Raw genomic sequence first — 56,193 nt, forward strand, 5'->3', positions numbered from 1 at the left:
AGGTCCCGATACCGTTCATTGCTCTTCTGGAGTTCCTGCACGCGCAGCGCCGCGTCCGCCTCCCGGACGCGGCTCGCGTACGCCTCCAGCTCCCGCACCCGCCCCGCGACCGCCACCACCGACAGGTCGAGCGCTTCCCGCTGGGCCTCCAGCACGGCGGCCAGCTCGGGTGTCATCACCTCGGCCAGCGCCGCGGCCTGCTCGGCGCGCAGCTCGGTGTGAGTACGCAGGAGGCAGGCGATCTCCCACAGCCGTTCGGGCAGCACGACGTCGTTGGCGATGGCGTCGAGGAGGCCCAGCCGGTGCACCCGGGAGCCGGACACGTCCATGACGGCCTGCCGCGCCCTGGCCAGCAGGCCGAGCGCGGCGCTGTCCAGCGTGGCCGGGACGACGTAGCGGCCGGCGTACGTCGAGCGGTGTCCCATGCCGGGGCGGGCCACGCCGGCCAAGAGCATCGTGATGACCAGGACCATCACGGCCGACAGCGCGGCCGCCTCGTGGTCGGTCCGGTAGACCGCCGCGGTGAACAGGGCTCCGCCCGCGCCGGTGACGACCGCGCCGGCCCGGAAGAGCCACCGGACCCATGGCGGCGGGTCGCGGTCAGGCGACCCGACCAGCGGTGACGACGCGTTGAGGAGGCGCGAGCGGTCCCGCTGGGCAAGCGTGGGATCCACGATCGGCTCATCCATCCAGTCGCCCATGGGCGGCACCTCCGTCGGGGGACACCGGGGCAGGCCGCGCTCCCCAGGCACGACCCGCGACGCCCTTCGAGCACACCGCGCCAGAACCGGCCGATCCACCAGGCGGGTGTGTGAATGTCGTGAAGATGTCGTGCAGCTATCCTTGGAGGCCGTGTCCCGACTTCCCGAGTTGTACGTCGCCGTCGACGTGGAGGCCGACGGGCCCATTCCGGGCCCGTACAGCATGCTCTCCCTGGGCATGGCCGTGGCCGGGCGGGCGGATCTGGCGTTCTACACGGAGCTGCGGCCGATCTCCGACGAGTTCGTGCCCGAGGCGCTGGCCGTCTCCGGGCTCGACCGCGACCGCCTGCTGCGCGAGGCGCCCCCGCCGGAGGAAGCGATGGCCGGGGCCGCCCGGTGGGTGAACGGGCTGCGGACGATCGGGCGGCCCGTGTTCCTGGCCGCGCCCGCGGTGTGGGACGGCATGTTCGTGCACTGGTACTTCACGCGGTTCACCGGCAGAAGCCCGTTCGGCGCGACCGGGTCCGGGGTCGATCTGCGGAGCTACTGGATGGGCATGACCGGCCGCGAGTGGGCCGGGACCCGCAGCGGGGACATCAAGCGTGAGCTGGGCCTCGCAGGGCTGCCCCACACGCATCACGCCGGAGAGGACGCGGCCGAGCTGGCCCAGATCTTCGAGCAGGTCCTGCGGCGTGCGACCGGCTGAGCGAGGTTCTTACCAGTTCTTCAGAATGCGTACAGGAACTTCTGAATCAGCCGGGTAAGGGTCAGTGGCATGACCTCAACCTCGGAGCGGGCGCCAAGCCGCCGCAGGCTCGCCCAAACAGGCACGATCTCGCTGCGTCTCGGACTCTTGGCACTGGTCGCGATCGGCATCGCGGGTGCCGTCTTCGAGCTCGCCTTCGAACGCCACTGGGGGAACCTGACCCAGCTGATCCCCTGGGCGGCGCTCGCGCTCCTCACGCTCGCCCTGGTCATGCTCGCCTTCGGCGACTCCCCGCGCACGGTCACCGCGGTCCGCGTCCTGGCCGCGGTCGTGCTGCTCACGGCGGCGTACGGCGTCTTCGTGCACATCTCGGTCAACTACGGCGCGGGTGGGTCCGACGCCGAGTGGAGCACGCTCTCGCCGCTCAGCCAGTGGTGGTACGCGGCCACCAAGACCGTCGGCTTCGCCCCGCCGCTCGCGCCCGGCATGCTCGCCCAGAGCGCGCTCATGCTCCTGTTGGCCTCCCTGACGTCGAAGAGGCCGGAGCTCGGCGCCTGACCACGCCTGGTCAGCTCGCCGCAGGACTAACGCGGCCGGAAGGGCGCGATGATCTCGCGTACCTCCTGTGCGGCGCCCTGGCCGTTGTCGTCGTGGGCGATGTCGCTCAGCAGCTCGCGGAGGTGGAAGACCCGCAGGCGCTCCCGCCAGCCGTCGTCCAGGGGCGCCGCCTCGGCGTACGCGGCGAAGAAACGGTCGCAGGCCGGCGGGCGTGGGCCGCACCAGAGCATGCTCAGGTCGGCCTCGGCCCAGCTGTAGGAGACGGCGGGGTCGATCAGCGCGGGGCCGCCCGCGCGGTCGGCCAGGATGTTCTCGCGCCACAGGTCGCCGTGCGTCAGCACCGGCCGCTGGGGCGGCAGGAGGTCGGGCAGCGCCGCGCAGAGCCGTTCGAGCGATCGGCGCTCCTCACTGTCGAAGGCGGCCTCCACCAGCGGCTCCGGCAACCAGCGCAGGATGCGGCGCTGGGCGAAGAAGGCGTGCCCGTCCTCGTCCCAGGTGTTGTCCTGGCGCAGCCGCCCGAGCCAGCCGTCCCGGTGCCAGCCGAATCGCTCACCGGCGACGGTGTGCACGGCGGCGACCGTACGGGCGAGTTCTTCCCAGAACCGCTCGTCGTCGTCCAGACGCGGACGCAGCGGCTCCAGGACGAGCAGGTCGGGTGTCACCGCCAGCACTTCGGGGGCGGCGGCACCGGCGCCGCGCAACACCCGCAGCCCTTCGGCCTCGATCTCGAAGAGGTCGGCCCCGGCGCCGTGCAGCGTCTTCGCGAACACCCGGGAGCCGTCCCGCAGGGTGGCCATGCCTGCCATGGCCACCACCCCGCCGGGCGCCGGGTCGGCGGCGACGGCGTCGAATCCGGCTGCGCGCAGCCGGGTGAGAAGCTGATCCATCAGTTCGGCTCCCGGTAGACGAGCAGGTATCGCCAGAAGAGCAACCGCCGGATGGTCGCCCCGGGCAGCAACGTGGCCGCCTCCTTCCGGATCTCCTCTAACGACATCTCGGGGCGCATGACCGGCGCCTGCGTGCCCTCCGCCCGCCCCCGAGGCCCCGCGGCGGCGACGGCGAGCCGAGTGGCGGCGTTGACTGGAATGGCGGCCAGGCTCCACGCGTAGTCCACGGCCGACCGCTCCGGATAGCAGCCCAGGATGGCCAGCACGCCTCCGGGCGCGAGCGCGTCACGCAGCGCGGCAACGGTGCCGAACGGCATGTGGTGGATGCTCGCCAGGCAGGAGATGTAGTCGTAGCGGCCTTCTGGCAGCTCCATCTCGGTGATGTCGGCGTGGTGGAAACGCGGGCCCCCGCCTTCGGCTTCGGCGGCCTCGATCACCTCCGCCGCCGGGTCCACGGCGTCGACCTGGATCCCGAGGCTCGCGAGCCGCCGGGCGAACCGGCCGGTCCCGCAGCCGACGTCCAGCGCGGTCCGGCAACCCTTCGGCACCCGGCGCAGGAGCGTGCGATGGTAGTGATCGTTGTGGTTGAAAGGCATGCTGTCCTTTCATTCGTCCGGCCCGAGGATGATCACAGCCTCACCTGATGTACGTCAACCGGCGCAGCAGGGCCTCGGCCGGTCCCCGGCGCCCGCGCGGTGCCAGCAGCGCGGCGAGCACCACGGTGGCGAGCCACGTGAGCACGGCGATCCCGGAGGCCGCGGCGTCGCCGACACGGGCGCCGAGTCCACCGGCGTACGGGGCGAACACCGCGACGAAGATCACCGATTGCAGCAGGTAGCAGGTCAGCGACCACTGCCCGCACGCAGCCAGGGCGGTGATCACCGGGGATCGGCGCCGCCCCGCCGCCAGCCCGACGATGGCCGCGTACGCGAGCCCGCCGGCGATGCCGGTCACGCTGTGCAGCGCGTACGCCGACACGGAGAGCGCCACTGACGGCGTCCAGACCTGTGTGTCGATCAGCATCAACGGCACCCCGCCTGCGACCGACACGCCCGCCCCGATGACGGCGATCCGGGAGAGCGACGCCCGGTGCGCACCCGGCTCGTCCAGCAACCGGCGGCGCGCCGCCCAGATGCCGAAGAGGAAGGCCGGCACAACGCTCACCGCGAAGTACGTGGGCGTCATCCCGGCCCACGCGATCACCCGCATCACCATCGCCGCGACCGGGTCGGCCATCGCCGCCGGCGTGTCCCCCTTGGGGGCGGAGACGGTGAGCAGCCCGAACCCGACGAGCACGACGACATGCAGGACCAGCCCGGCAACGGCGGCCCGCACCACGGCCCGGTCGTCGCGCCGTACGAACCCGATGAGCAGGAGTCCGACCAGCCCGTACGCGCCCAGGATGTCGCCGAAGAACAGCAGCAGCGCGTGGCAGAACCCGAACGCCAGCAGCCACAGGCTCCGGCGGCGTAACACCCGCCGCGCCTGCGCCCAGCTCTTGCCCGCGGCGAGCTGCCGGTTCGCCAGGTGGGCGAGACCATAGCCGAACAGGGCGGCGAACATGGGCAACGCGCGCCCGTCCACCAGCAGGATCTGGACCCCGGCGACCAGCCGGTCCACGGGACCGCCGTCGAGGGCGTAGCCGCGGAAGCCGGTCTGGTGGCCGGACAGGTACATGTGCGCGTGCGCCACCGCGATGAGCAGCAGCATCAGCCCGCGGGCGAGATCGGGGGCGAGAGAGCGCCGATCGAGCGGCACAGCACCCGGAGGCGGAGCGGATGGGGCGATGGACATGACTCATCCCTCGAGAATTAGATACACGGATGTAGCTTACGAGCTCACGGTAAGCTACAGCTGTGTACCTAAGCAAGCGGGGTCGAGGATGAGCGAGCACAACGCCCGGACCCGCCGCCGCGGCGAAGAGCTCATCAACGCCATCCACACCGCGGTGCTGGAAGAGGTGGCCGAGGTCGGGGTCGCGCGGCTGACCATGGACGGGATCGGCAAGCGAGCGGCGACGCCCCGCACCACGCTGTACCGGCGCTGGTCCGACCCGATCGAGGTGCTCCTGGACGCGCTCTACCACCTGCACCCGGTCGAGGAGCCGACGCCCGGGGCCGACGACCTGCGCGGAGACCTGGTCCGCGCCCTCCGGCTCATGGTCGACTGGGCGCTCAGCCCGGCAGGCCGCGCGGTCGCGTCGATACTCACCGACCCCAAGGGCTCTCCGCGGGTGAGCCAGGCGCTGTTCGAGCAGGTTTTCGCCAACCGGGGCGGCACGTTCACGAGCACAGTGCTCCGCCACTACGCCGAACGCGGCCACTTCCCCGCAGAGCTGCTGACGCCGGTCGTGGCCGACATCGGCGAGGCCCTCGTCACCAAGCGCCTGATCGACACCGGGGCGCCGCCGAGCGACGCCGACCTGGAAGCCATCGTCGACCAGGCCATCCTGCCCGCCATCGGACTCGGCCCGCGCCCTGCCTTTAAGCGGCCTCTAAAGCGTGGATCGAGCTGAAACCCGCGTCACTCCGCCCCCCGCGGTGAAAGTTTCAGGTCCGGTTGACGGTCGCGGCGCCATGACCTCATGATCATGCTGCCTCCTGGTCAGGAGGGGGCGTCGAGTGGTGACCGCTATCCATGGCGAGGAGCGCCGATGCCGAAGACCCTGTTACGAGCCGCGTCCGTGATCCTGTTGTCGCTGACCACCTTGTCCGCCCCCGCGGCGTACGCCGACGACGAGGTCGCCCCTGTCGCGGTGACCGTCAACGCCCGTGCCGCACTCGCCACCGTCCCCCAGACGGGCATCGGCACCAACCATGCGATCTGGGACACGAACCTGGGCACCGACGAGACCGCCGACCTGCTCAAGGACATGGGCACGAAGGTGCTGCGGTATCCGGGTGGCTCCTACTCCGACATTTACCACTGGGCCGACCACACCGCCCCCGGCGGATATGTGGCCCCCAACACCGACTTCGACACGTTCATGAGCGGCGTGCGCCGCACCGGAGCCCAGGCGATGGTGACCGCCAACTACGGCACGGGCACCGCCGAGGAGGCCGCGGCCTGGGTACGGCATGCCAACGTCACCAAGGGCTACGACATCAAGTACTGGGAGATCGGCAACGAGAACTACGGCAACGGCCATTACGGCTCCGCCTGGGAGGCGGACAATCATGCCGACAAGAGCCCGGCCGAGTACGCCCGCCACGTCGTGGCCTACTCCGACGCCATGAAGGCGGTCGACCCGACCATCAAGATCGGCGCGGTGCTGACCACCTCGGCCAACTGGCCCGACGGGCTCGTCGGCGAAGGGGACGCCGGAACCTGGAACAAGGTCGTCCTGTCCATGGCGGGCCCGAAGATCGACTTCGTGATCGTGCACTGGTATCCGGGTGCCCTGGACAAGGTCGGCCACGTACCCGACATGATCCACCTCACCCGCGAGCAGATCGCCAAGTACGCCGGGCCCGGGTCGGAGCGGATCGGCATCGCGATGACCGAGTTCAACACCGGGAGCAGCAGCGCCGGCACGACCACCCAGCCCGGCGCCCTGGCCGCCGCCGACGCGTACGCGACGCTGCTGGCGAACGGGGTGTTCACGGTCGACTGGTGGAACGTGCACAACGGCATCGGCCCCGTCACGCAGGTCGAAGGCCACACCGACTACGGCGACTTCGGCCTGCTGTCGAGCGCGACGTGCACGTCCGACAACTCGGTCTGCGAGCCGCCGCTGAACACACCCTTCGCGCCGTACTACGCGCTGCAGATGATGAGCAAGTTCGCCCGCCCAGGGGACCAGTTCGTCCGCGCCGCGACCGACCAGCCGAAGGTCACCGCCCACGCCGCCCGCCGTCCCAATGGCGACCTGGCGGTCATGCTGATCAACACCTCGTCCGACACGTCGTACCCGATCGCGCTCGACTACTCCGGCTTCCGCCCGGCGTCGGGTTCGGCCACCGTACTGACCCACACCAACGGCGCCACGAGCATCACCACCTCGACCGCGGAAAGCCCGACGCTGCCCCCGCTCTCCCTCACCACGCTCGTCCTGCGCCCCGCCTCGTCACAGACCGGCCTCCCGGCCGCCCCCGGCCAGCCGGCCGCGTCGAACATCACGGACAAAACCGCCACGATCTCCTGGCCCGCCGCCTCCCCCGGCGCTCGCCCGATCGCCAAGTACGAGATCCACCGCCAGAACGCAGCCATTAGCGAACAACTCGGCGAGACGACCGGCACGTCGTTCACCGTGCACAACCTCAAGCCGGGCACCCGCTACACGGTCAACGTGATCGCCCGTGACAGCGGCGGCGGCGTTTCCTGGTCCTCGCCACCGCTGACCTTCACCACGGGCACCCCTGCCACCAGCTCCTGCACCGTGAAGCTCACCAACCAGACCGACTGGGCCAGCGGCTACGTCGGCGCCATCGAGATCACCAACAACGGCGCGCCGATCAACGGCTGGACCCTGAACTTCACCTGGCCCAGGCCATGGCAGAGCCTCGGCAGCGGCTGGAGCGCCGTCTGGACGCAGACCGGGTCGGACGTCAAGGTCGTGAACGAGTCCGGCAACGGCTCACTCGCCACAGGCGCGTCCACCACGATCGGATTCGTCGGCAACTACAGCGGCCCGAACGTCCTGCCCACGGTCTTCACCCTCAACGGAACCGTCTGCGGGGGCGCCTAGCCAACACGCGGCCCGGCCGGCAGGCCGGGCCGCGATCACAAGATGACCCGCCCGGCGAGCTTGCCATCGTTCGACGGGACAGCCAGGCAGTACGACGTCCTGGACCTCGGCCAATCCTCCGCCGCCGGGACGAGCACGCCGATCTTGACCTCGTCTCTCCTTGCCGGCACGTACCGCATCCTGGGCCGGCACCCGTCCCGGCTCAGCCGCCGCACCTCCGCGACCCCCGGCCATGGGCCTTCGGGAACCACGTACGTGGTGGCGAACTCCGCCGAATGCGGCACCGTACAGGGCACCACCGTCACGATGAGGTCCACGGGCAGCGGTTCGATGCAGTCACCTGGCCGCAGTACGGTGGCGTGAAATCGCTTCGCGGCGGGGTGCACGGTCTGGCCCGCAGGGACGGGCGGAATCGTCCCGGTGGAGGACGCCGTCTCGCCGGAACCGGCGAAGGACGCGCCGCAGCCGGCCAGTGCGCCCGCCAGGCACACAACCGCGAATGGGTGACGGATCACGAGGCCAGACGATGGCAGCCGGAGATCGCGATGTAGTCTCCAGCACAAATCGAGTCGGTCCCGGCGAGCCACCAGCCGACGCTCCCGCCCTGACCTCGCCCCTACCGTGCGCAGTGGTGTTCGATTGGCGAAAAATATGCTTTGAGGTATAACAGCGGGCATATCCGCATTTGCGCGGAGCTTTGCTACAGAGGGAACGGTCCATAGGTGAGCGCTGAACCTGCCGGCCTCCACTTCTCCGTCTTGGGCCCACTGGCGGTAACGCACGCGGGCGAACCACTCGACCTCGGGGGCACCCGGGTCAAAGCCCTGCTGGCGACACTCCTCATCGCGCAGGGCAAGGTGGTGACCACCGACCGCATCATCGACGCGGTATGGGGAGAACAGGCTCCGAACAGTGCCGTGGCCACCCTGTATTCGTACATCACCAGGCTGAGAAAAACCTTGGAACCAGACCGGCTCCCCCGCGCGGCCACGGGCCTGCTCGACCGCCAGGGTCCGGGCTACGTCCTGCGCGTCAGGCCGGAAGCGGTGGACTCGGAACGCTTCGCCGCTCTGGCCGAGCGCGGCGCGAGGCTGCTGCCCGACGATCCACCGGCGGCGGCGGAGAGCCTCTCGACGGCGCTCGCGCTGTGGCGCGGCCCCGCGTACGCCGACCTCGGCGACTCCGAGGTGGCGAACGCCGAGATCGCCCGCCTGGACAACGCCCGGCTGGCCGCCCGCCAGGACCACGCGGCGGCCCGCCTCTCCATGGGCGCGACCGTCCAGGCGGTGGGCGAACTCGAGTCACTGGTCCGCGAGCACCCGCTGGCCGAGCGGTCCTGGGAGCTGCTCGCGCTCGCCCTGTACCGGAGCGGCCGCCAGGGAGACGCCCTGGCCGCACTCCGCTCGGCACGCGAGCAACTGATCGAGGAGCTCGGCGTGGACCCCGGCCCTTCGCTGCGCGCCGTGGAGGCTGCGGTGCTCCGGCAGGACCCCGCCCTGGACTGGCGGGCTCCGAAGGAGGCGGCGGCGATCATCGAGCCCGCCGAGCCGAAGGAGCCTGCCCGCCCGCGGCTTCCGGCGCCGCTGACCCGTCTCATCGGGCGTGATTCCGCCGTGGCCGCGATGAAGGACCTGCTCACCGCGCACCGGCTGGTGACGATCACCGGTCCCGGCGGCGCCGGCAAGAGCCGCCTGGCTCTGGAGATCGCCCGGGAGCACCAGGACGGGGACGGCCCCTGGTTGGCCCTCCTCGCCGACGTGACAGACGCCGGGCTGCTGCCGGCCGCGGTCGGCGCGGCGATGGGCACGGCCATCACGGGCAGCACCGACCACCTCGCCGCGTCGATCGGCGACCGGGAGATGCTGCTGGTTCTCGACAACTGCGAGCATCTGGTCGACGCGGTCGCGCCACTGGCGGAGACGCTGCTGTCCCTCTGTCCCGGCCTGCGGCTCCTCGCCACGAGCCGGGAGCAACTGGCCGTCACGGGCGAGGCGACCTGGGATCTGCCGCCGCTGGACCCCGATGGGGCGGCCGCCGAGCTTTTCACGGAGCGGTCCCTCGCGGTCCGTCCCGGCCGGCAACCACGGTACGACGAACGACAGCTGATCTCCCGGATCTGCCGGGAGCTGGACGGCCTCCCCCTGGCCATCGAGCTCGCGGCGGCCCAGACCCGCGTCCTGTCCCTGGAACAGATCGCCGACGGGCTCCACGATCGGTTCGCGTTGCTGGCCACCGGCTCCCGTACCGCCCCGAAGCGCCATCGAAGCCTGGAGGCGGCCATCGCGTCGAGCGTGCGCCTGCTCACCGAGCCCGAGAGGGAGCTGCTCGGCTGCCTGAGCCTCTTCGAGGGCGGCTTCGACCTGGAGGCGGCCGAGCGGGTGGCGGGGCCTCCGGCGGTGCTGCACAGACTGGGTGGCCTCGTCGCCAAATCGCTGGTCACTGTGGACGGCGCCGCCGTACCCCGGCGTTACCGGATGCTGGAGTCCATACGGCAGTACGCCCTTCGCACGCTGTCCGGCGACGAACGGGCCCGGTGGGCCGGCCGCCATCTCGCGTGGGCGGTGGAGCTGGCCGAGACGGCCGAACGGCGCCTGCGCACCTTCGACGGGGAGCTGTGGCTGCGCAGGCTCCGACACGAGCAGGCGAACACGCGTGCCGCACTGAGCCACGCCCTGGCCACGGGCGACGGGGACTCCGCGCTGCGCATCGCCAGCGCGCTGTCGTGGTTCTGGTATCGCAACGGCGACGTACACGAAGGCATCGCGAGGCTGTCGGAGGCCCTCGACCGCGCAGGCGCCGACCACCCCGGGCGAGGGCAGGCGCTGATCGGGCGGGCGTTGCTCCGCTACCTGGCGGGCGACCCGTTCGCCGGGAACGACGACGTCGTGCTGGCACTGCGGGAGGCCGAGGCCATCGGCGACATCGAGGCCATGGCCCGCGCCCTGCCGTACCGGGCCTACTTCCTCCAGCTCAGCGGCGACCCGGACCAGGCGCAGCGCACGCTCGCCGCGGGCTGGACGCATGTACGGGCAGCGGGGCTGCCATGGGTCGAGGCCGAGCTGATGATGGTGCGCGGACAGATCACCAGGGTGGCCGGCGATCCGCTGCTCGCCGCCGGGCAACTCGTGCAGGCCGCCGACATCGCCGAGGCCTGCGGCCACGACTGGGCGTACTGCTCGTCGGGCTGGATCGGGGCGAAGGTCGCCATGGATCTGGGCGACACCGGCCGGGCGGTCCAGCAGGCGGCCCGGCTGGTCGTGCACCTCGACCGCGTGCAGGACGTGACCTCCTGGCTGGCCTGTGCCCACGTGCTCGCCGGCGCCCTCGGCATGGGCGGCCGGGCGGCGGACGGCGCCGTGCTCCTCGGCACGGTCTCGGCCATCGGCTCCCGGGTGGGCTACTCCCCCGAGCTCATGGACCCGCTGGACGGCCCCCGGAACGTGGCCGCCGTGCGCACCGCCCTCTCGCCGGGGGCGTACGAGGAAGCGACGGCCATGGGGGCGAGCCTCACGAAGCAGGACGCCACCGCCATGGCGCGCCGCCTCATCGTGACCACCCCGGGGGACGACGGCCGGCAAACGGTCCTGCGCAACGACTACTCCTGACGGAACGTACGGTGCCGCTGCCATCAGACGGCACGGCCTGGCTGCGCAACCACCTCCTCCCGTCTTCCGTAGCCAGGCAGACCGGCAGAATCAACGATTCCCGCGGAGGGCGAGTAAGTCCTGGTTCTGTGCGACTGCGGCGATGAGATCGTCAAGATCACACTCGACGGAAGCATTGATGACGGGTTTGAAGTCATGGACCCTCGCCGCGGTCTCAGCGAAGTCTGAGGGGGAGAAGCTCCACCCCTCGATGCTGCTCCAGCCTGCCTGAACGGTGGCTTGGCTTCCGTCCGGCGACGAGACGCGCAACCACGCCGTGCATTGGTCCGAGAAATCGAAGGGCAGAAAGACGGTGCCTCCGGTGGCCCGCACCCGCTGAAGGTGCTCGTCCCACTGGTCGAGGAGGCGCACGAGACCATCCGCGACGTCCTGACCTGCCTGTGCGGACTCGTCGATGGCTAGATAGTACGAATCGCAGACATGCCGATAAGTGCCCAGTCGCAGGATTAAGTCGCCATGGACATCACGATCAGTCGTGCGCTCCAAGCGCAGCGGGACGTTGTTCATCGTGAAGACTCCAAACGTTCACGCTCAGCGAGAAACTCATCGAGCAATTCAAAGAGCACCTCGATGACCCGAGATTCCTCTTCCGGCGTCAGATCCCACTTCTTCCAGCCGCCAGTAAGGGCGATATGACGCACCTGCCCCTGCCAGCCGTGGTTGCAGTCCTGGCCCCGTCGAGCCACCAGCCACTCTCGCCACCCTTGCAGGCCTGGGCCTCCATGGCGCCGCGCATGCTCGTCGTAGCCGTCCAGGAACCCTTCGACCCCGGCAAGCTTCGAACCGACTACGAACATGCCCAGCCGCTTGGCCACGTGAGCGAAGTACTCACGCTCCGTCATCCCCGCCAGATCCACCGTCACCCACTCATTCTGGATACGAGTGGCTCTCCATGTCCGCCCACGGGCCATATCGTCCCAGCCGGCCATGTCCGCTGCGCGTGCTATCCCGAGGCGGGACCGCACGAACGATCTTCGATGCCTCGCAAGGTGCCGGCCAAAATTGCCGGCATTGCAGGCCATGATCAGTAACACACGTGTACCTGAGTTGTTCAAGGAGTGCCAGCACTGCTACCGACGATGTCGGATGGTGGATCGGGTGAGCAGTGCCTCGAATCAACACTCCTGATATACTGATCTGAGTTTGTATATACAGATGAGGCGGGCATCATGACCAAGACACTGATCGATCTCGATGACGAGGCCCTGAGCGAGGCCGCGAGGCTGCTCGGCACCTCCTCCAAGAAGGACACGGTCAACGCCGCCCTACGAGAGATCGTTGATCGACGAAGGCGGGCGGCGGCCGTGGCTCGCATGCGTGCGATGGTCGCAGAGGGTGAGATCGACTTCTCAATCATCGATAAAGGCGACAACGCACACCAGGACGTGGCGTGACGGAGCTGTATCTCATCGATACCAGCGCATTGGTCCGCTTCTACCGCGGTCAGGTCGGCGCGGAATGGGATCAGACGGTTTGTGCCGGACTCGTCGGTATCTGCGAGCCGGTCAGACAGGAGTATCTCCGAGCCGTCGGCAGCCGACCAGCCTTCTACGAAGCCGGCAATCTCCTCCAGGAGACCTTCCCGTATTACATGATCCCTGATTCGGCATGGCACGAGACGGGAGGCTTGCAGCGCGAGCTCGCCGACAAAGGGTGGCACCAATGCGCTTCTCCGGTCGATCTCCTCATGGCGGTAACGGCTCGGCATCACAAGCTCACTGTGCTGCACGCCGACCGCGACTTCGAGACCATCGCCCGCCTGACCGGGCAGCCGGTGCGATGGATCAGCTGAAGGAGCCTCTCGGCCCCAACCCGCAAATCGGCGTGGTCTGTCTCCAGCCGAGACCGCGGCCGTGACCGAAGCCAGACGTCTGATAGCCGCGATAGGGGATCTCAGCTACTTCGGGCTGGGCATGGCCTGCGTGGCCGACATCACCGCGGCCGAGGTGGCACGGCGATTGGAGGCCGTACCGGCCGACGACGAGGACGTTGGAGCGATCATCGAGAATCTCGGGTCGCACCTCGACGACAACCTGACCGTCGTCGGCGTCACGGCGGTGCCTGGCGGATGCGTCGTCAGCCAACCATGGGGATACATCCCCTACACGCCAGGGGTCGCCAAGCGCCTGTCAGCAGGCACCGCCTACTACGGAATGTACGACAATCCCAAGGGCGGCCATCACGGGACCGCCTTCCGTGACGGCGTCATGGAGGAAGGGGACACCCACCCCGGTGCCGGCGGCGCGTACCCGGACGACTCCGCCGAGGAGATCCTCGCCACCTACCTCTACCACCACCACGCCGTGGCCTACTGCTGTGCCCGCATTGGCTTGCGCCTGGACGACGCCCGGGCGATCACTGGTCCACCCGACATGTGGCTGAGACTTCCTGAACGGGACTGGTGGAACTGATCAAGCGGCGTAACAAAGACCCGGCTCCATGATCTGGAACCGGGCCTTCACCTCGTGTTGGAGACGAGGGGACTCGAACCCCTGACTCCTTTGACGTTCGTGCAGAACTTGGCGGTTCAACACGGAACCTACGCTCGTGATCTATTCACACCGCAACTCAAACGTCACCCTGAAGTTTGTCGGACGGGACTGCCAGACTCCGCATATGCATGATCTCGTGCTTTCAGCTGACACCATCGCAGCTGATCCTCCTGGCGCGGTGAGACGCTCCGCTGACAGGTGTTCCGATCGAAGCCGCGGCAGGCGGTCCGCATGAGCGCGTTCGAGCAACTCAGCCTCCGGCCGAGTCCAGAGGCATGGGATCCTGCGTTGATCGCGCGTGGTGAACTTCGCGGTCAGCGATTCGAGTTGCCCGCCGGAGTGTCGAGCGTGACCTTCGACCGGGCACGACTGGTGGACGTGGACTTCTCCGGAACACGGTTCGCCGAATTCACCGTTCACGGCAGCGAGTTCGAGGAATGCGACTTCACCGGCGTCGTCTTCGAGCGCCTCTCGATGGCCACGACCTGCAGGCAAGGGACATGGGACGGCGTCGGCTGGCCGCAATCGGTCTTCCGCGACTGCATGTTCCGGCGCACCCGCTTCCCACCCACCACGTTCTTCGGCAACGTCCGCTTCGAGAGATGCACCTTCGACCAATCTCGACTGAGAGACCAGACAGACACCTTCGAAGCAGAGTTCGTCAACTGCGTCTTCCTCGGTCGCGTGCGGAACGTCAACTTCTGGGGCCGCCCGACCCAGCACCAGGCCGCGCTGGGCAGGGACCGCAATGACTTCACCGGAAACGACTTCACCGGCGCGGAGCTGGACTACGTCGCTTTCCATCACATCGACCTGCAGGCCCAGCGCTGGCCCGGCCTGCCCGGCTACGCGCTCCTCAACCGGATCAGCGCGCGCGTGGCCGCGGTGCTGCCCTTGCTGGAGCAGTGGCCGGACACACGGCACCGGAAGGAAGCCCGCTTCAGCCTGGAGTTCCTCGCAGACACGGCTCTGGCACAGAACGACGACCAGGCGCTGGTGAGCCCGTTGGACATGGGCCGCAAACTGCCGCCGGCGCTCCGCGAGGAGTTGTTCGAGGCGTTCAGACGCACGTCCAGCGATACAGCCCCTGATTGAGCCGTACCGCCTCGCGGGCCAGATCCCGCAAGGCCCTGATGCGTTCGACCTCGAACTCGTCGAGCAGTTCCTCCTCGGCGTACACACGCAGCCGCACGTCGTCCACGGCGGCGAGCGCGGCAACGGTCTCGGGCGCTGCCCGGTCCACGCCCGCTGACTCGCCGTCGTCCACGATGGTCTCGCTGTCCCCGAACTCGCTGAGGTCGCGTCCGCTGAGCTCAGCGGCCAGCGCGTCGAGCTCGTCGAGCCACCCCTTGCAGTCGATGTACGGCAGGTTCATGCCCTCCGGCCCGCCAGCCAGGGCCAGCCGGGCGGACTGATCGGAGTCCGCCGTGAAGTAGTCGACGAGAACGCCCATGACCGGCCACCCTACCGATCAAGCCCACAGGGAACGCAGAAGACGGGGTCACTTGTCCCACCAGCGGATCAACGCCCTGGAAGGCGGGGAGATACGCGGCTCTAACTCGAAGAACGCGGACCCCTGCCGCTGTCCGAGCTGGACGAACAGTCAGGCGAGGTCCACGAACGTCCGCGCTCGTACGCCTACCGGTCCTCATCGTGCTCCTCCGTCATAGTCAAGGACAACGCCACCGGCGTACACCTCAACCTGACGCCGAAAGTCTCCCGACGCATCGACAGCGAGGTAGTACACCGACGTGCCCGACTCGCCCGCAGACACAGGACACGTCCCAGGCTAAGACGTGAACCGCCCCGGCTCGTGTCAGTACATCTTCGTGGTGGTGCGCTGGATGACGGCGGGGGCCAGACGGACGCCGTTGGCCGTGACCCGGTGGCCGCGGGTGTCGGTGACCCGTACGGCGAAGGGGCCCTGGCCTGCGCCGGACTGGGCGATCCAGTAGTTGTAGTCGGCCCGGGCCAGCTTGCGCCACGCGCCGCCGACGGCCTTCACCTCGACCGAGGCGAGCGGATTGCCGTGGTCGATGACCAGCAGGGCCAACCACCACCGCGACGAGCCCTCCTTGACGCGGAAGGAGAGCGGTCTGCCGACTCGTGGGTTGCCGACCGGGCGGTAGCTGACCGCCGCTGTGCCCTTGCCGGGGTCCGCGACGCGGGCGAAGGCCGTGCGGCTCAGGTCGATGTACCCCGCCGGGCACTCCGGGCACTGGTCGACGACCTTGACCTGGACGGTGCCCTTCGGCCCGGTGACGTTCAGGTAGCCGCCGCAGGCGGCCGCGGCGGCGTACTCGCGCGGAGAGAGCGCGACGTAGAGGTTGTCTGCGGGAGGCGACGGATATGAGCAGTTACCGCCCCCGGACTGGAGTTCGTACAAGGTCGCTTTCCCTTTGGTCGCCTTGCCTGCGACCGGCTTCGCGGGCGCGCGGGTGGCTGCGGCGCTCTCGCCGCTCCGGCCGGATTTCGCCAGGGCAGGGTCCGGGAGGAGCGAGGTCGCGGTGAGCGCGGCGGCGAGGACGAAGGGTAAGCGTCGCATCCAGGGTTTCCTCTCGTGCGGGATGGATGCGACAGTAGCGAAATCGGTACATCTCAGTACGGTAAAGCGTCAGATATCCAGACACACGATCTATGTCCGGGTCAGTGCACCCGAACCGACGGCACGCCGATGGAGCCCGGCTCGGCCCCATCAGCCGAGACCCAGCCGGTGGGAGATCGCCGCCGCCTCCGATCGGTTTGCGGCGCCGAGCTTGGCGAGGATGTTGGACACGTGCACGCTCGCGGTCTTGTCGCTGATGAACAGCGCCTGGGCGATCTGCCGATTGGTACGGCCGGTGGCCACCAATTTCAGCACGTCACGTTCGCGCGGAGTGAGCCCGAACCGGTCACCGGGCTCCGCGGACCGCCCGCTCGGCTCCGGCGCCTCCTCCGAGCTTGTCAGGTCGATGCGAGCCCGGCGTGCCAGGGCGCTGATCTCCTCGGCCAGCAGCCGGGCCCCGAGATCCCGTGCCACGGTCCAGCCCTCGATGAGATCGGCGGCCACAGCCTCGCGGGAGGCGCCAGTGGACAGCAATGCCTCGCCGTACCGCCACCGCGCGTACCCGATCTCGAACGGACACTTGAGCCCCTGCCAGGCGGCCAGCGCCGCAGCCCAGCGCTGCGGGTCGCTCGCTCCCTCGATCCTGGTCCACTCGGCTTCGGCACTCATCAGCCTGGCCTCCACCAGGGGAATGGACACGTGAGCCGCGGCCGTACGGGCACGTTCCAACAGAGCACGGCCGCTCCGGCGGGCCTGGCCGATTTCGTGGGCGTCCCGCTGGGCGACCGCCCGTTCGGCGATCGCCGCTTCGACCGTCAGACCGATGTGGCTCATCTCGATGGTCAGCGAACCCTCGTCGCTGTCGCCGAGCAGACGCAGCCCCTCGGCCACGGCCTCCCTGGCCTCCTCCAGCCTGCCGTCCCACATGGCGACGGCGGCCATGCGGCCGAACTGCGGGGCGGCGTACTGGGGATCCAGGGAGAACGGCGTGCTCTTCAGCACCGCGGCCAGATCCTCCCAGGCCGCGGCCAGGTCGCCTCGATGCAGGAGATACAGGGCCCGGGCCTGAAGCGGTGCGGCGTCGAGGAAACCGGTCGGCGAGTCGAACTCGGCGAACTCCTCCTCCAGCAGCGACAGCGCCTCCTCCCCGCGGCCCAGGAAGATCAGCGACTCGGCGGCGTCCGCCAGCGCCGACCGCCCGTACATGCGAACCAGCCCGAAGCGGGCGGCCAGCCGGTACGCCTCAAGACTGAGCTTCGCGGCCGCCTCCCACAGACCGTAGGCCCACAAGGCGTATCCGTGGTTCACACGGGCCCGGCACATGTCGTCGGTGTTGCCGACCTCCTCGGCGATCCGGAACGCGTCCTCGAAATACGCACCGGCCACGTCCAGCCGCCCCAGGAACGACAGCGCCGCCGCCAGGCTGTTGAGCGCGTTCCCCTCGACCGCCCGCGCGTTGACCTGACGGGCCATGGCGATCGCGTCCTCACAGCATCCCTGTGCTTCCGCGTGGCGGTTCATCAGCAAGAGCATGTGCCCGCGCGCGGCCAGCGTACGAGCGCGTTCCCGGGAGGGCGGCTCGGCGGGCACCGCGGCCACCGCTCGCTCGATCGTCTCCAGCGCACGCGCGCTGTCACCGGCCGCCCAGTGATAGCGCGCCAGCCGCTCCAGGAGCACCCCGGTGCGCAGCGGCTCGCGCCCGGCCTTCGTCCCGTCCATCCCGACCTCGGCCAGCGCGACCTCCGCCAGCGCGATCGCACGATCGTGCTCGCCGAGCAGGAAGGCCGCCTGCGCGGCCCGCCGCAGCACCGTCACCCGGTCCAGCGGGCTCTGGGCCGCCGCCTGCGGCACCTGCGCCCACAGCTCCAGCGCCCGCTCGTAGTGCTGCAGCGCCTCGGCCAGCGCGTACGTGGCCTCCGCCGCCTGACCCGCGCCTACGCAGGCCAGCAGCGCGGCGCCGAGATCGTGGGCGGCGTACCAGTGATACGCCAACTGCCCCAGCTCCGCGGCGGTCGCGGAACCGGCGCGCTTGTCGATCCGGTCCGACAGAGCCCGCGCGTAGGCGGCATGTAACGGTCCACGTTCGACCGGCAGCAGGTCGTCGTAGACGGCCTCCTGTACGAGCGCGTGCCGGAACGCGTAGGAATCGCTGCCCTCCTCGGCCGACAGCACACGATGGGCGACCGCCTCACGTAGCACCCCGACCAGCTGCGCCACCGGCTGAGCCGACACCGCGGCGAGCACATTGTGGTCCACCCGCCGGCCGACCACCGCGGCCACCCGCAGCACCTGCTGAACCGGCTCGGACAGCGCCTCCACCCGGGCCAGCACCACATCGCGCAGCGCGGCGGGCATCGCCGTCCCCTCGCGGCTGGCGGCCAGCAGTTCCTCTACGAAGAAGGGGTTGCCTCCGGACCGGGCGCGGATCTCGGTCACCAGCTTCACCGAAGGACGCTCGCCGGTGATCCCGGCGAGCAGGTCCGCTACCTCCCGGCGGCCGAAAGCTCCGACTTCCAGCCGCTCGGCGCGGCTGTTTCGCCCCAGTTCGGCAAGGAAGGGGCGCAACGGGTGGCGGCGGTGGAGATCGTCGCTCCGGTACGTCAGCACCATGCAGACTCCGGCGCGTACGTTCCGGATCAGGAACCCGAGCAGATCGCGAGTCGACTGGTCGGCCCAGTGCAGATCCTCGACGACCAGCAGCACCGGCCGCCGTTCTGCCAGCCGGTGCAGCACACCCAGCAGCAGCTCGAACAGCCGCGCCGGGGCCACCGGATCCGCGCCGGCCACCGGCTCGCCCAGCTCGGGCACCAGCCGCGCCAGCTCGGCCCTCGACCCACCGAGAACCCGCCCCAGTTCCTCCGCGTCCAGCATCCCGCCCAGCGACCGCGCCGCCTCGACGACCGGGGCATAGGCGAGCACCCCGTCGCCGACGTCCAGGCAGCCGCCCACGAGCGTGACCGCACCGGCCTCCCGGGCCTGGCCGATCAATTCGGCCAGCAGCCGGGTCTTGCCCACCCCCGCCTCGCCGGCCACCATCACCGTCGAGGGCTCACCCGCGACCGCCCGCTCCAGGGCCGCCTCCAATCGGGTGATCTCCGCGACCCGTCCCACGAAGACAGGACTCGACAACCGCTCCGCCATGGGCTCGATCATCGCTTAAGTTCCTTTGTGAACCAATACGTGACGGCCCACCTGGCCCAGTCGCTTACGCGTCGCCCTGGCTCGTGTAGATGCGCTTCCACTTGCCGCAGAGGTGCCTGCCGCGGTAGGCGTCGGTGAAGCAGACCCTCAAGTCCGCCGTGTTGGCCCCGAACTCGGAGAAGCGGAAGTCCCTGTACCCGCTACCGCAGTGCTTGGCGGAGTAGTACTGGGGCTCCCGGTCGTCGGGCTGGAAGTTGTCATACCTGACCTGCACGTAGCCGCACAGGCGCTGCGGCGAGCGCTTGTCGTAGAGCTTGCCGCCGACGACGATCCGGCCGTTGCCGTCCACGTACGACCTGGCGCGGGCGTAGGCGTGACCGCCCTCGTAGGACTTCGAGTAATAGAAGCCCCAGGGGCCGGCGTCGAAGGACCGGGACTGGGAAGTGGTGTCCAGATGCCTGGCTTCGGAGGCGTTCGCGGCGGTGGCCGCGGCCGGCACCCCGATGGCTATGGCGGCGGTGGCGGCGGCCAGACCTAGCAGCTGGTGGATCGAGCGTCGCATGATGTTTCCCCTGTGTTGAAGGCCCCCGGTAACTCTGTCCCCCCGGGGCGATGTCCTCACAATCCAGCTAAGAGGTGTGAGCACACATGAGGAGAAATCCTTAGAACGGTCCACGGCGACGCACTATCTTCCGGCCGGCACCGCCGCCACGCTTACGGCCGCAGCCACGCCGCCAGGTAGGCGAACGCGGCGTCCTGCATCATCACGTCGAACCGGTGACCACCGTCGAAGAACTCGCCGACATAGGCGTGCGGCGACCCGGCCTGCTGATAGCGCTGGGCCAGGCGCTCCTCGGCGGCACGATCGTCCTGGTCACAGCCGGCGAGTGGCAGGCATATCCCGCAAGAGGGGTGCCGCAGGCAGCGTGCTTTCTCTCTAGAAGAAGGCGGGATGCTGGGGTTTCCCGGTCGGACGGATGCTACTTCTCATAGTGATAGCGACAAGCGGCGATCATGATCGTGTCGTCGTTGACGCGGTAGACGAGCCGGTGTTCTGAGGTGATACGCCGGGACCAGTAGCCGGACCATTCGTACTTCAGCGGCTCTGGTTTGCCGATGCCTTCGTTCTCGTTTCGGGCTATGTCGGCGATCAGCTGGTTGATCCTTTTGAGGATGCGTCGATCTTCTCGCTGCCAGTAGCAGTAGTCCTCCCAGGCGAGTTCGTCGAAGAGGATCTTCACGAGGTGGTGTCCTCATCGGCCAGTTCGCGGACGGTGCCGCCTCCGGCCTCCAGACGGGCGACCGCCTCTGACAGCCGTCTGCGGTTGACGGGAGAGGCCATCAGGTAGAGCGTCTCGCGCATCGATTCGTACTCGCGCTGCGACACCATGATGACGCCTTCCCCACCGGGGCGAGTGATGAGGACTTCTTCTTGGTCATCGATGACGGCGTCGAGGGTGGCGGCGTAGTTGGCCCGCGATTCGGACATGGTCATCACCTTCATGCCATCAGTGTACATCATGATGTACATCAAGGTGCGGCGGTGGATCCGCACACGGGTACGCGAAGTACGGCCGATAGACGCGGGCGCGGATTGGCTCACGTGATGCCCTGACTGCTTGAACCACCCCGGGAGACTGCGGCGAGGAAACCGCCGACGAACGCATCGCCGAGCCCGATGGTCGTGGGTGCGGCAACGTCAAGATCGAAGCCAGGCAGGCAACGAACAACCCTGCCCATCCGGCCTTCCAGAGCCGCGGCGAACTCCACCGCCTCCGTTCGCCTCGGCCGGTTCCGCATGAGTTCGTAGTGGTGGTCGGTGTACTCATCTCCGTGGCAGTAGCGGGTGCTGGCGATCACGATGCCCTCGTTCAGTGGCTCTGCGTACTCGCCGGCTCTCTCGCCGAATGCTGCCGACCAATACTTGGTATGCACAGCCAGGGTCGTCACGGGGATGAGAGCTTGCAGCGATTCGAGGGCGCGCGCCACCTCCGTCACGGAGAGCAGGTTGACGGCGTAGCCCAGGTGCGACTGCATCTCGTCTTCGTTCAGTCCGTAGATGTCGATGACTTCCACAAGCGCGTCGCGTACCCGTCGGCTGAGGCCCGGCTCGTGGAATCCGGCATCCTCGTAGTAGACGACCGCCTCGGCGTGAAGTTGTCGCATGTGGCTTCTCAGCGTGGACAGACGCCGGTCAAGTGTTCTCGGGTCCCGTACCGCGTTGAATCCCGAGATCAGAAAGACCCGTGCGTCTCGAAGCAACGAGCCCAGTTCACCACTCAGCATCATGGACTCGTTCGCCGGGTCGTTGACGTAGATCAATCTGTTCGGAAACGGCGCACGGATGTCGATGTCACCTGCTCGAACCCGCATGTCCTGGTCGTACTGCACGATCAGGTGTGGATAGAGGGTGTCATGGTCGCCGCTACAGATGTAGTCGCAGCTTGCCGGCAGCAGTCGTCGGACGATGTCGTTGAGACTGACCAGGTGCAGGGTGGATGGTACGCCGAGCCGGCTCATCTCCATCGCCGCTCGAACGGAGGTTCCACCCAGAGTTGTTCGCTTGGGGAACCGCCCTGCGAATGCGCTCAGGCATTCGGAGGAGGCGACGAAGTGCTCTCCCCCTCCGCCCTTTTTAAGGTAGGTGAGAATTGAAATGACGAGTTCGCGCTCGTTGGTTACGGTGACCGATGAAGTCAGCTCGGCATTGTGGATCTGGTACTCGCCGACAAGTTGCTCCAAGAGCGGCGAGGACAGCTTGAGTTCATAGTCGACACATCCCCCCAAGCCCAGGACTACATGACTGGTCATGTCAGTACAGAGACGCCTTGCCGGCCGCTTCGAAGAGGTCAATCTTCTGCCCGGCCACCGCCTTCATCGCATCGATGCACGGCGGCTGGATGGAGAGCGGTTCACGCAGGCTCTCATCGGCCAAGACTTCGCGCATCTTCATGTGGTAGGCCAGCTTGATGTCACTGGAGATATTAATCTTGTTAATACCGAGCTTGACCGATTGCGCAATCTCTTCGTCAGGATTGCCCGAGCCGCCGTGCAGCACGAGTGGGATCTTGACCCGATCCTTGATTTCCTTCAGCAGGTCGAGCTTGAGCTCCGGCTTCAGGGTCTTCGGGTAAATGCCGTGATAGGTGCCGATGGCCACGGCGAGACTGTCCACCCCCGTTGCCTGCACGAAGGTCACGGCGTCCGCCGGGTCAGTGTAGATGATCGCGTCGCTGCCGTCTTCGGCCTCGCCGTCGGTCTTGCCGATCGTCCCCAGCTCCGCCTCGACCGACACGCCGACCGCGTGCGCGGTGTCAGCGACCTTCTTGGAGATCGCGATGTTGTCCTCGAAGGACTGCATCGAGGCATCGATCATCACCGAGGTGAAGCCGATCCGGATCGCGGTCAGCATCTCCCGATAGGTCGCGCCGTGGTCCCAGTGAATCGCGATCGGCACGGACGAGCGATGGGCTCGTTGGGTCATCGCGGCGATCACGTCCACTCCGATGTGCCGTACCTCGTCGGGATGGATCCCGATGAAAAGCGGCGCGTTCTTCTCCTCGCTGATGTCCACGATGCCGTTGAACATGGCGTAGTCGCTGATGTTGAAGGCGGGCACGGCGAAGTTTCTTTCATTCGCGACAGCCAAGAGCACCTTGCCGGTCGTCAGCATTGCTGTATTTCTCCTTCTGGGGTAGTGGATTATCGCTCGGGACGAGGACGATGTGTCAGGCCTTGACTGCGCCGGAGGTGAGGCCGCCGATGAATCGCCGCTGGAAGAGGAGGAACAACACGAGCACCGGGATGGACCCCAGGATGCTCATGGCCATCATCTGATTCCACTCGTAGGAGTGCTGGCCCATCAGGAGCTGGATGCCGATGGGAACGGTTCGCATGTCGTCGGTACGAGTGAGGGTCAGAGCGAACAGGTACTCGTTCCACGAGATCATGAAGGTGTAGACGCCGACGGCGACCAGCCCAGGAACCGAAATGGGCACCAGGATCCGCCAGAGAGCCGTCCAGCTGGACGCCCCGTCCACCTTGACGGACTCGTCCAATTCCCGTGGCAGGGTGTTGAAGTACGCGGTCATCATGATGATCGCATAGGGCAAGGTGAACACCATGTGCGTGAGGATCAGCCCCGGATAAGTATTATAAAGGCCGAGCGCCACCACGAGACCAAAGTAGGGAATGACGAGTGTGATCGGTGGCACGGCCTGAACAGTGACGATCACGGCGTTGATGGATCGCTTCAGCGGGAAGTTGTAGCGGCTGAATCCATAGGCCGCCAGGATTGCCACGAACAATGTCAAAACTGTCACCGAAAGCGCGACGATGTAACTGTTGATGAAAAACCTCAACTGCGTCTCGTCGCCCAGGATCTTTTCGTAGGCGTCGAACGAGAAGTTCTCGGTGATCAGCCGTGGCGGAACCTGGAAAACTTCCCCATTGGTCTTGAACGACGTCGACAGCATCCACACGACTGGAAGCCCGGCGAAGGCCGCGCCGATGCACAAGCCTGCGAGCACGGCGATCTTCGCGCCGACGCGCCGCCTTTTGCGGGTGAGCACGAGTGATCACCTCTCCTTTTGCAGGCGAACGTAGAAGAAGGCCAGAATCATCGTGAGCAGCAGGACGATGACGGCGGCGGCGGACGCGGTGGCGAACTCGTAACTGCTGAAGGCTTGCTTGTAGGTGTAGGTGCTGAGCATCTCGGTGACATTCAGCGGGCCACCACCGGTAGTCATCCAGATGAGGGCGAACTGCTGCGAGGTCCAGATGAGGTCGAGCACGGCCATGCTGAGGAGTACCGGTTTCAGCTGTGGAATCGTCACATTGCGAAACTGGCGGAAAGTGCTTGCGCCGTCCACGGAGGCCGCCTCGTACAGAACGGGCGAGATCCCCTGCAACCCGGCGAGAATGCTGATCATGAAGAAGGGGAAGCCGGCCCAGATGTTGATGAATGTCAATGCCCAGAGCGCCATGTTCGGGTCGGAGAGCCAGCTCACTTCCTCCCGCATCACGCCGATCGTGGTCAGGATGTAGTTGACCACCCCGGACGGGTCCAGCATGAGCCGCCAGATGACCGCGATCACGGCGACCGTGAACAGCCAGGGCAGGATGTAGACAACGCGGAAGATGGCTTTCGTCACTCCGCTCAACAACGGCGTGTTGAGCATCGTCGCGAAGGCCAGCCCGAGGCCGAGGTGAGCGACAGTGCTCACGGTGATGAAGATGAACGTGTTCTTCAGCGCTGCCAGGAAATCAGGATCGGTGAGCACCGTGGTGTAGTTGGCGAGGCCGGCGAAGACCGGATTCTGCTCGACGATCACGTTGTCCTTGAACGAATAGCTGACCACCATCGCGATGGGGATGGTCATCAGTACAAAGATCAATATCAGCGTCGGCGAGAGATAGCCGTACGGGACAACACGCTGCACGGGGAAGGGCCGCGTCCTTCTCCCTCCGTCCGCGGAGGATTCCGATGCCGATTTTGCGGCTCCCGGGGAGGCCGCAGGATCGAGTTTCGCGGTTTCCATCGATGTCTCCTTGGTTCGGGGCCGCGCCGCACGGTCGGCGCGGCCCACGAAGTACGGAAGGTCAGAGCACCGGCGTCCAGGCCTGCTGCGCCTTGTTGAGGGCGTCGTCGACACCCTGCTTGCCGGTGAGCACGAGCTGCAACTGCTCATCGAAGCTGCGCATCAGGTCTTCGGACTTCGGCAACCCCACGAACTCGTTGGCGGGATACCCCGCCTTGTAGATGTCGAAGGCCGTCTTGAACAGCGGGTCACTCTTACTGAAGTCCGGCTCGGCCGTCTTGTTGCCAGGGAAGCCGTTCGCCAACGTGCTCAGCTGCGCATTCGCCTGCTTGTTCATCAAGAACTGGACCAGCTTGAACGCCTCGGTCTTGTGTTCCGAGGACTCGGCGACGCCGATGCCCCAGGACGCGTACGGAATGCCGCGCTTGCCGGTGTAGCTGTCCTCGGCCGGGACCGGCACCACCGTGAAGTCCAACTCGGGATTGTTCTTCTTGATCAGCGTGATGTGAGCCAAGGAATCGATCACCATGCCGACCTGACCGGTAGAGAACTTCTCGACCTTGTCCTGCTCTTTCATGGTGAGTGCTCCGGGCGAGATGACGCCCGCGTCGTTCAGGCTCTTGACGTACTCCACGGTGCTCTTGACGCCTTGGCCGGTCAGATCGGGCTTCCCGTCCTTGGTGAGCATGCTGCCGCCCGATGCCCACAGCCATGACATCACGTCATTCTGGACGCCGTTGGGAACGGCGGTGTCGAGTGGCAGGGCCCAGCCCTTGACGTTGCCGCCAAGTGCGCTGATCTTCTTGGCCGCCTCCAAGAACTCCGTGCGCGTGCTCGGAGGCGACTTGACCCCCGCCTTCGAGAGCAGATCGTTGTTGACGAACAGGGGGTAGACGAAGTTCACGACGGGGATCATGTAGGTCTTCCCCTTGACCTGTATCTGGCTCGCGAGCTGGCTTGAGTCGTACTTCGCAGCTGCCATGAGCTCGGACAGGTCAGCGATGGCACCCTGCTTGGCGAAGTCGCTCACCCATGCACCGTCGAGGCCCACAACATCAGGCAGCGTCCTCGACGCCGCTCCGGACACCAACTGCTGCTTGGTGGACGCGTACGGACCACTCAACAGCTTGACCTTGATGGTCGGGTTCTGCGCCGTGAATTCCGACATGAGCTTGTCGAACGATCCCGCCGGCAGCTCCGGCGCCCACCACTGCGCAAACTCCAGCGTGATGGTCCCGTCCCCGCTTGATCCCGCGCTTGATCCCGAGTTAGAACCACACCCCACGACCGTGGCGCCGACCACCGCTACCGCCATCACCCCGAGTAGTCGCCTCGTCCGGCCCTGCAACCGGGTGCTGCCTCCGGTCATCGCGACCTCCTTGCTGTGCCAGGTGTTACCGCTCTTTGCCGATTTCCGCCACATTAACAACGCATGACGAGATCTCACAAGACCCAGCACCGCAGAATCCAGCTATAAACCGCATAGTTCGGCAGACAACAGAAGAGGTCTGCAAGCACAGGAGCCATCCAGCTTCGGTCCTCGTGAAGTACGCAGCATCTTGCCCGGAAGGAGCAGCATTATGCGGTAGTCTGCTGTTCTAGGCCGGTGTTACTCCTCTGTTGCGTTGGCCTGTAGCGCAACTACCGCAGAGATGGGAGGGTCAGTGACTCTTGACGAAGAGGATCGGCAGCGTCGTCTACCTGCAGGGCGTAAAGCCCAACTGGCGGCATACGTCGCAGAGGCCGGGCAGGTCACGGTCAGCGCACTCGCCGAGCGCTTCGGCGTCTCCATCGACACGATCCGGCGGGACTTGGACCAGCTCAGCGCCGACGGCGTCTTGGTCCGCACCTATGGCGGAGCGGTCAGTCAGTCGACCCTTTCCCGGGTCGACCGGGCCGTGGACGTGCGGCTCAAGATGGAAGAACGCGAGAAGGAGAAGATTGCGGTACTTGCCGCGTCGCTGGTGGAAGATGGGTCAGTCGTCATGATCAACGGCGGTACGACCACTCTTGCCGTGGCCCGGAACCTACGCAACCATCGGGACCTGACAGTGGTGACGAACAGTCTGCTCGTGCCCCCGGCGCTGCCGCCCTCAGCCGTCCGCGACGTGTACCTCTTCGGCGGCGCAGTCCGCACTCTCACGCTGACCACCATCGGCCCCGTCAGCTTCCGGGCGTCCGACGGAAGCGAGCTGGACATCAGCTGCGATCTGGCGTTGATAGGGGTCGGCGCCGTTTCGTCGGCCGCCGGGTACACGACGAGCAACCTCGCGGAGGCGGCGATGATGCGAGAGATGATCTCTCGGGCGGGGCGCGTGGCGATCCTGGCCGACTCGTCGAAGTTCGGTCGCCGGCTCTTCGCCCAGGTGTCCGAGCTCGGGGGCGCCGACTACCTCGTCACAGACTCCACCCCGCCGTCTGATCTTTTGGACGCGCTGACGGAGAACGAGGTAGAACTGATCACGCCGGAAACCGTCGAAGACGCCTCTGAAGCCAATCAAGATCCCCAGTAGTTCGGGTGACGAGCAGGTGGCCGCGGGATCACATAGTTCCTTCTGGGGCGAAGTGAGCGGCCATAAGCTCGGTAGCCTGCGGATTGGCGCAGCCTGAGGTCTCGCGCAACAGCTCAACCATCGTGGCGGTGGCGGCGGCGCGAACTGTCCGAAGCGCCCCGGGCAACACCGTGCCATGATCCGGATCCTTCGCCACAGGCCAAGGAGGTAACCACACGAGCATCAGCCTGCCATGGACAGGCCCAGCAGCAGGGGCGGCGACGCTGCTGTCGGTGTTGCTGTCACAGACACGAAAACGCCCCGGAGCGATCCTCGCTTCGGGGCATCTTGGCTGGTCAGTTGCTGTGGTCAGGGGCGGGGTCGAACCGCCGACCTTCCGCTTTTCAGGCGGACGCTCGTACCAACTGAGCTACCTGACCTAGAGCGGTCCTGACGGGACTTGAACCCGCGACCTCCACCTTGACAGGGTGGCGAGCACTCCAAACTGCTCTACAGGACCTTGCGTTTCGTGCTGTTTGCGCTCGCTTAGCTTACCAGCTCTGCGGTGGTCTTCGACCAGCCGTTTCGCGGTGCGCTAGGCGCTCGCAGTGCCCCCAACGGGATTCGAACCCGTGCCGCCGCCTTGAAAGGGCGGTGTCCTAGGCCGCTAGACGATGGGGGCTCAGGATTCCCTGCCGCCTTCCGTCGGAGACCTCTGAAGCATAGGGGACGATTGCCCCTGATGCCAAAGTGGCGGACCGGCGTTCGGCGATGGCGTGCCGCTGACCGATCCCGTTGGCGACGGGGCGTTCGTCGGCTCTGGGGAAATCATACGATGTGGGTCGGGCTCCACGTGACGCTGGATGTACACCGACTGCTCCCCCAGCCCGCCCAGCGTGATGTCGTCCCACGCCTGCAGACGTTTGGTCTCCTTGTCGAAGTACAGGACCGAGGCCTGGACCGGGGTGGGCTGGGCGTGTTCGAGGGCGCGCAGGCCGGCGCCCCCTGTGGAGCCCTGGATGAGCATGCGGGTGCCGGACGGCAGCATGGTCGTCTTACGTTCATGGGTGTGGCCGGCGAGGATCATGGGCGCGGCGCCGCTGAAGCCCTTGCCGACGTCCGGGTCGTGTACGGCCACCACGTCGGCCTTGCCGACCTTGGCGAGGTGAGCGCGGGCGAATCGCAGCAGAGTCGCCGGGTTCGAGTCGACGGCCACCGACAGGTCAGGGGTGAAGCGGGGATCGCCCAGGCCGTAGATGGACAGGCCGGCCACCGTTTGGGTCTTGTTGTCCAGGACCACGGCGTTCTTCTGCTTCTCAACCGCTTTCTGGGTCGTCATGGAGTCGTGGTTGCCGCGTATGTACACGTACGGGACCCCGAGGCGGCCAATCTCGTCGACGAACTTGTTCTCAGCCTTGGTGCCATGGTCGGAAATATCGCCCGAGTCGATGATCAGGTCCACGGCGAACTGGTCCTTGAGCGAGCGGATGACGTTCCAGGCGATCGGGTTGATGTGGATATCGGCGACATGGAGGACCCGGATGGATCTAGGGTCGGCGTCGTACAGAGGCAGGGTGGAGACCGTGTCGTAGAGCTTTGAGACGTTCGTCACAAGTTTGGTGAGCTGGGACCGGTACGACTCGAAACGCGTCACGATCGCCTCCGCGCTGCCCACCAGAGACGGCGCGGCGGCGATCAGGCCCGAATAGCGGGGCTCCACGAGCGAGTTCGGGCGGAAGGTGAGCGCGGCGAGCGCGGCGGTCCCGGTGAGCGCCACTGAGGCCGCCAGGAGGCCCAGCAGGGCCACGCGCGGGCGCCTGAAGACCATCAGGACCGCGAGCAGCGCTCCGGCGCCGGCACACAGGAGCGAGCGGATGGCGAGGGCCCGCACGCCGTCCAGCAGATCGCTCTCGATGAGCTGGGGCAGCCGGTCGGCCAGGCGCGGATCCTCGATGAAGGCCCTCGCGCGCTGCTGGTCGATGTTCTCGAGCGTGATACGCAGCCGCAGCGGCGCGTCGTGGGTGCGGAACGTGAGCGTGCCGAGCGGGCTGGCGTCCACGACCGTCTCGCCGTTCCAGGCCGGCCGGAGGGACATGCCGGTCTCGACGGGACCCACCTGAGCACGCACGGTGCCGCTGAAGAAGATCCCCAGCCACGCGCCTACGGCGGCCACGAGCAGCACCGCCGCCACCCTCGACGGCCTCGATCGAAGGATTGCTGTTGACCTGTGGAGAAACTTCATACAGTTTCTTGCTTACCTGACCGTCGGGGCACAATGGCAGGTGTGATCGAGGTATCGCGGGAGAAGTTCGAGGAACTCGTGGCCGAAGCGTTGGACACGATTCCCGCCGACCTCGCAGCAGCCATGAGCAATGTCGTCGTCGTTGTGGTCGATGATCCGCCGGAGCCCCACCTGCTCGGCCTGTACACCGGTGTCCCCCTCACCGAACGCGGCGACTGGTACTCAGGTGTCCTGCCCGACCGCATCGAGATCTACCGCAATCCCATCTGCCAAATTTGCGATTCCGAGGACGACGTGATCGACGAGGTGCGCATCACGGTCGTGCACGAGGTCGGGCACCACTTCGGGATCGATGACGCAAGGCTCCACGAGCTGGGTTGGTAACCCTTTGCCTTGGGTTCGCTTCTTTGGGTTGCGGCTGACATAGTGATCAGGCACCTTAGGTGACATAGCGAACACCCTGAGTCAGGCACATCGGAGTCCAATGGGGGCCATGCGGGCGCGACGGGCGCCGGGACGGCATCGACGTGCGGACCTACACCAAGCCACTTATCGGGAAGTCATCGCCATCCGGGAGTTCCGGGCACTCTGGTACGGCCAGGGCCTGTCGCTCCTCGGCGACCAGCTCGCGCAGGTCGCCCTCGCCGTGCTGGTCTACAACCGCACGCACTCGGCCCTGGCCACGGCGAGCGTCTACGCGCTGACGTACCTTCCCTCGATCGTCGGCGGCCCGCTGCTGGCGGGGCTTGCGGACCGGTTCCCGCGCCGGGCCGTCATGCTGACCTGCGATCTGATGCGCGCAGGGCTGGTGGCCGTGATGGCGGTGCCCGGCATACCGTTCTGGGCGTTGTGCACGCTGGTGTTCCTCGTGGTGCTGCTCAGCGCGCCGTTCTCGGCCGCGCGGGCGGCGTTGCTGCCGGAAATCCTGGCAGGCGACAGATACGTCATCGGCTCGGCCCTCCAGAACATGACGAACCAGGCCGTTCAGATGCTCGGTTTCGCGGCGGGCGGAGCGATGATCGCCACGATGGGCCCGTACCGGGCACTCGCCCTCGACGCGGCGACGTTCCTCGGCTCCGCGCTGATCCTGATCTCCGGCGTCCGCCGCCGGCGCGCCACCCACGACGACGGCTCGAAGCCGTCCATGTGGACCATGACCAGGGCGGGAGCCAGGCTCGTCTTCGGGTCGAGGAAGCTGCGGACGCTCGTCCTGTTCGCCTGGTTGTGCGGCTTCTATGTGCTCCCCGAAGGCATCGCCGTGCCGTACGCGGCCAAGCTCTACACGGGCACCTTGCCGGTCCCCGTGATCACCGGGCTGCTCATGGCGGCCATGCCGACCGGGACGGTGGTGGGGGCGTTCCTTTTCAGCAGGTTCGTGTCACCGCCGGGGCGGCTGCGGCTCATGGGCTGGATGGCCATGCTGAGCTGCGCGCCCCTGGTCGTGACCGCGATGCGGCCGTCGCTGGCCGTGGTACTGGCGGCGTGGTTTCTGTCGGGGATCGGCGGGGCGTACCAACTCGCGGCCAATGCCGCCTTCGTCCAGTCCGTTCCGCCCGAACGTCGCGCCCAGGCGTTCGGGATCGTACAGTCGGGGCTGATGGCCGTCCAGGGGATCGGGATCTTGGTGGGTGGGTTCGCGGCGGAGAGACTCGGTCCTGAGCCGGTGGTCGCGCTGGCCGGGATCACCGGGGTCACCTGCGCGGCCGCGCTCGCCATGGTCTGGACCGAGTCTCGAGGGGACAAGCCCGCCCGGGTGCCTGCCCGGGCCGTGGCCTCATCATGACTGGGGCTTGTGCTCGCCGCTCCAGTCGGTGCTCGTGCCGCGGTTCTGCGACTTGCTGATCAGGTCCTGCACGATCGAGGTGTCGCTGTGCTCGTCCGGCATGAGGAGCCAGCCGATCGCGTAGACACCCACGCCCAGGCCGCCGAACAGCGTCGCGATCGCCAGCGCGATGCGGATCATGTTCGCGTCGATGCCGACGTACTCGCCGATGCCGGAGCAGACGCCCGCGACGATCCGGCCCTTCTCGGTGCGGCGGAGTTTCTTGACGTTGTGCTCGTGGTATTCGCTCATGTCTCAAGACTGCCCGCGTACCCGCTGTTAGCACATCGGGATTCCCCCTGGTAGAACCCTGGTAACCCCTTACGTGTAAGGAGAGGATCCGAGATGGACGACCTGCTTCGCCTCGACGAGCGGCTCAACGCCGACCAGCGGCTGATCCGCGACACGGTCAGATCCTTCGTCTCCGACCGCATCCTGCCGCACGTCGGGGACTGGTTCGAGGAGGCCACCTTCCCGGCGCGCGACCTCGCGCCCGAGCTCGGCTCGCTCGGCCTGCTCGGCATGCACCTGCAGGGGTACGGCTGCGCCGGAACGGACGCGGTGTCCTACGGCGTGGCCTGCCGGGAGTTGGAGGCGGGCGATTCCGGGCTGCGTTCGTTCGTGTCCGTCCAGGGTTCGCTGGCCATGTTCCCGATCTGGCGGTACGGCTCGGATGAGCAGAAGGATCAGTGGCTGCCCCGGATGTCCGCCGGCGAGGCGATCGGCTGCTTCGGCCTGACGGAGCCGGACCATGGGTCCGATCCAGCCGGCATGCGGACGTACGCCAAGAAGGACGGATCCGACTGGATCCTGAATGGCAGCAAGATGTGGATCACCAACGGCTCGATCGCCGACGTCGCCGTGGTGTGGGCGCAGACCGACGAGGGCATCCGCGGCTTCGTCGTGCCGACCTCCACCCCCGGCTTCTCCGCCCCCGAGATCCACAAGAAGTTGTCCCTGCGCGCCTCCATCACCTCATCCCTCTACTTCGACGATGTGCGTCTGCCCGAGTCCGCTGTGCTTCCGGGGGTCGTCGGCTTGAAGGGGCCGCTGTCGTGCCTGTCGGAGGCCCGCTTCGGCATCGTCTGGGGCGTTGTGGGCGCCGCGCGCGCGTGCCTGGAGTCGGCCGTCGAGTACGCGAAGACCCGCGTCCAGTTCGACAAGCCGATCGGGGCGTTCCAGCTGACGCAGGAGAAACTGGCCTGGATGTACGTGGGGCTGGCCCAGGCCGGTCTTACCGCGCTGCATCTCGGGGAGCTGAAGGACGCGGGGCGGCTGGAGCCGCGGCAGATCAGTTTCGGAAAGCTGGCCAACGTACGGGCGGCGCTGGACATTGCCCGGCAGGCGCGGTCCGTCTTGGGAGGGAACGGGATCACGCTGGAGTATCCGGTGATCAGGCACATGAACAACCTCGAGAGCGTCCTGACGTACGAAGGGACCCAGGAAATTCACACGCTGGTGCTCGGGGAGGCGCTCACCGGGATCGCCGCGTACCGTTGAGACGGTGTTCCCCGATCCCGGATCTTCACCACGCGTGTGCGTCCGGGGCGTCTCGTTCGGCTCGGGCCCGCGTACCGGGTGGACCTGGACGTGGACGTCGGGTTCTGGTTCGGTCAGGAAACTGATGGCTGCGTCGATCCGTTACTGTGAGGGGCGGGAACCGCGTCGCGTACTGGGCGGTAATCTCTGTACCCTTGCTGTACATGGGGGGCGTTAGCTCAATTGGCAGAGCTGCGGACTTTTAATCCGTAGGTTCCGGGTTCGAGCCCCGGGCGCCCTACCACTCTCCACCTCGAATCCCGCTTCTGAGCTGGGGTTTCGCCTTGCGGTGGGCTGGGTGTCGGGTGCAGTCACAGGCCGCCGGAAGCAGCCGTGTGCCCCCTTCGCGGAATATACGCTGAATCGATCTTGACGCGTTCCCCCAGGTCGGGGTAGGCATTCGGATGAGCTCTTCGACGATTCCGCGACAACGACAAAGGACCCCGAGATGTCCCGGCGTCCTTCTGGCCAGAGGTCCTGTCACGCGGCATCAAGCGGCGGCGCGGCGCGCCGCCGCACGGCCCGCCGACCGCCCTGCCGTCCGGGCGTGCGGCGTGGGCGCCGGTCCCGGACGGCAGCGGGACTCAGGGCCGCCCGCCGCACCGCGCCCCCGCCGCACCCACGCACCTCCGGCCGTGGGCCGTCTGGGTATGCAACCGAGGTCATCGACCGGGACCAAATCACGCCGATGTTGACCGCGCGCGGCTTCGGCCTCGATGCATTCAGCGAGTCTCATTTCTTCAAGGCCGACATCCGCGAGGTCGTGTTGACGCAATTCGAGGGATCTGTCATGGTCATCGACCTTTGGCGCCCCGGCCAGGGACTCCACCGCCTCGAGCGCGCATAGGCCCGGTCGGCACTGCCGGTTCACCGCGTCTAAGGCATTCCACCGGCCAAGCCCCCTCCCTACAAGGCGACCGCTCTTGGCGCCTCCGGCGGGGCACTCCGGCTCCGGGATGACCGGCCAGTTCGCCACGAGGACCGTAGTTGCTGAGGTGGAAGCCTGATCTTCCCGCTGTCGTCGTCCCAGGCAGAGCCCAGCAGACCCCTCCCTACGGATCAAGCCCGTCTGTGACCGTTGGCATCGGATGACCGAGGAACGGCGACCGGTGAACGCACACGTGTCCGCTCGCCCTCACGGGCCGCCCGCGCCCCGCAGTCGTGCGGCCTCGCCGGCCGCCTTGGTGTCAGCTCTCGTTCATCCGTGGAGTTCGCGGTGCCAGAGGTCCTCACAGATGCGTTCGATGCCGGTGGTCAGGTGGCGGCGGTAGGTGGTGAAGGGCAGGCCGAGGCGTTCGGCGGCGGCTTGCTGGTTGGGGACGCCGCGCAGGTAGGTGGTTTCCAGGGCGCGCTGGAGCTTGCCGGCGCGCGGGTCGCGGCCCAGGTTGTGGATGCTTTCTTCCAGGAGCCGGCGCAGGGCTTGGACGGGGTCGTCGTGGTCGGCGACCAGCCTGCTGCGGATGAGAGGGTTGGCGGCCAGCTCGGAGTCCCGTGACAGGTGGCGCAGGGCCTTGCGGACGGCATCGGTGAATTCCGCCTGTGTCAGCACCGCGAGCTTGGGCTCTCGTACGGGAGTGACGTTGGCCGGCGTGTCGGCCGACAGCAGCCGCTCCAGCCACACCTGGGCGGGCAGCGCCCGCCAATCATGGGCGAACAGGGCATATTCGGCATCGCCCAACCAGGGGCGCTCGAGCTCGTACGGGCTGTCGCGCCGGTAGTAGTCGGCTCTGGGGTCATCGACGGGCACGCCCATGACCGACCAGGCCATGTGTTCCGAACGCAGGGAGTGACCGACGCCGCGCCACTCCATCACCGACGACAGGCCCCGGTCCCGCCCGTGTACCCAGATCCGGCCGACGCCCAGGTGCTCACCCGGCCGCAGCGGGGCGACGGCGCGGACATGGGCCCAGGAGGCGGCGACGACCGGGTCCACCGCCTCCTCCTCGTCGCTGGGCCGGTCCAGGCGAAGCCAGGCGCAGACGCCGGCCAGTTCACCGGTCGCGGTATGCCGGTAGAGGTGGAACGCCTGCGGTTGCCGGGCGGCCCAGAAGGCGATGGCGGCCGCCGACTCCGCGCCGTCGACGTCGGCGACCAGACCCACCACGGCCTCAGTGTCCCCGGGCCGGAAGGCCTCCTCGTACACGTCGTCCTCCTGCCGCCAGAAGTCCCGGCCCGGCAGGGACCTGCGATGACGGCGCAGGTAGAACATGGAGCCGACGACCCGGAGCACGTCGGCGTCGCCAACCGTGCGAACCTGGGCCATGAGGTGGCTGTTGATGCGCTGGTGCAGGTCGGCGTGACCCCGGGGATCACGCCAGCGTAGGTCCGTTTCGAGGATCTCGCGCACGACGTCGTGCGGATACAACCCGAGCGGGCCGGACTCGATGAAGGGCAGCCGCCGCAACCAGGCGAACAACAAAGCGGCATCATCGTCCGGAAGCACCGCACGCAGCAGATCCTCCGTGGTCATATACGTGTGCGCGCACACCTCCAGCGCATGCCGATGCGCCGCGCTCGGCACCTCCCCGATCAACTGATCGAGCAACGTGGCCACCACATCCTGAGTCGGCGTCCACCGGGAACTGGCCTTCTCATCCTTGCTCGCCACCGCCGCCCCCAAAGACAGCGCCAGCGGATGCCCGCCCGCAAAAGCCAGCAGCGACTCCCGCTGACCATCGCCCACCCCACGGGCCGCCAGCAACGCCGCAGCATCCTCAAGCGCCAGGTCACGCAGCGGCATGACCCGCAACGTATCCGCCCAGTCCGGGTCGGCCCGCCAGGTCAGGTCCGGCGGGAACCGCCCGGCCACGACGACCAGCGCACCGGCCGGCAAACGGGGCAAGAAACGCTCCCGCAGCCAGCCCTCCAAGCTCTGCAGATGTTCGAAGGTATCGATGAGCAACACCACCCGCTCATCGGCGAACGCCGGACCGGCCTCGGTCTCCAACGCCACCGGGGAAGGCCCCAAAGTGCGCCCGTCCAGCATCGTGACCGACCATCCGGCCACCAACGCCTCCTGCGCGAACCGGCGCAACAACGCCGACTTACCCACCCCACCCGGACCATGCACGAACAACACCCGCCCACCGGTACGCAAGGCGGCCTCGAAGACGGCCAGTTCCTCCTGCCGCCCGACGAAAGACCGCTCCCTCGCCGCCATCAGACGCCGCTCCAGCGATCCGGAACTCTGACTCTTCTCCCAAGGCATATGGGTTGCACAACCTTCGTCCGAGTAAACAATCCTAATTGATCAGGCATGTGACATCCTCGCCATTGCCGAGCAGCGATGCTCGCGATCATCACTTGTCCGCGCACCTTGATGCGGCGGACTTCCCAGATCCTCCGCAGCGCCCGGACGTTCGTGCCAACACGGTGAGCTACCGGGTAGGGGGTGAGAGCAGCAAGAATGCTGGAGGCCATGGCGCGCGCGGATGGGCCGATCCAGGTCGACCCGTTCGACGGCCCGGCGATACGTGGCCCGGCGGCGAGCGGCCCACACCTTTGCCGCGCTCTTCCCTGACCTTAACCCCGCGGTCGTTTACCGGATCCGTCGAGGGCAAGCGAGCAGCGACGGATCGTTCAAAGGAGCGGAACCATGGTCGTCAAGCCCGAGCACCTCGCCTTCTACGCGGCTCTCATCGCACTGGGAGTACTGGAGATCGTGGAATGGCCCATCGTGGGCATCGTCGCCGTCGGCCACTTCCTGGCCAGCCAGCACCGCTTCGTCATCTTGCAGGAAGTCGGGGAGGCCGCGGAATCGGCCTGAGCCGCGGACCACAGCGTCAACCCGGTGTGTCATTTCCCCGGATGGCGGGTTCGCGGCCGGATGGCTGGTGGATATGGTTCTTCGGCGCCGGAGTCGGCGGGTTGGGCCGGGTGACGGACCCGGCTCGGAGCTGGATCTGCTCGCCGTGGTGGGTCAGGGCGATCGGCGGGCCCTGCATCAGCCGGTAGGTCGTGGTCTCCCGCGTGATGCTGACACCTAGCAGGCTGTCGCGGTAACGCAGCCGGAAGGCCAGCCGTTGGAGGTGCGACGGCAGCCTGGGAGCGCAGCATATCCGGCCCTGGCCGGCGCGCATCCCACCGAATCCGGCCACCAGGGCGATCCACGCCCCGGCCAGCGCGGCCATGTGGACACCGTCGACGGTGTTCTTCTCCAGGTCCGCCAGGTCCATCATGGCCGCCTCGCCGAGGTAGCGGTAGGCGAGCTCCAGGTGTCCCACCTCTGCGGCGATCACGGCCTGGGTGCAGGCCGACAGCGATGAGTCGCGCACCGTCAGCGCCTCGTAGTAGGCGAAGTTGCGGACCTTCTCCTCGGGTGTGAACGCGTCCCCGCGCAGGTGCATCGCCAGCACCAGGTCGGCCTGCTTGACCACCTGGCGGCGGTAGAGGTCGAAATAGGGGAAATGGAGCAGCAGCGGATACTGCTCGGGCTTGGTGGCGGCGAAATCCCAGAGTCCATGCCGCGTGAACCCTTCGCTCTGGGAGTGCACACCGAGCCGCTCGTCATAGGGGACGACCATCGCGTCCGCCGCCTCACGCCACGTCGTGATCTCCTCCGGGGTCACCCCGAGCTGCGCCGCCCGGCCGGGGTGGCGGGCGGCGACGTCGGCTGCCTGCCACAGGTTCTGCTGGGCCATCAGGTTGGTGTAGACGTTGTCGTCGGCGACGGCGCTGTACTCGTCGGGCCCGGTCACGCCGTCGATGTGGTATCGCCCATCGGCATCGTGATGGCCCAGGGCGAGCCACAGCCGCGCCGTCTCCACCAGCAACGGCAGGCCGGTGTCCCGCTCGAACGCCGTATCGCCCGTGGCATCACCACACGCCGTGACCGCGTACGCGATGTCGGCGTTGACATGGAACGCCGCGGTGCCCGCGGGCCAGTAGCCGGAACACTCCTGGCCGTTGATGGTCCGCCAGGGGAAGGCCGCCCCGGACAGCCCCAGCTGCGCGGCCCGCGCCTCGGCCATCGGCAGGGTCGACTTCCGCCACGACAGCGCGTCCGCGGCGGCCCGCGGATACGTGTGGGTGAGCACGGGCAGCACAAAGGTCTCGGTGTCCCAGAACGCATGCCCGTCATAGCCCGTGCCGGTCAGCCCCTTGGCGGGGATGGCGCGGTCCTCCAGCCTCGCGGCCGACTGCAGCAGGTGGAACAGCCCGAAACGGACGGCCTGCTGCACCTCGGCGTCGCCCTCGACCTCCACGTCCGCACCTTCCCAGAAGTCGTCCAGGAAGCGCCGCTGGTCGGCGCACAGCCCGTCCCAGCCGTCCAGGCGCGCGGCCGCCAGCGCCGCGACGACCTGATCGTGCATGGCGGGCCGGGAACGTCTGGCCGACCAGCCGTAGGAGAAGAGCTTGACCAGCCGCAACGGCCGGCCGGGGACAAGGCGTGCGGCGACGGTCACCCGGCTGACGTCCCCCGCGCCCTGCGCCTCGATCCGCGTGCCCTCCGGCCCGTCGAGCTCGTGACACATGGCGGCGGCCACCCGCAGGTCGCTGACCCGGGTGTGGTGGACCATGATCGCGACGCCTTCTTTGGCGGGAATGTTCTCCTCCAGGACCAACGGCGACGCCAAGGGGGCGGCCTCGCGCGGATCGCCCCCCAAGTACTGCTGGGTCTCGTTGGCGACCAGCTCCGACTGCACGACCACGTGCCGCGCCTCATCGACGGCCTCGACCTCGTACCGGATCGCGGCCACCGCGCGGTGGGTGAAGGAGACCAGCCGTGTGGAGGAGACCCGGATCCGGCCGCCTGTGGGCGAGCTCCAGTCGGCCCTGCGGGTCAGGGTCCCGGCGCGCAGGTCCAGGACGCGCTCGTGCTCGTGCAGCGTGCCGTATCGCACGTCGAACGGCTCGTCGTCGACCAGGAGCCGGACCAGTTTGCCGTTGGTGACGTTCACGCACGTCTGCCCGGACTCGGGATAGCCGTAACCCGCCTCGACGTACGGCAGGGGCCTCAGCTCGTAGAACCCGTTGAGGTAGGTGCCGGGCTCCCCGCAGGGCTCGCCCTCCTCGAGGTTGCCGCGCAGGCCGATGTGCCCGTTGGACAGCGCGAACACCGACTCGGTCTGCGCCAGCACGTCCAGGTCGAGCCGGCACTCCCGCACCGACCACGGCTCCACCGCGAACGCGGGATGCCGGATCATGAGCCGCCTCCCCGTTCCTGCGCATCCAGCAGCTCGGCGAGGTCGGAGACCACGATGTCGGCGCCGTGCCGGCGCAACGCGTCCGCCTGCCCGGTCCGGTCGACGCCGACGACGCAGGCGAACCGGCCCGCGTGGCCGGCCGCCACCCCCGCCAGCGCGTCCTCGAACACCGCCGCCTGCGCAGGCGGCAGCCCCAGCGCCTCGGCCCCCGCCAGGTACATGTCCGGGGCCGGCTTGCCCGCCAGCCGCCGCTCCTGAGCCACCACACCGTCGATCCGCGCCTGAAAATACCCGTCGAGCCCGGCGGCCGACAGAACCCGCGCGGTGTTGGCGCTCGACGACACCACCGCCGTGCGCAACCCCGCATCTCGTACGGCCAGCACATAACGGACTGAGCCGGGGAACGCTTCCACGCCGTCCCGGTCGATGACCTCCTGGACGAGGGCGTTCTTCCGGTTGCTCAACCCGTAGACAGTCATCGCATCCTGCGGATCGTCAGGCGACCCCTCCGGAAGGGTGATGCCCCGCGCGGTCAGGAAGCTTCTCGCCCCGTCCTGCCGCTTCTTCCCGTCGACGTACCGGTCGTAGTCGGTAACCGGGTCGAACGGCACGAAGGGGCTCCCCGTCCGCTCGGCCCACTTCCGCAGGAACTCATCGAACATCGACTTCCATGCCTTGGCGTGCACTGTCGCGGTGCGCGTCAGCACGCCGTCCATGTCGAACAGACATCCGCGCACTCCCTCAGGCAGCCCGAGCGTCGATGTGCCCATGCGTGCTCACCCCGGCTTCCCGGCCTGGCCGCCGAGCTCGCTGGTTGGCCTTCCGACGAGCCGGTCGGCGCCGGGCGGGCCCCAGGTCCCCGGCTCGTACGGCTCCGGCGCGGTTTTGTCGAGGACGGGATCGACGATGCGCCAGGCCTCTTCCACGGTGTCCTGGCGGGCGAAGTGACGCAGCTCCCCGGCGAGCGCATCGGTCAGGATCCGCTCGTAGGCGCTTTCGGGCTGACCGAGCGCGGTGGCGAAGCTGACCGACATGGGCACCTCCCGGGTGGCGTTGGTCTCGCCCGGTTCCTTGGCCAGCAGATTGAGGTCGACGCCCGGGTCGGGATCCAGCCGGAACCGCACGATGTTCGGCCGTGGCCGCGCGGCCTGGGTGGGCAGGAAAAGCATCCGTGGCGGGCGGCGGAGCTCGACGTCGATCCGGGTGGCGGTCACCGCGAGCGCCTTGCCCGCCGTGATGACGAACGGGACGTCCGCCCAGCGCCAGTTGTCGATCCACAGCCGCAGCGCGACGTAGGTCTCGGTGGTCGACCCGGCGGCCACCCCCGGCGTGTCGAGGTAGCCCATGTATTGGCCGCGCACGACGTCGCCCGGGTCCACGGTCCGGACCGCGCGCAACAGCCGGAGCTTCTCATCACGCTCCGCCTCCGTGCTGCCGTCCGCCGGCGCGTCCATGGCCAGGTAGGCCAGCACCTGGATCAGATGGTTCTGCACCACGTCACGCACGGCGCCGACCGCGTCGTAGAACGCCCCACGGTCGGCGACGTCGAACGCCTCGGCCATGGTGATCCGCACCGCGGCGACGTGGGACCGGTTCCACACGGGCTCGAAGAGTCCGTTGGCGAAGCGGAACACCATGAGATTCTCGACGGCCTCCTTGCCGAGGAAGTGGTCGACACGCAGCAGCCGGTCCTCGGGAAAGTATCGGTGCAGTTCCGCGTTGAGCCGCCCGGCGGAGGCGAGATCGGAGCCGAAGGGTTTCTCCACCACGAGGCGGCCTCGGGTGTTCAATCCCGCAGCGCCCAGCCCGCGGGCGATGGCCGTGAACAGAGACGGCGGCACGGCGAGGTAATGCACGCCGAATGCGGCGTCCCCCATCTTCCGTCCGAGTTCGGCGAATATGGCGGGCTCTGTCACATCGCCGGCGACCAGACCCAGCCTCTCGGTGAGCGAGCCGCACACACTCTCGTCCACGTCGCCGAACGCGGCCGCGACGCTGTCGTGGACGTGTCGCCGGAGCCAGGCCGGGTTGAGGTCGCCGCGGTCCACGCCGATGACCGGCACGTCCAGCACGCCACGGGCGGTCAAGCGGTACAAGGCCGGAATGAGCTTCTTCTTGGCGAGGTCGCCGGCGATGCCATAGACCACCAGGGTCTGCCCCTGCTGTGCGTTCGTGTCCACGGGCCCCCCAACCCCTGCGCTGCGCCGCGTCGACGCTTCAAGTGATGGGCGACACGGGCGCAGACACGCCAAGACTCCTACGCCCATACCCAACGTGGCCATGACGTACCTGCTGCTCAGCGGTGTACCTCTCGCCCGGTGGGCCGATCAGTCGTCATCATCCTCCTCACGCTCGGCGCCCAGACCGAAGCGGTTGAGGAACTGCGTGAGAGGGCCGTTGGCGAGCTTGCCTTCGCTCCTGGCCTCGGCCAGGTCCTTGCCGAGCTCCTGGATCTTCTCTCGAGCTTCCTGTGTCTTGCCTTCGACGACCTTCTTGGCCGCTTCGCGGATCTTTTCGTGCGCCTTATCGGCAAGTTCGTCGTCAATGCCGCCCTGCGCTTGCTGGGCGCTCACGGCCTGGTCGAGGGCGGCCAGCCAGGTCCGCGGATCCCGCGCGTCCGGCCGCGTCGGTGTGACCTTTGGGGACGGCGTCGGCCGTACGGACGCTCGAGTGGTCGAGCGGGTGGCCGTCGGCTGGGGCTGTTCCGACGCGCGGGCAGCGTCGGACGAAGCCGCTGATGGCGATGGCTCCGCGGCGTGATCCTCCGACCCGGAGAACACGGTCACGGCACCCAGTGTGATGACCGCGATGACCGCGACGGCGGCGGCGACCTGGAGGAGCAGGCGCCGGCCATCCGCCGGCCCCGGCTGCGCGGCGGCGTTCAGGGCGCCAGGCGATGGGGCGTCGAAGAGGCGGGTATCGCCCGCCCTGGCGACACCGGGCGGGGGCACTGGTGTCACCCTCGTCGGCTGATGCGCGTGTCGTCCTCGGATGCGGGCCGCATGGGCAACGGCGGCAAAGCCTTGGCGTACCTGCTCGGCGCCGGCCGGGCGGTCGGCGGGATCCTTGGCGAGCATGGCCAGGACAAGTCGCTCCAGCTCGATCGGGATGTCCGGCCGGTGACTGCTCGGCGGGGCGGGTGAGTGGTGGACGTGCTGGTAGACCACCTCGGGGGGCGAGCCGGTGAAGGGTGGCCGGCCGCTCAGCAGCTCGTACGCCACGCAGCCCAGCGCGTACAGGTCGGTCGCGACCTCCCCGCCGGCGCCGTCGATCTGCTCGGGGGCCAGGTAGGCCGCGGTGCCCACGATGGTGCCGACCGTTGTCAACCGGGAGGCCTCGCTGGCCAGGTGGGCCAGCCCGAAGTCGACGATCTTCAAAGCGCCGGTGCCGGTCAAGTGGAGGTTGGCGGGTTTGATGTCACGATGGACCACTCCGACCTGGTGGGCGGCATCCAGCCCAGCAGCGGCCTGGCTGAGCAGATAGCACGCCTCTGCGACCGGTAGCGGGCCACGAGCAGCCAGCTCGGCGGCCAGATTGCGACCGGCGAGCAGTTCCATGACGAGGTAGCGCCGTCGCTCGTCGTGCCCGACGTCCAGCACCGTCACCACATTGGGGTGCGCGATCCGCGCCGCGGCTTTGGACTCGCGGGCGAACCGCTCGGCCGCGGCGATGCCTCCCGTCAAGGGATTCATGATCTTGACCGCGACTAGTACGTCCAGCCGCCGATCGTGACCGCGCCAGACCTCCGCCATGCCGCCCCGGCCGATCAACTCGATTAACTCGTACCGCCCGGCAATCACTACGGGCTTCACGTCCGGCATGTCCGCACCAATCAGGTTACTCTCCACAACTGCGGCCTAACCTTACGGGTACGCCTGCCCATGCCGAGTCGGCCGATGCGTCACTGACCGGCCGGGAGCTGCTCCCGGGCAGGAAGCCGGGGGTGGGCGGGGACGCCGCTGGGACGCGGCCGGAGCACCCGGGCCAGGATGCCGGGCGACAACAGGCGCTGTGGCGGGGCCTGCAGGTTGGCGACGCTCAGGAAGGCGTGCCCGACCGCCGGGTCCGCCTCCGCGGCCACGTGGAGGCGTGAGATGTAGCGGTTGAGCAGCTTCACACGCAGAGGACGTGGAGCCTCGACGGACGGGAACCGCAGATCACCACCGACCGACAGGTCCCAGGGCACGTCGATGATCCGCGCGGCCCGCTCGAAGAAGCGGCGGGCCAGGCCGTCGCGTCGGCCGTCCTGCAAGGACTCACGCAGGGCGACGGCCTCGCAGGCGGCCACCGTCATGCCCTGCCCGTAGCTGGGATTGAACTGGCACAGGGCATCACCGAACACCACATAGCCCTCGGGGAACCGGCTCAGCTGTTCGTAGCGGCGCCGAATGCTCACGGGGATGCGCATCCGCCGCGGCTCCCCCAGCGGTTCCAGACGCTCCAGGAGGCGGTGTAGATCGGGGACCGGGAGCCGGGCGGCGAACCCGTGGTATCCGTCAGAGTCGATGGGCGGGACGTCGTCGCCCATGCCGAACAGGGTGACGAGCCAGCGGTCTCCCTCCCCGCTGAGGGCGACGCCGCCCCTCGGGACCGAGGTACTGTGCCCCACGACCATGGCGACGAAGTCGGCGTCGCCGGGCCGGCGCCGGTACTCACGCGAAACGTACTGCAGCCGGGAGTCGACACGTTCCTCCGGTGCGGGCTCGTATCCCAGTCGGCGCAGCCACTCCGCACCCCGGTTTCCCCGGCCCACGGCGTTCACCACGACATCGGCGGCCATGTCCTCGGGCTGGAGCCCCGGACGCTGCAGACGTACTCCGGTGACGGCGCCATCCCCGCCGGCGATCGGCTCGACCACCTCGCAGCGCTCGTGGATCGCCACGCCGGGAAGATCCGCCACCCGGGACCGCAGATACCGTTCGAGTTCGGGCCGGCTGACCGTCAGGCCGCGCAGTCGCGAGGGCGCGGGGTGCAGCAGCCGGCCGTCGTTGTACCAGCGGACGTCGTCCTGGATGTCGCAGGTGGTGGCGCCCGCGGCGACCAGGTCCGCGGTCAGCCCGGGGAACAGGTCCTCGAGGATCTCGCAGCCCCGGGACAACATCCCGTGCGCGTGATGCCCCTGCGGCACGCCTCGCCGGGCGACTCCTTCGGCGGGCAACGCGTCACGGTCGATCACCGTGACCCGCTCGAACGTCTCACTGAGCACCCGGGCCACCAGGAGCCCGCCGATCCCCGCACCCGCGACGACGGCGTGTCCGATTCGCTTGATCATGGTTCACCTCGTTGTCCGGCCGCCCGGACCGGGCGGCGCCGCGTTCACCACAACGAGAGTGGGCCGGCCTGCTTCAGGGCCGCTGGGAACGGGCTTCCCCAGCGACTTCCCAGGCTTCTAGCGCCCCGGCCGATGGCGGGGGCGGCTGCGATCAGCGGATCATTGTCCAGCGATCAACGAGCTGAGCAGGGCGCTCGCATCCTGCCGAGACATGGCGCGCCCGCGGGCCGCATGGCGTTCGTACTCCTCCGGCGCAAGCGCCCCGCGAACGGCGGCGGCCTCGCGCGGCCCGTCCAACGGGTCCATCAGCTCCGGGGAGACGCCGGCTCGCTTGCCGATGGCCTCCACGGCCCCCATCAGCACCGCCGCGTGCTCGGCCCGGCCGGTCAGCGCGAGGGCGCGGGCCGCGCTGTGCACCGTCACCAGCCAGAAGGAGATGTCTCCGTAACGGTCCATCGTGGCCAGGATGTCCGCCGCGATGGCCAGTGCCCGAGCGCCGTCCCCGCGGTCCGAGGCCGTCTTCATGTCGCACCAGGCCGCCCCGTCCGCGGCCCAGTCGTGGCCACTGGCGCGAGCGGCGTCGATGGCCTCACGAAAGACCCCGTCGGCGCCCGGCAGATCCCCCAGCACCCGCAGGGCCATGCCCCGGACCATGAGCGTTTCGGCCTCCAGCCAGTCCAGAGTGCTGCGCCGGGCCAGCTCGACGGCCTCGCGGGTGAGGGCCTCGGCGTCAAGCGCCACCCCGGCCAGCAGGCCCAGGTAGGCGGCGTAGGCGGCCGCGCCCGCCTCCGTCACCGGGTCGCCGGCCCGGCGGGCCTCCTCGATCGCCGAACAGGCCGCCTGGTACGCCTGCGGCGGCTGTCCGGCCAGGTAGTGCAGCCCCGTGAGCGCGTACCAGGCACGCGCCCGGATGTCCGCACCGGCTCGCGGGGCCGCCGCGAACGCCTCGGACAGCCAGGCGAGGCCCTCCCCGACATGCCCCATGCGGAACCAGAACCAGAACAGCGCGCCGCTCAGCCGGAGCGCGTACTCGCCGTCACCCGCCGCCAGCGACGAGGCGAACGCGGCCCGGAACTCCGCCTGATCGCGGCTCAGCCCGCTCAGCAACGCCGCTCCCTGCGGGCCGCGGAGATGACGATCGGCGTTCTCAGCCCTGGCCAGGGCCCAGGCGCGGTGGCGTTCCTGTGCCTGGGCCGTCTCGTCCGGGGAGAGCGCGGCCATGGCGTACTGGCGCAGGGTCTCCAGCATCCGGTAGCGGCGTGGCGCCGTGCCGGGCTGGGCGGTGACCAGCGATTTGCGGACCAACGCCGACAGCGGCGGCAGGACGGGATCGACTCCTCCGACCGCGGCGGCGGCCTCCAGGTCGAAACCGGCTTCGAACACGGCGAGCCGGTGGAAGAGCCGGCGCTCCTCCGGCTGCAGCAATTGGTCGCTCCAGGCGACCGTGGCCAGGAGAGTGCGATGGCGGTCCGGCCGTCCGACTGATCCGTCCACCAACAGGGTGAAGCGATCCTCCGCGGCATCGGCGATCTGGGCGACGGACAGCGCCCGGCTTTGCGCGGCGGCGAGTTCGATGGCCAACGGGATGCCGTCGAGCCGCGCGCACAGGGCGGCGATCCTTTCCCTGTCGCCCGGCTCGGCCACCCAGCCGGGCGAGACGGCCGCCGCACGGCGCACGAACAGGTCCGCGGCCTCCGTGGCGGCGTCCAGGGGCGGTACTTCGTAGACCGTTTCGCCCGAGATGCCCAGGGGTTCGCGGCTGGTGCACAGCATCCGTACGGTGCCGCAGCGGGTCAGCAGGGTGTGGACGAGCATGGCGGCGGGGACCAGCAGATGCTCGCAGTTGTCCAGGACGATCAGCATGTCGCGGCCGGCGATCATCCCGGCCAGCTGATCGGGAGATGCCGCGGTAGGCAGCCCTAGGGCGGCGGCCATGGTCGCGGTGAGCAGTTCGGGTGCGTGCAGACCGGCGATCTCCACGAGCCAGGGCCCGTCGGCGTCAGTACGGGCGCGTGCGACTTCCAAGGCCAGGCGCGTCTTGCCGACGCCGCCCGGGCCGGTGAGCGTGACCAGCCGGTGCCCGTCCAGCAGAGCTGCGACGGCCGCGAGGTCACCGTCGCGGCCGACGAAGCTGGACAGCGTGAACGGCAGATTGCCCGAGTGCGGTGCCGGAGCCGCGGCCGGTGGGTACGACATGCGGCTGGGCTCAGCGGGCTCCGGGGCCAGCCGCGGGTCCTGGGCGAGTACGGCCGCCTCCAGCTCGCGCAGGCCGCGTCCCGGGTCGATGCCCAGTTCGTCGGCCAGTTTCCTGCGTACGGCTCGCAGGGTGGCGAGCGCGTCGGCCTGCCGTCCCGACCGGTATAAGGCGAGGACCAGTAACTCCCAGCCTCGCTCCCGCAGCGGCTGCTCGGCGATCAGTGCCTCCAGCTCGCCCACGGCAGCGGCGTGCTGCCCGGATGCGATGACGGCGGCCAGTCTGTCCTCGCAGACCGTGGCCCGCAGGTCCTCCAGCCGGGTCGCGTCGGGCACCGCGAAGGCCGCCGGGCCGAAGTCGGCATAGGCCGGGCCCCGCCACAGCGCGAGCGCCTGTCCGAGCAGGTCCGCGGCGAGTTCAGGGTCGCCGCCCTCCAGCGCGCGCCGGCCGCGAGCGGCCAGATCGGTGAAACGCTCGGCGTCCACCGCGGCGGGTGCCGCCCGAAGGGCGTATCCGGGTCCCTCGCGTACCAGCAGGCGGGCCGGAGCGCCGGGCGGCCTTTCCGGCTCCAGCGTCTTGCGCAGATCGGCCACGTACCCATGGAGTGTCGTCAGGGAGGGAAGTCGCGTGCCTTCCCACACTTCGGAGAGAATCCGCTCTGCCGAGACGCTCCTGCCCCGCGCGATCAGCAGCAGCGCCAGCACGGCCCGCTGACGCGGGCCGCCGAGCCCTGCGGGGCGACCGCTGACCTCGGCCCGGAGCGGCCCCAGAACGCCGAACCTCACGTCCTCGGTCACGCTCACCAGCAGACCTCCCGCCGTCCTGCACGCGCTGTGAGAATATCCGAATCATCCACATATTCGAAGAAGTACACGCGGCCCACAGCCCGGCAGATCTACCGGTCCACCAGCTGCCCGTTCCCACCGACGTCGTCATGCTCGAACGAGTTGGTGTACGCGTCGCCGGAAGGGCTGTGAACCCGGTCAACGAGCGGGAGCCGCAGCGCGAACCTGGCTCCCCGTGGTGAGTCCTCGACCTCCAGGCTGCCGTTGTGGGCGCGGGCGATGTCACGGGAGATGGCCAGGCCGAGCCCGCTTCCGCCGGGATCCCGGCTGCGGCTGTCGTCCAGGCGGACGAAGCGTTCGAAGATGCGCTCCCGATCGGCAGGGGCGACGCCCGGGCCGTCGTCGGTCACCGCGACGACGGCTTCGTCCTCGTCCTGCTCGACGGTGACGCCGACCGCGGACTCGGCATGCCGCTGCGCGTTGGCCAGGAGGTTGTCCAATACCCGGATGAGCTGCATCCGATGCCCGCGGATCACGAGCCCGCGGGGTGCGCGGATGTCGGCCGGCACGCGGCCGGTTTTGACGTTCACCTCCGTGGCGACCAGCTCGCCCAGGTCGATGTGCTCCGGAGGGGTGGGTTCGGCGGCCCGCAGGCGGGCCAGCTGCAGCAGGTCGTCGACGATCGCCTCCAACCGGTCCGTGGCCGACAATGCGGTGCGGATCGTCTCGTGCGGGTCGACGTCATCGGGGTACCGCGCCGCCTCCTCCAATTGCGCGCGCAGCCCGGTGATCGGATTTCGCAGCTCGTGTGAGGTGGTCGAGGCGAACCGGCGCTGCTGCTCCACCGCGCCCTCCAGGTGGGCGAGTGTCTGGTTGGCGGTGACGGCGAGCTGTGCGATCTCGTCCCGGCCCGGCGGAACGGGGACCCGCAGGCTCAGATCGCTGACCGTGATCTCCGATATCCGCGCCCGGATCGCCTCGACGGGACGCAGCGTACGCCCTACCAGCAGCCACGTCGTCCATGCCGCGACGGCGACGAGGAGGGCGATCCCCGTGCCGATGACGTATTCGAGGCGATGCGTGGACAGGACGTCGGGCTCGGGAAGGCCTGCGTAGACGACGCCGGCGTCCGGCGCCGGACTCAGCCGGATGGCCATCAGCATGAGGCAGTGGCCGCCCCAGGGACACTCGATGTAGCGCTGGAACCGGTCATCCGGCGGCGGGCGGACCCGGCTGAGCGGAAGGGTGTCCGATGCCATCTTGCTGGACTCCACGACCCGCTGGTGGGCGTCGACGACCTGGATGAGCTCGACGTGGCCGGAGGCGGGGATCCGGTGCGGGACAACGCCGGTGCGGGCCGCCGCGCTCCATTGACTCGCCACCCGCTCGGCCTCGTTGAAGACCATCATTTGGACCTTGGCCCGGATCGCCAGGTCCAGCGTCGCGCCGAGCGCGGAAAGGACGATCAGCGAGAACACGCCCATGGCCAGCGCGTATCGCGCCCGGATGGAACTCTTCAGAGACCAGGTCATACCTTCAGTCTCAGACCCATCACAGGGTGACGGAAATGAGTATTTTGTCCGTTTTATACGCTAGGCGTATGGATGTGCAGCTGCGCCATCTCCGGATGCTCGTCGCAGTCGTCGATGCGGGCACGTTCACCGACGCGGCAGCCATGCTCGGTTGCTCGCAGGCCGCCGTCTCGCGCTCGATCGCCGCCCTCGAGACCACCCTCGGCACTCGCATGTTGGATCGTTCCACACATCACGTCCTGCTCACCGGCCCAGGTAGCCGCGTCGTCGCCCACGCCCGGCGCATCCTCGACGAGGTCGCCTTCCTTCAGCGGATCGCCGAGGACTCCCGTACGGAGCTCCGCGTCGGCTACGCCTACGCCGCCATGGGCAAGCACACACGGCGCCTGCAGAAGACGTGGGCCGCCGCCCATCCCGGGGTGTCGCTGGTGTTCGTCCATTCCAACACCCCGACGGGCGGTCTCAGCGAGGGCATCGCCGACGTCTCCGTGATCCGCCGGCCCCTCGCCGACGACCGCTTCGAAACCGCCTCGATCGGCATCGAGTACCGCTACGCCGCGGTGGACACCGACAACGCCCTCGCCCGGCGCCGCTCCCTGCGGCTGGCCGATCTCGCCCGCTACACCGTCGCGATCGACTACCGCAGCGGTACGACCAGCCTGGACCTGTGGCCGCCCGACGCCCAGCCGGTCAGCACCCGCAGCATCGACGGGGTCGACGAGTGGCTCACTCTCATCGCCGCCGGCCAGGCCGTCGGAATGACCGCCGAGGCCACCGCCAACCAGAATCCCCGTCCCGGCGTCGCCTACCGCGTCGTCACCGACGCGCCCCCCATCGACGTGCGGCTGGCCTGGTGGAAGGACGACCCGCCCCCGCTCCTGGACGCCCTGGTGGACATGACCCGTCAGCTGTACGCAACCGCCCCGCCCCGAGCGCAACGCCACCGGCCACCCGCCACGGCACGGGCATCGGCCACACCAGGCGGCGGGGCTGACCGATGATCAGGTGACGTGCCGATGCGGTCGGCCGTGGCCGGTGGGCGGCCTAGTGGCCTCGGTCAGGCGCCGACGTAGGCCGCGAGATGCTCGCCGGTGAGGGTGGAGCGGGCGGCGACGAGGTCGGCGGGTGTGCCCTCGAAGACGATCCGGCCGCCGTCGTGACCGGCGCCGGGGCCGAGGTCGATGATCCAGTCGGCGTGCGCCATGACCGCCTGGTGGTGCTCGACGACGATGACCGACTTGCCGGCATCCACGAGCCGGTCGAGCAGACCGAGCAGCTGCTCGACGTCGGCGAGGTGGAGGCCGGAGGTGGGCTCGTCGAGGACGTAGACACCGCCCTTCTCGGCCATGTGGGTGGCCAGCTTGAGCCGCTGCCGCTCGCCGCCGGACAGCGTGGTGAGCGGCTGACCGAGGGTGAGGTAACCGAGCCCGACGTCGGCGAGCCGGCCGAGAATGGCGTGCGCGGCCGGCGTACGCGCCTCGCCGGCGCCGAAGAACTCCTCGGCCTCGGTCACCGACATCGCGAGCACCTCGCTGATGTCGCGGCCGCCGAGGTGGTGGTCCAGCACCGATGCCGCAAACCGCTTCCCTTCGCACTCCTCGCAGGTGGTGGCGACGCCGGCCATCATCGCCAGGTCGGTGTAGATGACGCCGGCGCCGTTGCAGACGGGGCAGGCGCCCTCGGAGTTGGCGCTGAACAGCGCCGGCTTCACACCGTTGGCCTTCGCGAACGCCTTGCGGATCGGATCGAGCAGCCCGGTGTAGGTCGCCGGGTTGCTCCGTCGTGAGCCGCGGATCGCGCCCTGATCGATCGACACCACGCCCGCACCGCCGGGGATCGACCCGTGCACGAGCGAGCTCTTGCCGGAGCCGGCGACGCCGGTGACGACGACGAGCACGCCGAGCGGGATGTCGACGTCGACCTCGCGCAGGTTGTTCGCCGTCGCGCCGCGGATCTCCAGCGTGCCGGTGGGCTTGCGGGTCGTCTCCTTGAGTGCGGCCCGGTCGTCGAGATGGCGGCCGGTGATGGTGCCGGCGGCGCGCAGCCCCTCGACGGTGCCCTCGAAGCAGACCGCGCCGCCCGCCGTACCGGCGCCGGGGCCGAGGTCGACGACGTGGTCGGCGATCGCGATCACCTCCGGCTTGTGCTCCACGACGAGCACCGTGTTGCCTTTGTCCCGCAGCCGCCGCAGCAGGTTGTTCATCCGCTGGATGTCGTGCGGGTGCAGCCCGATGGTGGGCTCGTCGAAGACGTAGGTGACGTCGGTGAGTGAGGAGCCGAGGTGGCGGATCATCTTGACGCGCTGTGCCTCGCCGCCCGACAGCGTGCCCGACGGCCGCTCCAGCGAGAGGTAGCCCAGCCCGATCTCCACGAATGAGTCGAGGGTCCGCTGCAGCGTGGCGAGCAGCGGCGCCACCGACGGCTCGTCAAGGCCGCGGATCCATTCGGCCAGGTCGCTGATCTGCATCGCGCACGCGTCGGCGATGCTGATCCCGCCGATGCGCGACGACCGGGCCGCCTCGCTGAGCCGGGTGCCGCCGCACTCGGGACAGGAGGTGAAGGTGGCGGCCCGGTCCACGAACTCCCGGATGTGCGGCTGCATCGCCTCCCGGTCCTTGGACAGGAACGACTTCTGGACCTTCGGGATCAGCCCCTCGTACGTGAAGGTCCCGCCCTCGACCTTCACCTTGGTCGCCTCCCGGTAGAGGAAGTTGTGCATCTCCTTCTTGGTGAACTCGCGGATCGGCTTGTTCGGGTCGAGGAAGCCGGACTCGGCGTAGATGCGCACGGTCCACCAGCTGTCCGACTTCCAGCCAGGGATGGTGAACGCGCCCTCGGCGATCGACTTGGAGTCGTCGTAGAGCTGGGTGAGGTCGATGTCGGAGACCGTGCCCCGGCCTTCGCAGCGCGGGCACATGCCGCCGGTGATGCTGAAGTCGCGGCGCTCCTTCACGGTCCGTCCGGCGCGCTCCAGGGTGACCGCACCCGCTCCACTGATCGAGGCGACGTTGAAGGAGAACGCCTGGGGCGAGCCGATGTGCGGCTGCCCGAGCCGGCTGAAGAGGATGCGCAGCATCGCGTTGGCGTCGGTGGCGGTGCCGACCGTGGAGCGGGGGTCGGCGCCCATCCGCTGCTGGTCGACGATGATCGCGGTCGTCAGCCCTTCGAGTACGTCGACCTCAGGCCGCGCCAGCGTCGGCATGAAGCCCTGCACGAACGCGCTGTACGTCTCGTTGATCATCCGCTGCGACTCCGCGGAGATCGTGCCGAACACCAGAGAGCTCTTGCCCGAGCCGGACACGCCCGTGAACACCGTCAGCCGGCGCTTGGGGATCTCGACGCTGACGTCCTTGAGGTTGTTCACGCGCGCGCCGTGCACGCGGATCAAGTCGTGGCTGTCGGCAGCGTGCGGCGCAGGCGACTGCGTGTCCGTCGTCGTGGCCATGCTCATCCTTTCTCCGTCTCTGGATGGAGCCGCCTGCGCGGTCTCCATCCGGTCGCCTCGCTCAATCTGAGCAGCTCTGAGCAGTATGTCCGGTTTCCTGTGTCGGCGCAGGCTCAGGAGGACGAGTCGTCCTGGAGGTGATGTCCATGACAGTCACGCTAACTACGGCTCGCCGACCGGCGCTTCTCGATTCCTGCTCGCTTAGCTGGCGCCGGGCGTGGGCGATCCAGCTCCTCGTGACAGTGGCAGCACCGGAATGCGCAAGGTGGTCGTACCGGTGGAGAGGCGGAACGTGACGTCGATCGGGGTGGCCCCGAGCGGGCGACGGATGTCGATGAGTTCCAGGTGCGGACGGTCCTGCCCTTGTTGAAGTGAGAGGACGCCGCCAGCGGGGACCGTCACCTTGACAGCTTGCCGGGGGGCGGACGGTCTTGCGCGGTAAGCGACGCTTTGGGCGTGCACGGTGCTGACGCCGTCGAGTTGCTGAGGTGTGTCGCTGCGGTTGACCAGGGTCAGGTACAGGCCCAGGTCGTCGCCGGTTTTCTGCTGGTCCATGGGCGGGGCCAGAATGTGGACGTGCAGCAGCTGCATCGCGCCGACCTGCGCATCGACCAGGCCCTCCCGGTTCCGGGTGGACTGGGGAAGAGGGGACTCCCGTTGAGCAGGGTTACAGGCCACAAGGGGCGACAGCACACAGAGCGCCAGGAGGAGTCGAAGCGTTACTCGCCTTGCGCTGACGCGCAAGGCCCCATGTGATGTCCCCATATCGCGCTCCCCCGTGATGTTCCGGCTGCTCTGGTCAGGCCGTGATGAGGGGAGTGCTGTGGTCGGCGGGCGCCGCCTGCGGAGGCCTGACCGCATGCAGGATGTACCCGCCTACAACTTTGCCGAACGCATCGCGTTGACCTTGCGCGCCCGACGCCCTATCTTGGACCAATCGTTCCAGGATGGGAGTTCTGATGGTTGATTTCCAGGTCTACGACGAGAACAACGCACCCGAGGAGGCCCGGCCGCAACTGGAAGCGGCCAAGAGGCGGATGGGGTTCGTCACCACACTGAACGGCGTGATGGCCGAGTCACCGGAACTGCTGGCCGGCTACAACGCCCTGGCCGAGCTGTTCGGCAAGTCCTCGCTCCCGGGACCGGCCAAACACGTGGTCTGGATCACCGCGAGCGTGGAGAACGGCTGCGAGTACTGCGTGGCCGCGCATTCCACCCTCGCCTTGCGCGCCCGCGTACCAGAGCAGGTCGTGGCAGCGCTGCGCGCGGGCAAGACGCTCGACGACACCCGCCTGGAGGCGGCGCGACGCCTCACCCAGGCCATGGTCGCCCAGCGCGGCTGGGTGAACGACACCGAGATCGAAGCGTTCCTGGCCGCCGGCTACGCCCGCCGCCACGTGCTGGACATCGTGCTCGGCATCGGCATGAAGACGCTGTCCAACTACACCAACCACATCGCGCACACGCCCCTTGACCCTGCGTGGCAGGATCAGGAATGGAGCCGCGACCACGCCCGCGTCTGATCCGGACGCGTCACCCGGACCGCGACATTTCCCGATCGACGTGGCGGCGCAGGTCGCGCAGGAATCGGCGGCCGGCGAGCGTGAGGAAGGGCCGCAGCAGGAGATAGAGCAGCATGCCGGGGATGCCCTGTGTCTGGACGCTGCCGTGCGTGCTCACGCGGCTGTGGGTGTCGCCGATCGGCACGACTTCCCATTGGTTGCGTGCCTGCGGGATCAGCCCGGGTAGCAGGCGGGCCTCGTAGGTCAGCGTCCGCGTGGCCTCGTCGTAGGCCACGATGCGCTCGGTCACCTGCGACAGGCCGGGCAGGCCGGTCCGGCACACCCGGCCGGCCACCGGAGCTCCGGGCACGATGGGGCGTTCCGGCAGCGGATGCGAGGAGCGGACGGCCGTGGCCCACGCATCGACCTGGGCGAAGTGGTGCGCGACCAGCTGCCACACCCGCTCGGCCGGAGCGGCGACGATGATCGCCGCGGAGATGTCGGTCATACCGACACCGTCGCCGTCGTGGCGTGCGGCGGGCAATTCCCTATCGGGGAATGGAGCACCCGGCACGAAATCTGACACCCTGACGGCATGGCCGTCCCCGCCACGCACCTTGACGAGGTCACTCCCTTCGGCATGCGGTTGCGGCACTGGCGGCACGTGCGCGGCATCAGCCAGCTGCAGCTGGCCTCGTTGTCCGGCTCCACCGCCCGGCACATCTCCTTCCTGGAGACCGGACGTTCACGACCGGGCCGGGACATGACGCTGCGTCTGGCCGAGGTGCTCGATCTCCCGCTGCGTGAACGCAACCAGCTGCTGCAGGCCGCCGGATGGCCCCCGGCCTACCCGCAGGCCGCCCCGGATGCCGCAGAGTTGCGGCCTTTCCGTTCGGCCATCGATCGGCTGCTGGCCGCGCATGAGCCCTTCCCCGCTCTGGTGCTGGACGGTCATGCCCGTGTGGTGGCGGCCAACAAGGCGGCGGGCGTGCTGTTCGGTTCAGATCTGATCGGCGCCAACCTGCTTCAGCGTTATCTCACCGACCCGACACTGCGCCAGGCCATCGTCAACTGGACAGACGTGGCCTGGGCGGTGCTGAGCCGGCTGCGCAGGCAGTTACGCCAGGCGCCGCTGGACGAGAGGCTGCGCGCGCTCGTCGCGTGCGCCGAGGACGCCGTCGCCGACCTCGCCCCTCCCGCCGGCGACCACGAGGACGGCCTGGTCGTCTGCCCGTGGTTCCGTGCCGGTGACGCGGTGATCCGCACCATCACGCTGACCGCCCGCTTCGACACCGCGGTCGAGATCACCCTCGACGACCTGCGCATCGAGCTCATCTATCCCCAAGACCGCCCAGCCGAAGAGTTCTTCCGAGCCGCCACGCCCAGAGATCCCGATCATGCCGACGAGACCGGCCTGATCGACGATCGCTCGTGGCAGGGCGCCGCGGGCCCGATCGCGTAGGCGCGGATGCCCGCGATGAGGGTTGATCGCAGCGAGGCGGTCGGCGGTCAGGTCAGGCCGAGCGCGCGGCCGGCTCTCAGAGCCGCCGCGTCATCGGTTGCCGCGGCGAGCCAGGACAGGCCGTGCTTGTCCGCGCACAGCAGGGATGCCTCGTCGACCCTCGCCAGCCAGCTCGGGGCCGGGTCGAGGTCACGGGCATTCCTGGCGCGAGGGAATTCCTGAGAGGAGGCGATGACGAGCAGCCGGCGCCCCTCCGGGGCGGCGTAGTCGTAGATGGTCGCCGGGATGCCGGCCAGGTCGCGCTGGGTCGTGCCGCGCCAGCCGTACGTTCCGATGGTCTTCATCGCGGGAACAGGCTCACGGCTGAGCGTCAGGGCGTTGGACTTCAGCAGCGCGGCAGCGGCCACCAGGGGCGCGGGCTGCCGGCGCTCCATCACCTGCGGGATGACCACGGCGGCCAGGACCACCAGCACCGCGGTGGCCGCGGCCAGCACGTACGGCCAGCGGGTGCGCTGCCGCACCGAGGACTCGGCGGGGACGTCGGCAACCGCCCGGATCCGCTCCCGGGTCGAGGCCGGAGCCGCCTCGCGCAGCGACTCGGCCAGGATCCGGCCCTCACGTGCGGTGTTGGCCTCACTCCAGCACGCGCGGCAGTCCAGCATGTGCCGCTCGAACCGGATGCGGCGCAGCGTGCTGAGCTCGCCGGCGAGGTAGGCGGCGGCATCCCTTTCAGCATCGTGGCGCATTCGGCCTCACCCCCTCGATGGTGTGCGCCAGCTTCTTGCGGCCGCGATGGGCCCGGGACAGCACGGTCCCCCGCGGGCTGTTGGTGATGGCG

51 protein-coding genes and 4 tRNA genes (2 of these 55 running past the window's edge) are annotated in these 56,193 nt (G+C 68.5%); 19 read left to right on the forward strand and 36 right to left on the reverse strand.

What is annotated here, in order from left to right:
• Window positions 1-701, reverse strand: partial view of a hypothetical protein gene (locus Q9G87_RS47205; protein ID WP_305923203.1) — the 5' portion only. It extends 160 nt beyond the left edge of the window; 701 of the gene's 861 nt are visible here — the first part of the coding sequence; its start codon is at window positions 699-701; the stop codon falls past the left edge of the window.
• A 151-nt stretch (window positions 702-852) separates the two neighbouring features.
• Between Q9G87_RS47205 and Q9G87_RS47210 the strand changes: the two genes are divergently transcribed.
• Together Q9G87_RS47210 and Q9G87_RS47215 are read left to right on the forward strand one after the other, a co-directional pair.
• Window positions 853-1,407 (forward strand): exonuclease, encoded by a 555-nt coding sequence (locus tag Q9G87_RS47210; RefSeq protein ID WP_305923204.1) that lies wholly within the window; start codon window positions 853-855, stop codon window positions 1,405-1,407.
• A gap of 69 nt (window positions 1,408-1,476) precedes the next feature.
• A complete protein-coding gene (locus Q9G87_RS47215; protein WP_305923205.1) occupies window positions 1,477-1,965 on the forward strand; it encodes a hypothetical protein in 489 nt (162 codons plus the stop codon).
• A gap of 26 nt (window positions 1,966-1,991) precedes the next feature.
• Here the strand turns inward: Q9G87_RS47215 and Q9G87_RS47220 are convergent, their stop codons facing one another.
• From Q9G87_RS47220 to Q9G87_RS47230, 3 genes are read right to left on the reverse strand one after another with little or no spacing between them, the layout of a single operon-like run.
• Window positions 1,992-2,852, reverse strand: a complete 861-nt coding sequence (locus tag Q9G87_RS47220) for a fructosamine kinase family protein (protein WP_305923206.1) — start codon at window positions 2,850-2,852, stop codon at window positions 1,992-1,994.
• A complete protein-coding gene (locus Q9G87_RS47225; protein ID WP_305923207.1) occupies window positions 2,852-3,448 on the reverse strand; it encodes a class I SAM-dependent methyltransferase in 597 nt (198 codons plus the stop codon). Before Q9G87_RS47225 ends, Q9G87_RS47220 begins: the two co-directional genes overlap by 1 nt.
• A 40-nt stretch (window positions 3,449-3,488) precedes the next feature.
• Entirely contained in the window at window positions 3,489-4,646 is a 1,158-nt protein-coding gene (locus tag Q9G87_RS47230) for a DUF418 domain-containing protein (RefSeq protein WP_305923208.1), read from the reverse strand.
• Window positions 4,647-4,734: 88 nt separating this feature from the next.
• On the opposite strand from Q9G87_RS47230, the gene Q9G87_RS47235 reads away from it, so the two are divergent.
• Window positions 4,735-5,367 (forward strand): TetR/AcrR family transcriptional regulator, encoded by a 633-nt coding sequence (locus tag Q9G87_RS47235; protein WP_305923209.1) that lies wholly within the window; start codon window positions 4,735-4,737, stop codon window positions 5,365-5,367.
• Window positions 5,368-5,505: 138 nt separating this feature from the next.
• Window positions 5,506-7,539: a cellulose binding domain-containing protein gene (locus tag Q9G87_RS47240; protein WP_305923210.1), complete on the forward strand. Its 2,034-nt coding sequence runs from the start codon at window positions 5,506-5,508 to the stop codon at window positions 7,537-7,539.
• 35 nt (window positions 7,540-7,574) lie between these two features.
• Here Q9G87_RS47240 and Q9G87_RS47245 read toward each other — a convergent pair whose 3' ends face one another.
• Window positions 7,575-8,054, reverse strand: a complete 480-nt coding sequence (locus Q9G87_RS47245; RefSeq protein WP_305923211.1) for a hypothetical protein — start codon at window positions 8,052-8,054, stop codon at window positions 7,575-7,577.
• 207 nt (window positions 8,055-8,261) lie between these two features.
• Between Q9G87_RS47245 and Q9G87_RS47250 the strand changes: the two genes are divergently transcribed.
• Window positions 8,262-11,144 (forward strand): BTAD domain-containing putative transcriptional regulator, encoded by a 2,883-nt coding sequence (locus Q9G87_RS47250; protein WP_305923212.1) that lies wholly within the window; start codon window positions 8,262-8,264, stop codon window positions 11,142-11,144.
• A gap of 90 nt (window positions 11,145-11,234) precedes the next feature.
• On the opposite strand, the gene Q9G87_RS47255 is transcribed toward Q9G87_RS47250, so the two are convergent.
• Window positions 11,235-11,711: a hypothetical protein gene (locus Q9G87_RS47255; RefSeq protein ID WP_305923213.1), complete on the reverse strand. Its 477-nt coding sequence runs from the start codon at window positions 11,709-11,711 to the stop codon at window positions 11,235-11,237.
• Window positions 11,708-12,067 (reverse strand): hypothetical protein, encoded by a 360-nt coding sequence (locus Q9G87_RS47260; protein WP_305923214.1) that lies wholly within the window; start codon window positions 12,065-12,067, stop codon window positions 11,708-11,710. The genes Q9G87_RS47255 and Q9G87_RS47260 overlap by 4 nt, the downstream gene beginning before the upstream one ends.
• A 306-nt stretch (window positions 12,068-12,373) precedes the next feature.
• Here Q9G87_RS47260 and Q9G87_RS47265 point away from each other — a divergent pair, with 306 nt between their 5' ends.
• From Q9G87_RS47265 to Q9G87_RS47280, 4 genes are all read left to right on the forward strand, one after another.
• The gene (locus Q9G87_RS47265) at window positions 12,374-12,598 is read left to right on the forward strand and encodes a type II toxin-antitoxin system VapB family antitoxin (RefSeq protein WP_305923215.1); all 225 of its coding nucleotides are present in this window, start codon (window positions 12,374-12,376) and stop codon (window positions 12,596-12,598) included.
• The gene (locus tag Q9G87_RS47270; RefSeq protein ID WP_305923216.1) at window positions 12,595-12,996 is read left to right on the forward strand and encodes a PIN domain nuclease; all 402 of its coding nucleotides are present in this window, start codon (window positions 12,595-12,597) and stop codon (window positions 12,994-12,996) included. The genes Q9G87_RS47265 and Q9G87_RS47270 overlap by 4 nt, the downstream gene beginning before the upstream one ends.
• A gap of 61 nt (window positions 12,997-13,057) precedes the next feature.
• The gene (locus tag Q9G87_RS47275) at window positions 13,058-13,615 is read left to right on the forward strand and encodes a DUF6461 domain-containing protein (RefSeq protein ID WP_305923217.1); all 558 of its coding nucleotides are present in this window, start codon (window positions 13,058-13,060) and stop codon (window positions 13,613-13,615) included.
• Between the two features lie 429 nt (window positions 13,616-14,044).
• Window positions 14,045-14,791: a pentapeptide repeat-containing protein gene (locus Q9G87_RS47280; protein WP_305923218.1), complete on the forward strand. Its 747-nt coding sequence runs from the start codon at window positions 14,045-14,047 to the stop codon at window positions 14,789-14,791.
• Here the strand turns inward: Q9G87_RS47280 and Q9G87_RS47285 are convergent.
• The 11 genes from Q9G87_RS47285 to Q9G87_RS47335 form a co-directional block, all read right to left on the reverse strand.
• The gene (locus Q9G87_RS47285) at window positions 14,757-15,149 is read right to left on the reverse strand and encodes a hypothetical protein (protein WP_305923219.1); all 393 of its coding nucleotides are present in this window, start codon (window positions 15,147-15,149) and stop codon (window positions 14,757-14,759) included. The genes Q9G87_RS47280 and Q9G87_RS47285 overlap by 35 nt on opposite strands.
• Window positions 15,150-15,512: 363 nt before the next feature.
• Entirely contained in the window at window positions 15,513-16,241 is a 729-nt protein-coding gene (locus Q9G87_RS47290; protein WP_305923220.1) for an expansin EXLX1 family cellulose-binding protein, read from the reverse strand.
• A gap of 150 nt (window positions 16,242-16,391) precedes the next feature.
• Window positions 16,392-19,394, reverse strand: a complete 3,003-nt coding sequence (locus Q9G87_RS47295; RefSeq protein ID WP_305923221.1) for a helix-turn-helix transcriptional regulator — start codon at window positions 19,392-19,394, stop codon at window positions 16,392-16,394.
• A 52-nt stretch (window positions 19,395-19,446) separates the two neighbouring features.
• Window positions 19,447-19,944 (reverse strand): hypothetical protein, encoded by a 498-nt coding sequence (locus Q9G87_RS47300; RefSeq protein WP_305923222.1) that lies wholly within the window; start codon window positions 19,942-19,944, stop codon window positions 19,447-19,449.
• 418 nt (window positions 19,945-20,362) lie between these two features.
• The gene (locus tag Q9G87_RS47305) at window positions 20,363-20,623 is read right to left on the reverse strand and encodes a Txe/YoeB family addiction module toxin (protein WP_305923223.1); all 261 of its coding nucleotides are present in this window, start codon (window positions 20,621-20,623) and stop codon (window positions 20,363-20,365) included.
• On the reverse strand, window positions 20,620-20,886 hold the full coding sequence (locus tag Q9G87_RS47310) for a type II toxin-antitoxin system Phd/YefM family antitoxin (protein ID WP_305923224.1): 267 nt from the start codon (window positions 20,884-20,886) through the stop codon (window positions 20,620-20,622). Before Q9G87_RS47310 ends, Q9G87_RS47305 begins: the two co-directional genes overlap by 4 nt.
• Window positions 20,887-20,981: 95 nt before the next feature.
• A complete protein-coding gene (locus Q9G87_RS47315; RefSeq protein ID WP_305923225.1) occupies window positions 20,982-22,193 on the reverse strand; it encodes an ADP-dependent glucokinase/phosphofructokinase in 1,212 nt (403 codons plus the stop codon).
• A gap of 1 nt (window position 22,194) precedes the next feature.
• Window positions 22,195-23,055, reverse strand: coding sequence for a ketose-bisphosphate aldolase (locus tag Q9G87_RS47320; protein WP_305923226.1), 861 nt, complete (start codon window positions 23,053-23,055; stop codon window positions 22,195-22,197).
• Between the two features lie 55 nt (window positions 23,056-23,110).
• Window positions 23,111-23,953: a carbohydrate ABC transporter permease gene (locus tag Q9G87_RS47325; protein WP_305923227.1), complete on the reverse strand. Its 843-nt coding sequence runs from the start codon at window positions 23,951-23,953 to the stop codon at window positions 23,111-23,113.
• 6 nt (window positions 23,954-23,959) lie between these two features.
• Window positions 23,960-24,922 (reverse strand): carbohydrate ABC transporter permease, encoded by a 963-nt coding sequence (locus Q9G87_RS47330; protein WP_305923228.1) that lies wholly within the window; start codon window positions 24,920-24,922, stop codon window positions 23,960-23,962.
• 61 nt (window positions 24,923-24,983) lie between these two features.
• Window positions 24,984-26,291, reverse strand: a complete 1,308-nt coding sequence (locus Q9G87_RS47335) for an ABC transporter substrate-binding protein (protein ID WP_305923229.1) — start codon at window positions 26,289-26,291, stop codon at window positions 24,984-24,986.
• Window positions 26,292-26,586: 295 nt separating this feature from the next.
• Here Q9G87_RS47335 and Q9G87_RS47340 point away from each other — a divergent pair, with 295 nt between their 5' ends.
• A complete protein-coding gene (locus Q9G87_RS47340; protein WP_305923230.1) occupies window positions 26,587-27,435 on the forward strand; it encodes a DeoR/GlpR family DNA-binding transcription regulator in 849 nt (282 codons plus the stop codon).
• A gap of 345 nt (window positions 27,436-27,780) precedes the next feature.
• Here Q9G87_RS47340 and Q9G87_RS47345 read toward each other — a convergent pair.
• The 4 genes from Q9G87_RS47345 to Q9G87_RS47360 form a co-directional block, all read right to left on the reverse strand.
• Window positions 27,781-27,854, reverse strand: a tRNA-Phe gene (locus Q9G87_RS47345).
• Window positions 27,855-27,859: 5 nt separating this feature from the next.
• Window positions 27,860-27,934 (reverse strand) — tRNA-Asp (locus Q9G87_RS47350).
• A gap of 89 nt (window positions 27,935-28,023) precedes the next feature.
• A tRNA-Glu gene (locus Q9G87_RS47355) sits at window positions 28,024-28,096 on the reverse strand.
• On the reverse strand, window positions 28,097-29,596 hold the full coding sequence (locus tag Q9G87_RS47360; protein ID WP_305923231.1) for a metallophosphoesterase family protein: 1,500 nt from the start codon (window positions 29,594-29,596) through the stop codon (window positions 28,097-28,099).
• Between the two features lie 93 nt (window positions 29,597-29,689).
• Here Q9G87_RS47360 and Q9G87_RS47365 point away from each other — a divergent pair, with 93 nt between their 5' ends.
• Together Q9G87_RS47365 and Q9G87_RS47370 are read left to right on the forward strand one after the other, a co-directional pair.
• The gene (locus Q9G87_RS47365; protein WP_371825932.1) at window positions 29,690-30,040 is read left to right on the forward strand and encodes a metallopeptidase family protein; all 351 of its coding nucleotides are present in this window, start codon (window positions 29,690-29,692) and stop codon (window positions 30,038-30,040) included.
• A gap of 109 nt (window positions 30,041-30,149) precedes the next feature.
• Complete coding sequence (locus Q9G87_RS47370) at window positions 30,150-31,439, forward strand: MFS transporter (RefSeq protein ID WP_371825933.1); 1,290 nt, start codon at window positions 30,150-30,152, stop codon at window positions 31,437-31,439.
• Here Q9G87_RS47370 and Q9G87_RS47375 read toward each other — a convergent pair.
• On the reverse strand, window positions 31,434-31,730 hold the full coding sequence (locus Q9G87_RS47375) for a PspC domain-containing protein (protein WP_305923233.1): 297 nt from the start codon (window positions 31,728-31,730) through the stop codon (window positions 31,434-31,436). The two genes, Q9G87_RS47370 and Q9G87_RS47375, sit on opposite strands and share 6 nt — an antisense overlap.
• A gap of 93 nt (window positions 31,731-31,823) precedes the next feature.
• On the opposite strand from Q9G87_RS47375, the gene Q9G87_RS47380 reads away from it, so the two are divergent.
• The 3 genes from Q9G87_RS47380 to Q9G87_RS47390 all read left to right on the forward strand — a co-directional run bounded on the left by Q9G87_RS47380 (window position 31,824) and on the right by Q9G87_RS47390 (window position 33,864).
• Window positions 31,824-32,978: an acyl-CoA dehydrogenase family protein gene (locus Q9G87_RS47380; protein WP_305923234.1), complete on the forward strand. Its 1,155-nt coding sequence runs from the start codon at window positions 31,824-31,826 to the stop codon at window positions 32,976-32,978.
• A gap of 207 nt (window positions 32,979-33,185) precedes the next feature.
• A tRNA-Lys gene (locus tag Q9G87_RS47385) sits at window positions 33,186-33,261 on the forward strand.
• A gap of 444 nt (window positions 33,262-33,705) precedes the next feature.
• The gene (locus Q9G87_RS47390) at window positions 33,706-33,864 is read left to right on the forward strand and encodes a hypothetical protein (RefSeq protein WP_305923235.1); all 159 of its coding nucleotides are present in this window, start codon (window positions 33,706-33,708) and stop codon (window positions 33,862-33,864) included.
• A 351-nt stretch (window positions 33,865-34,215) separates the two neighbouring features.
• Here Q9G87_RS47390 and Q9G87_RS47395 read toward each other — a convergent pair whose 3' ends face one another.
• On the reverse strand, window positions 34,216-36,177 hold the full coding sequence (locus Q9G87_RS47395) for an ATP-binding protein (RefSeq protein ID WP_305923236.1): 1,962 nt from the start codon (window positions 36,175-36,177) through the stop codon (window positions 34,216-34,218).
• A 435-nt stretch (window positions 36,178-36,612) separates the two neighbouring features.
• Between Q9G87_RS47395 and Q9G87_RS47400 the strand changes: the two genes are divergently transcribed.
• Window positions 36,613-36,783, forward strand: coding sequence for a hypothetical protein (locus tag Q9G87_RS47400; RefSeq protein ID WP_305923237.1), 171 nt, complete (start codon window positions 36,613-36,615; stop codon window positions 36,781-36,783).
• A 16-nt stretch (window positions 36,784-36,799) separates the two neighbouring features.
• On the opposite strand, the gene Q9G87_RS47405 is transcribed toward Q9G87_RS47400, so the two are convergent.
• The 7 genes from Q9G87_RS47405 to Q9G87_RS47435 all read right to left on the reverse strand — a co-directional run bounded on the left by Q9G87_RS47405 (window position 36,800) and on the right by Q9G87_RS47435 (window position 48,946).
• Window positions 36,800-39,163: a glycoside hydrolase family 65 protein gene (locus Q9G87_RS47405; RefSeq protein ID WP_305923238.1), complete on the reverse strand. Its 2,364-nt coding sequence runs from the start codon at window positions 39,161-39,163 to the stop codon at window positions 36,800-36,802.
• The gene (locus Q9G87_RS47410) at window positions 39,160-39,933 is read right to left on the reverse strand and encodes a beta-phosphoglucomutase family hydrolase (protein ID WP_305923239.1); all 774 of its coding nucleotides are present in this window, start codon (window positions 39,931-39,933) and stop codon (window positions 39,160-39,162) included. The genes Q9G87_RS47405 and Q9G87_RS47410 overlap by 4 nt, the downstream gene beginning before the upstream one ends.
• 6 nt (window positions 39,934-39,939) lie before the next feature.
• Window positions 39,940-41,343 (reverse strand): glucose-6-phosphate dehydrogenase, encoded by a 1,404-nt coding sequence (zwf, locus tag Q9G87_RS47415; RefSeq protein WP_305923240.1) that lies wholly within the window; start codon window positions 41,341-41,343, stop codon window positions 39,940-39,942.
• Window positions 41,344-41,490: 147 nt separating this feature from the next.
• Entirely contained in the window at window positions 41,491-42,984 is a 1,494-nt protein-coding gene (locus Q9G87_RS47420; RefSeq protein ID WP_305923241.1) for a serine/threonine-protein kinase, read from the reverse strand.
• Window positions 42,985-43,064: 80 nt separating this feature from the next.
• Window positions 43,065-44,435, reverse strand: coding sequence for an NAD(P)/FAD-dependent oxidoreductase (locus tag Q9G87_RS47425; RefSeq protein WP_305923242.1), 1,371 nt, complete (start codon window positions 44,433-44,435; stop codon window positions 43,065-43,067).
• A gap of 159 nt (window positions 44,436-44,594) precedes the next feature.
• Complete coding sequence (locus tag Q9G87_RS47430; protein ID WP_305923243.1) at window positions 44,595-47,426, reverse strand: BTAD domain-containing putative transcriptional regulator; 2,832 nt, start codon at window positions 47,424-47,426, stop codon at window positions 44,595-44,597.
• Window positions 47,427-47,524: 98 nt separating this feature from the next.
• A complete protein-coding gene (locus tag Q9G87_RS47435; protein ID WP_305923244.1) occupies window positions 47,525-48,946 on the reverse strand; it encodes a sensor histidine kinase in 1,422 nt (473 codons plus the stop codon).
• Window positions 48,947-49,014: 68 nt separating this feature from the next.
• Between Q9G87_RS47435 and Q9G87_RS47440 the strand changes: the two genes are divergently transcribed.
• Entirely contained in the window at window positions 49,015-49,947 is a 933-nt protein-coding gene (locus Q9G87_RS47440) for a LysR family transcriptional regulator (RefSeq protein ID WP_305923245.1), read from the forward strand.
• A 56-nt stretch (window positions 49,948-50,003) separates the two neighbouring features.
• Here Q9G87_RS47440 and Q9G87_RS47445 read toward each other — a convergent pair whose 3' ends face one another.
• Window positions 50,004-52,397, reverse strand: coding sequence for an excinuclease ABC subunit UvrA (locus tag Q9G87_RS47445; protein WP_305923246.1), 2,394 nt, complete (start codon window positions 52,395-52,397; stop codon window positions 50,004-50,006).
• Window positions 52,398-52,592: 195 nt separating this feature from the next.
• Window positions 52,593-52,982 carry a copper chaperone PCu(A)C gene (locus Q9G87_RS47450; RefSeq protein WP_305923247.1) on the reverse strand — a complete coding sequence of 130 codons (390 nt, stop codon included), beginning with the start codon at window positions 52,980-52,982 and terminating at the stop codon, window positions 52,593-52,595.
• Between the two features lie 368 nt (window positions 52,983-53,350).
• Here Q9G87_RS47450 and Q9G87_RS47455 point away from each other — a divergent pair, with 368 nt between their 5' ends.
• Window positions 53,351-53,914 (forward strand): carboxymuconolactone decarboxylase family protein, encoded by a 564-nt coding sequence (locus Q9G87_RS47455; protein ID WP_305923248.1) that lies wholly within the window; start codon window positions 53,351-53,353, stop codon window positions 53,912-53,914.
• A gap of 10 nt (window positions 53,915-53,924) precedes the next feature.
• Here Q9G87_RS47455 and Q9G87_RS47460 read toward each other — a convergent pair whose 3' ends face one another.
• Window positions 53,925-54,401 carry an SRPBCC family protein gene (locus Q9G87_RS47460; RefSeq protein ID WP_305923249.1) on the reverse strand — a complete coding sequence of 159 codons (477 nt, stop codon included), beginning with the start codon at window positions 54,399-54,401 and terminating at the stop codon, window positions 53,925-53,927.
• 87 nt (window positions 54,402-54,488) lie between these two features.
• On the opposite strand from Q9G87_RS47460, the gene Q9G87_RS47465 reads away from it, so the two are divergent.
• The gene (locus tag Q9G87_RS47465) at window positions 54,489-55,355 is read left to right on the forward strand and encodes a helix-turn-helix domain-containing protein (RefSeq protein WP_305923250.1); all 867 of its coding nucleotides are present in this window, start codon (window positions 54,489-54,491) and stop codon (window positions 55,353-55,355) included.
• 47 nt (window positions 55,356-55,402) lie between these two features.
• On the opposite strand, the gene Q9G87_RS47470 is transcribed toward Q9G87_RS47465, so the two are convergent.
• Together Q9G87_RS47470 and Q9G87_RS47475 are read right to left on the reverse strand one after the other, a co-directional pair.
• Window positions 55,403-56,101: a zf-HC2 domain-containing protein gene (locus Q9G87_RS47470; protein WP_305923251.1), complete on the reverse strand. Its 699-nt coding sequence runs from the start codon at window positions 56,099-56,101 to the stop codon at window positions 55,403-55,405.
• Window positions 56,085-56,193: the 3' end of an RNA polymerase sigma factor gene (locus Q9G87_RS47475; RefSeq protein ID WP_305923252.1), read on the reverse strand. The gene runs 404 nt beyond the window's last position; only the last 109 of its 513 coding nucleotides appear in the window; the start codon falls outside the window, past its right edge; the stop codon is at window positions 56,085-56,087. Before Q9G87_RS47475 ends, Q9G87_RS47470 begins: the two co-directional genes overlap by 17 nt.

It is taken from the genome of Nonomuraea turcica, assembly GCF_030718205.1.
In the GTDB taxonomy this organism is placed as follows: Bacteria; Actinomycetota; Actinomycetes; order Streptosporangiales; family Streptosporangiaceae; genus Nonomuraea.

Excerpts from the sequence above, each read along its gene's own strand:
- Q9G87_RS47215 (WP_305923205.1), top strand. The coding sequence starts at position 1,477 with ATGACCTCAACCTCGGAGCGGGCGCCAAGCCGCCGCAGGCTCGCCCAA.
- Q9G87_RS47220 (WP_305923206.1), bottom strand. The coding sequence starts at position 2,852 with ATGGATCAGCTTCTCACCCGGCTGCGCGCAGCCGGATTCGACGCCGTC.
- Q9G87_RS47225 (WP_305923207.1), bottom strand. The coding sequence starts at position 3,448 with ATGCCTTTCAACCACAACGATCACTACCATCGCACGCTCCTGCGCCGG.
- Q9G87_RS47230 (WP_305923208.1), bottom strand. The coding sequence starts at position 4,646 with ATGTCCATCGCCCCATCCGCTCCGCCTCCGGGTGCTGTGCCGCTCGAT.
- Q9G87_RS47235 (WP_305923209.1), top strand. The coding sequence starts at position 4,735 with ATGAGCGAGCACAACGCCCGGACCCGCCGCCGCGGCGAAGAGCTCATC.
- Q9G87_RS47240 (WP_305923210.1), top strand. The coding sequence starts at position 5,506 with ATGCCGAAGACCCTGTTACGAGCCGCGTCCGTGATCCTGTTGTCGCTG.
- Q9G87_RS47255 (WP_305923213.1), bottom strand. The coding sequence starts at position 11,711 with ATGAACAACGTCCCGCTGCGCTTGGAGCGCACGACTGATCGTGATGTC.
- Q9G87_RS47265 (WP_305923215.1), top strand. The coding sequence starts at position 12,374 with ATGACCAAGACACTGATCGATCTCGATGACGAGGCCCTGAGCGAGGCC.
- Q9G87_RS47285 (WP_305923219.1), bottom strand. The coding sequence starts at position 15,149 with ATGGGCGTTCTCGTCGACTACTTCACGGCGGACTCCGATCAGTCCGCC.
- Q9G87_RS47290 (WP_305923220.1), bottom strand. The coding sequence starts at position 16,241 with ATGCGACGCTTACCCTTCGTCCTCGCCGCCGCGCTCACCGCGACCTCG.
- Q9G87_RS47295 (WP_305923221.1), bottom strand. The coding sequence starts at position 19,394 with ATGATCGAGCCCATGGCGGAGCGGTTGTCGAGTCCTGTCTTCGTGGGA.
- Q9G87_RS47300 (WP_305923222.1), bottom strand. The coding sequence starts at position 19,944 with ATGCGACGCTCGATCCACCAGCTGCTAGGTCTGGCCGCCGCCACCGCC.
- Q9G87_RS47310 (WP_305923224.1), bottom strand. The coding sequence starts at position 20,886 with ATGAAGGTGATGACCATGTCCGAATCGCGGGCCAACTACGCCGCCACC.
- Q9G87_RS47315 (WP_305923225.1), bottom strand. The coding sequence starts at position 22,193 with ATGACCAGTCATGTAGTCCTGGGCTTGGGGGGATGTGTCGACTATGAA.
- Q9G87_RS47320 (WP_305923226.1), bottom strand. The coding sequence starts at position 23,055 with ATGCTGACGACCGGCAAGGTGCTCTTGGCTGTCGCGAATGAAAGAAAC.
- Q9G87_RS47330 (WP_305923228.1), bottom strand. The coding sequence starts at position 24,922 with ATGGAAACCGCGAAACTCGATCCTGCGGCCTCCCCGGGAGCCGCAAAA.
- Q9G87_RS47335 (WP_305923229.1), bottom strand. The coding sequence starts at position 26,291 with ATGACCGGAGGCAGCACCCGGTTGCAGGGCCGGACGAGGCGACTACTC.
- Q9G87_RS47365 (WP_371825932.1), top strand. The coding sequence starts at position 29,690 with ATGGCAGGTGTGATCGAGGTATCGCGGGAGAAGTTCGAGGAACTCGTG.
- Q9G87_RS47370 (WP_371825933.1), top strand. The coding sequence starts at position 30,150 with ATGCGGGCGCGACGGGCGCCGGGACGGCATCGACGTGCGGACCTACAC.
- Q9G87_RS47375 (WP_305923233.1), bottom strand. The coding sequence starts at position 31,730 with ATGAGCGAATACCACGAGCACAACGTCAAGAAACTCCGCCGCACCGAG.
- Q9G87_RS47380 (WP_305923234.1), top strand. The coding sequence starts at position 31,824 with ATGGACGACCTGCTTCGCCTCGACGAGCGGCTCAACGCCGACCAGCGG.
- Q9G87_RS47390 (WP_305923235.1), top strand. The coding sequence starts at position 33,706 with ATGTTGACCGCGCGCGGCTTCGGCCTCGATGCATTCAGCGAGTCTCAT.
- Q9G87_RS47395 (WP_305923236.1), bottom strand. The coding sequence starts at position 36,177 with ATGGCGGCGAGGGAGCGGTCTTTCGTCGGGCGGCAGGAGGAACTGGCC.
- Q9G87_RS47400 (WP_305923237.1), top strand. The coding sequence starts at position 36,613 with ATGGTCGTCAAGCCCGAGCACCTCGCCTTCTACGCGGCTCTCATCGCA.
- Q9G87_RS47405 (WP_305923238.1), bottom strand. The coding sequence starts at position 39,163 with ATGATCCGGCATCCCGCGTTCGCGGTGGAGCCGTGGTCGGTGCGGGAG.
- Q9G87_RS47410 (WP_305923239.1), bottom strand. The coding sequence starts at position 39,933 with ATGGGCACATCGACGCTCGGGCTGCCTGAGGGAGTGCGCGGATGTCTG.
- Q9G87_RS47420 (WP_305923241.1), bottom strand. The coding sequence starts at position 42,984 with ATGCCGGACGTGAAGCCCGTAGTGATTGCCGGGCGGTACGAGTTAATC.
- Q9G87_RS47425 (WP_305923242.1), bottom strand. The coding sequence starts at position 44,435 with ATGATCAAGCGAATCGGACACGCCGTCGTCGCGGGTGCGGGGATCGGC.
- Q9G87_RS47435 (WP_305923244.1), bottom strand. The coding sequence starts at position 48,946 with ATGACCTGGTCTCTGAAGAGTTCCATCCGGGCGCGATACGCGCTGGCC.
- Q9G87_RS47440 (WP_305923245.1), top strand. The coding sequence starts at position 49,015 with ATGGATGTGCAGCTGCGCCATCTCCGGATGCTCGTCGCAGTCGTCGAT.
- Q9G87_RS47445 (WP_305923246.1), bottom strand. The coding sequence starts at position 52,397 with ATGAGCATGGCCACGACGACGGACACGCAGTCGCCTGCGCCGCACGCT.
- Q9G87_RS47450 (WP_305923247.1), bottom strand. The coding sequence starts at position 52,982 with ATGCAGCTGCTGCACGTCCACATTCTGGCCCCGCCCATGGACCAGCAG.
- Q9G87_RS47455 (WP_305923248.1), top strand. The coding sequence starts at position 53,351 with ATGGTTGATTTCCAGGTCTACGACGAGAACAACGCACCCGAGGAGGCC.
- Q9G87_RS47460 (WP_305923249.1), bottom strand. The coding sequence starts at position 54,401 with ATGACCGACATCTCCGCGGCGATCATCGTCGCCGCTCCGGCCGAGCGG.
- Q9G87_RS47465 (WP_305923250.1), top strand. The coding sequence starts at position 54,489 with ATGGCCGTCCCCGCCACGCACCTTGACGAGGTCACTCCCTTCGGCATG.
- Q9G87_RS47470 (WP_305923251.1), bottom strand. The coding sequence starts at position 56,101 with ATGCGCCACGATGCTGAAAGGGATGCCGCCGCCTACCTCGCCGGCGAG.